Annotated in this window: 48 protein-coding genes (2 of these 48 running past the window's edge); 24 read left to right on the top strand and 24 right to left on the bottom strand. The window is 71.5% G+C overall.

Annotated elements, in window-relative coordinates:
* From HNR07_RS00700 to HNR07_RS00690, 3 genes are all read left to right on the top strand, one after another.
* A protein-coding gene (locus tag HNR07_RS00700) for an ATP-dependent helicase (RefSeq protein WP_184360548.1) crosses the window boundary here: on the top strand, positions 1–2558 show its 3' portion. The gene continues 2023 nt to the left of window position 1, outside the view; 2558 of the gene's 4581 nt are visible here — the last part of the coding sequence; its start codon lies beyond the left edge, outside the window; its stop codon occupies positions 2556–2558.
* Between the two features lie 100 nt (positions 2559–2658).
* A complete protein-coding gene (locus HNR07_RS00695; protein ID WP_246420639.1) occupies positions 2659–3150 on the top strand; it encodes a GNAT family N-acetyltransferase in 492 nt (163 codons plus the stop codon).
* Positions 3151–3242: 92 nt separating this feature from the next.
* Entirely contained in the window at positions 3243–4955 is a 1713-nt protein-coding gene (locus tag HNR07_RS00690) for a serine/threonine-protein kinase (RefSeq protein ID WP_184360545.1), read from the top strand.
* Positions 4956–5046: 91 nt separating this feature from the next.
* Here the strand turns inward: HNR07_RS00690 and HNR07_RS00685 are convergent, their stop codons facing one another.
* Positions 5047–6261 carry an ROK family transcriptional regulator gene (locus HNR07_RS00685; RefSeq protein ID WP_184360542.1) on the bottom strand — a complete coding sequence of 405 codons (1215 nt, stop codon included), beginning with the start codon at positions 6259–6261 and terminating at the stop codon, positions 5047–5049.
* A 264-nt stretch (positions 6262–6525) separates the two neighbouring features.
* On the opposite strand from HNR07_RS00685, the gene HNR07_RS00680 reads away from it, so the two are divergent.
* The 5 genes from HNR07_RS00680 to HNR07_RS00660 all read left to right on the top strand — a co-directional run bounded on the left by HNR07_RS00680 (position 6526) and on the right by HNR07_RS00660 (position 12086).
* Positions 6526–7815, top strand: a complete 1290-nt coding sequence (locus HNR07_RS00680; RefSeq protein WP_184360539.1) for an extracellular solute-binding protein — start codon at positions 6526–6528, stop codon at positions 7813–7815.
* 84 nt (positions 7816–7899) lie between these two features.
* Positions 7900–8880, top strand: coding sequence for a carbohydrate ABC transporter permease (locus tag HNR07_RS00675; protein ID WP_184360536.1), 981 nt, complete (start codon positions 7900–7902; stop codon positions 8878–8880).
* On the top strand, positions 8877–9758 hold the full coding sequence (locus tag HNR07_RS00670; RefSeq protein WP_184360533.1) for a carbohydrate ABC transporter permease: 882 nt from the start codon (positions 8877–8879) through the stop codon (positions 9756–9758). Before HNR07_RS00675 ends, HNR07_RS00670 begins: the two co-directional genes overlap by 4 nt.
* A gap of 151 nt (positions 9759–9909) precedes the next feature.
* On the top strand, positions 9910–11376 hold the full coding sequence (locus HNR07_RS00665) for a glycoside hydrolase family 3 protein (protein WP_184360530.1): 1467 nt from the start codon (positions 9910–9912) through the stop codon (positions 11374–11376).
* Between the two features lie 245 nt (positions 11377–11621).
* Positions 11622–12086, top strand: coding sequence for an RrF2 family transcriptional regulator (locus tag HNR07_RS00660; RefSeq protein WP_017579555.1), 465 nt, complete (start codon positions 11622–11624; stop codon positions 12084–12086).
* 117 nt (positions 12087–12203) lie between these two features.
* Here HNR07_RS00660 and HNR07_RS00655 read toward each other — a convergent pair whose 3' ends face one another.
* From HNR07_RS00655 to HNR07_RS00615, 9 genes are all read right to left on the bottom strand, one after another.
* Positions 12204–12560 carry a helix-turn-helix domain-containing protein gene (locus tag HNR07_RS00655; RefSeq protein WP_017579554.1) on the bottom strand — a complete coding sequence of 119 codons (357 nt, stop codon included), beginning with the start codon at positions 12558–12560 and terminating at the stop codon, positions 12204–12206.
* Positions 12561–12718: 158 nt separating this feature from the next.
* The gene (locus HNR07_RS00650; protein ID WP_184360522.1) at positions 12719–13261 is read right to left on the bottom strand and encodes a CinA family protein; all 543 of its coding nucleotides are present in this window, start codon (positions 13259–13261) and stop codon (positions 12719–12721) included.
* A gap of 5 nt (positions 13262–13266) precedes the next feature.
* On the bottom strand, positions 13267–13890 hold the full coding sequence (gene pgsA, locus HNR07_RS00645) for a CDP-diacylglycerol--glycerol-3-phosphate 3-phosphatidyltransferase (RefSeq protein ID WP_184360519.1): 624 nt from the start codon (positions 13888–13890) through the stop codon (positions 13267–13269).
* Positions 13887–15335, bottom strand: coding sequence for a 30S ribosomal protein S12 methylthiotransferase RimO (gene rimO, locus HNR07_RS00640; protein ID WP_184360516.1), 1449 nt, complete (start codon positions 15333–15335; stop codon positions 13887–13889). Before rimO ends, pgsA begins: the two co-directional genes overlap by 4 nt.
* A gap of 197 nt (positions 15336–15532) precedes the next feature.
* Positions 15533–16720 (bottom strand): helix-turn-helix domain-containing protein, encoded by a 1188-nt coding sequence (locus HNR07_RS00635; RefSeq protein WP_184360513.1) that lies wholly within the window; start codon positions 16718–16720, stop codon positions 15533–15535.
* 158 nt (positions 16721–16878) lie between these two features.
* Complete coding sequence (locus HNR07_RS00630; protein WP_184360509.1) at positions 16879–19359, bottom strand: DNA translocase FtsK; 2481 nt, start codon at positions 19357–19359, stop codon at positions 16879–16881.
* 413 nt (positions 19360–19772) lie between these two features.
* Entirely contained in the window at positions 19773–21458 is a 1686-nt protein-coding gene (locus tag HNR07_RS00625; protein ID WP_184360506.1) for a ribonuclease J, read from the bottom strand.
* The gene (gene dapA / locus HNR07_RS00620; protein WP_017579547.1) at positions 21455–22426 is read right to left on the bottom strand and encodes a 4-hydroxy-tetrahydrodipicolinate synthase; all 972 of its coding nucleotides are present in this window, start codon (positions 22424–22426) and stop codon (positions 21455–21457) included. The genes HNR07_RS00625 and dapA overlap by 4 nt, the downstream gene beginning before the upstream one ends.
* Before the next feature lie 420 nt (positions 22427–22846).
* Positions 22847–23227: a phage holin family protein gene (locus tag HNR07_RS00615; protein ID WP_184360503.1), complete on the bottom strand. Its 381-nt coding sequence runs from the start codon at positions 23225–23227 to the stop codon at positions 22847–22849.
* A 115-nt stretch (positions 23228–23342) separates the two neighbouring features.
* Here HNR07_RS00615 and HNR07_RS00610 point away from each other — a divergent pair, with 115 nt between their 5' ends.
* The 5 genes from HNR07_RS00610 (at position 23343) to HNR07_RS00590 (ending at position 27850) form a co-directional block, all read left to right on the top strand.
* On the top strand, positions 23343–23897 hold the full coding sequence (locus tag HNR07_RS00610) for a GNAT family N-acetyltransferase (RefSeq protein WP_184360500.1): 555 nt from the start codon (positions 23343–23345) through the stop codon (positions 23895–23897).
* 129 nt (positions 23898–24026) lie between these two features.
* Positions 24027–24899: a 1,4-dihydroxy-2-naphthoate polyprenyltransferase gene (locus tag HNR07_RS00605; protein ID WP_184360497.1), complete on the top strand. Its 873-nt coding sequence runs from the start codon at positions 24027–24029 to the stop codon at positions 24897–24899.
* Positions 24900–24965: 66 nt separating this feature from the next.
* A complete protein-coding gene (locus tag HNR07_RS00600; RefSeq protein ID WP_184360494.1) occupies positions 24966–26516 on the top strand; it encodes a serine/threonine-protein kinase in 1551 nt (516 codons plus the stop codon).
* 85 nt (positions 26517–26601) lie between these two features.
* The gene (locus tag HNR07_RS00595; RefSeq protein ID WP_184360491.1) at positions 26602–27096 is read left to right on the top strand and encodes an NUDIX domain-containing protein; all 495 of its coding nucleotides are present in this window, start codon (positions 26602–26604) and stop codon (positions 27094–27096) included.
* Positions 27097–27163: 67 nt separating this feature from the next.
* The gene (locus tag HNR07_RS00590; protein WP_184360488.1) at positions 27164–27850 is read left to right on the top strand and encodes a class I SAM-dependent DNA methyltransferase; all 687 of its coding nucleotides are present in this window, start codon (positions 27164–27166) and stop codon (positions 27848–27850) included.
* Between the two features lie 84 nt (positions 27851–27934).
* On the opposite strand, the gene dapB is transcribed toward HNR07_RS00590, so the two are convergent.
* Positions 27935–28678 carry a 4-hydroxy-tetrahydrodipicolinate reductase gene (gene dapB, locus HNR07_RS00585; protein WP_184360485.1) on the bottom strand — a complete coding sequence of 248 codons (744 nt, stop codon included), beginning with the start codon at positions 28676–28678 and terminating at the stop codon, positions 27935–27937.
* 69 nt (positions 28679–28747) lie between these two features.
* Here dapB and HNR07_RS00580 point away from each other — a divergent pair, with 69 nt between their 5' ends.
* Positions 28748–29452 carry a VIT1/CCC1 transporter family protein gene (locus tag HNR07_RS00580; RefSeq protein WP_184360482.1) on the top strand — a complete coding sequence of 235 codons (705 nt, stop codon included), beginning with the start codon at positions 28748–28750 and terminating at the stop codon, positions 29450–29452.
* A gap of 25 nt (positions 29453–29477) precedes the next feature.
* Here the strand turns inward: HNR07_RS00580 and egtD are convergent, their stop codons facing one another.
* The 10 genes from egtD to HNR07_RS00530 form a co-directional block, all read right to left on the bottom strand.
* A complete protein-coding gene (egtD, locus tag HNR07_RS00575; RefSeq protein WP_184360479.1) occupies positions 29478–30449 on the bottom strand; it encodes an L-histidine N(alpha)-methyltransferase in 972 nt (323 codons plus the stop codon).
* 92 nt (positions 30450–30541) lie between these two features.
* Positions 30542–31321: an ergothioneine biosynthesis protein EgtC gene (egtC, locus tag HNR07_RS00570; RefSeq protein ID WP_184360475.1), complete on the bottom strand. Its 780-nt coding sequence runs from the start codon at positions 31319–31321 to the stop codon at positions 30542–30544.
* Entirely contained in the window at positions 31321–32664 is a 1344-nt protein-coding gene (egtB, locus tag HNR07_RS00565; protein WP_184360472.1) for an ergothioneine biosynthesis protein EgtB, read from the bottom strand. Before egtB ends, egtC begins: the two co-directional genes overlap by 1 nt.
* On the bottom strand, positions 32664–33971 hold the full coding sequence (gene egtA, locus HNR07_RS00560) for an ergothioneine biosynthesis glutamate--cysteine ligase EgtA (protein ID WP_184371184.1): 1308 nt from the start codon (positions 33969–33971) through the stop codon (positions 32664–32666). Before egtA ends, egtB begins: the two co-directional genes overlap by 1 nt.
* Positions 33972–34184: 213 nt before the next feature.
* Positions 34185–35123: an arylamine N-acetyltransferase family protein gene (locus tag HNR07_RS00555; RefSeq protein WP_184360469.1), complete on the bottom strand. Its 939-nt coding sequence runs from the start codon at positions 35121–35123 to the stop codon at positions 34185–34187.
* 105 nt (positions 35124–35228) lie between these two features.
* Complete coding sequence (locus HNR07_RS00550) at positions 35229–36329, bottom strand: ABC transporter ATP-binding protein (protein WP_184360466.1); 1101 nt, start codon at positions 36327–36329, stop codon at positions 35229–35231.
* The gene (locus HNR07_RS00545; RefSeq protein ID WP_184360463.1) at positions 36326–37378 is read right to left on the bottom strand and encodes an ABC transporter ATP-binding protein; all 1053 of its coding nucleotides are present in this window, start codon (positions 37376–37378) and stop codon (positions 36326–36328) included. Before HNR07_RS00545 ends, HNR07_RS00550 begins: the two co-directional genes overlap by 4 nt.
* Positions 37375–38367 carry an ABC transporter permease gene (locus HNR07_RS00540; RefSeq protein ID WP_184360460.1) on the bottom strand — a complete coding sequence of 331 codons (993 nt, stop codon included), beginning with the start codon at positions 38365–38367 and terminating at the stop codon, positions 37375–37377. The genes HNR07_RS00545 and HNR07_RS00540 overlap by 4 nt, the downstream gene beginning before the upstream one ends.
* Entirely contained in the window at positions 38364–39434 is a 1071-nt protein-coding gene (locus tag HNR07_RS00535) for an ABC transporter permease (protein WP_184360457.1), read from the bottom strand. Before HNR07_RS00535 ends, HNR07_RS00540 begins: the two co-directional genes overlap by 4 nt.
* Entirely contained in the window at positions 39431–41281 is a 1851-nt protein-coding gene (locus HNR07_RS00530; protein ID WP_184360454.1) for an ABC transporter substrate-binding protein, read from the bottom strand. Before HNR07_RS00530 ends, HNR07_RS00535 begins: the two co-directional genes overlap by 4 nt.
* A 237-nt stretch (positions 41282–41518) precedes the next feature.
* On the opposite strand from HNR07_RS00530, the gene HNR07_RS00525 reads away from it, so the two are divergent.
* The 6 genes from HNR07_RS00525 (at position 41519) to HNR07_RS00500 (ending at position 48419) form a co-directional block, all read left to right on the top strand.
* Positions 41519–42232: a metal-dependent hydrolase gene (locus HNR07_RS00525; protein ID WP_184371181.1), complete on the top strand. Its 714-nt coding sequence runs from the start codon at positions 41519–41521 to the stop codon at positions 42230–42232.
* Between the two features lie 121 nt (positions 42233–42353).
* Complete coding sequence (locus tag HNR07_RS00520; protein ID WP_184360451.1) at positions 42354–43013, top strand: O-methyltransferase; 660 nt, start codon at positions 42354–42356, stop codon at positions 43011–43013.
* Positions 43014–43087: 74 nt separating this feature from the next.
* Entirely contained in the window at positions 43088–44245 is a 1158-nt protein-coding gene (locus tag HNR07_RS00515; RefSeq protein ID WP_184360448.1) for an exonuclease SbcCD subunit D, read from the top strand.
* A complete protein-coding gene (locus HNR07_RS00510) occupies positions 44245–47235 on the top strand; it encodes an AAA family ATPase (protein WP_184360445.1) in 2991 nt (996 codons plus the stop codon). The genes HNR07_RS00515 and HNR07_RS00510 overlap by 1 nt, the downstream gene beginning before the upstream one ends.
* Positions 47236–47326: 91 nt before the next feature.
* A complete protein-coding gene (locus HNR07_RS00505) occupies positions 47327–47755 on the top strand; it encodes a hypothetical protein (RefSeq protein WP_184360442.1) in 429 nt (142 codons plus the stop codon).
* A 139-nt stretch (positions 47756–47894) separates the two neighbouring features.
* A complete protein-coding gene (locus tag HNR07_RS00500; RefSeq protein WP_184360438.1) occupies positions 47895–48419 on the top strand; it encodes a DUF3558 family protein in 525 nt (174 codons plus the stop codon).
* 62 nt (positions 48420–48481) lie between these two features.
* On the opposite strand, the gene HNR07_RS00495 is transcribed toward HNR07_RS00500, so the two are convergent.
* On the bottom strand, positions 48482–49393 hold the full coding sequence (locus tag HNR07_RS00495; RefSeq protein WP_184360435.1) for a TIGR03621 family F420-dependent LLM class oxidoreductase: 912 nt from the start codon (positions 49391–49393) through the stop codon (positions 48482–48484).
* A gap of 84 nt (positions 49394–49477) precedes the next feature.
* A complete protein-coding gene (locus tag HNR07_RS00490) occupies positions 49478–51583 on the bottom strand; it encodes a cytochrome c oxidase assembly protein (protein ID WP_184360433.1) in 2106 nt (701 codons plus the stop codon).
* Positions 51584–51968: 385 nt separating this feature from the next.
* On the opposite strand from HNR07_RS00490, the gene HNR07_RS00485 reads away from it, so the two are divergent.
* From HNR07_RS00485 to HNR07_RS00470, 4 genes are all read left to right on the top strand, one after another.
* Positions 51969–53216: an amidohydrolase family protein gene (locus tag HNR07_RS00485; RefSeq protein WP_184360430.1), complete on the top strand. Its 1248-nt coding sequence runs from the start codon at positions 51969–51971 to the stop codon at positions 53214–53216.
* A gap of 136 nt (positions 53217–53352) precedes the next feature.
* Entirely contained in the window at positions 53353–54471 is a 1119-nt protein-coding gene (ald, locus tag HNR07_RS00480; RefSeq protein WP_184371178.1) for an alanine dehydrogenase, read from the top strand.
* 310 nt (positions 54472–54781) lie between these two features.
* Entirely contained in the window at positions 54782–55909 is a 1128-nt protein-coding gene (locus HNR07_RS00475; protein WP_184360427.1) for an enolase C-terminal domain-like protein, read from the top strand.
* Positions 55910–55993: 84 nt separating this feature from the next.
* Positions 55994–56449, top strand: a complete 456-nt coding sequence (locus HNR07_RS00470) for a MaoC family dehydratase (RefSeq protein ID WP_017579517.1) — start codon at positions 55994–55996, stop codon at positions 56447–56449.
* Between the two features lie 54 nt (positions 56450–56503).
* On the opposite strand, the gene HNR07_RS35375 is transcribed toward HNR07_RS00470, so the two are convergent.
* Positions 56504–57671, bottom strand: partial view of a glycosyltransferase gene (locus tag HNR07_RS35375; protein WP_184360424.1) — the 3' portion only. The gene runs 587 nt beyond the window's last position; the window shows 1168 of its 1755 coding nt (coding positions 588–1755); its start codon lies off the right edge, out of view; the stop codon is at positions 56504–56506.

Genomic DNA, 57671 nt, shown 5'->3' with positions numbered 1-57671 from the left:
TGGAGTACGTGGCCGAGCAGCGGGAGGCCACCGGGAGTGTGCCCGACGACCGCACGGTGGTGATCGAGCGCTTCAGGGACCAGGTGGGCGACTGGCGGGCGGTGGTGCACTCCCCGCTGGGCGCGCGTGTGCACGCGCCGTGGGCGCTGGCCATCGCCGGGCGGATGCGCGAGCGGTTCGGTACGGACGGGCAGGTGGTGCACGGCGACGACGGGATCGTGCTGCGTCTGCCGGACGTGGAGCTGGGCGGGATCGGCCGGGCGGGCGAGCTGGCCGAACTGGTGTCGATACCCCCGGAGGCGGTGGAGGCGCTGGTCACCGATGAGCTCACCGGGTCGGCGCTGTTCGCGTCCCGGTTCCGCGAGTGCGCGGCGCGGGCGCTGCTGCTGCCCCGGCAGCGCCCGGACCGGCGGATGCCGCTGTGGCAGCAGCGGTTGCGGTCCCAGCACCTGCTTTCGGTGGCGGGCCGGTACGGGTCGTTCCCGATCGTGCTGGAGGCGGTGCGCGAGTGCCTGCGGGACGTGTTCGACGTGCCCGCGCTGGCGGAGGTTCTCTCCGATGTGCGGGCGCGGCGGGTGCGGGTGGTGGAGGTGGAGACCCGGCGGGCTTCGCCGTTCGCCCGGTCGCTGCTGATGGAGTACACGGCGGCGTTCCTGTACGAGGGGGACGCCCCGGCCGCCGAGCTGCGTGCGCAGGCGCTCACCCTGGATCCGTCGCTGCTGGCGGATCTACTCGGCAGCGCGGACCTGCGGGAGCTGCTGGACCCGGAGGTGGTGGCGCGCACCGGCGCCCTGTTGCAGCGGCTGGCCGCCCCGGTGAAGGACCTGGAGGGCGCCGCCGACCTGCTGCGGGAGGTGGGCCCGCTGAGCACCGCGGAGGCGGCCGAGCGGGGTGCGCGCCAGGAGTGGCTGTCCGAACTGGCGTCGGCTGGGCGCGCGGTGCGGATGCGGGTGGCCGGGGCCGAACGCTGGTGCGCTGTGGAGGACGTGGCGCGGCTGCGCGACGCCCTGGGCGCCGAACCGCCGCCCGGGGTGCCCGCCGTGTTCCTGGAACCGGTGGCGGCACCGGTGGCGGACCTGGTGTCCCGGTACGCGCGCACGCACGGGCCGTTCACCTCGGCGGAGGCCGCTGAACGGCTGGGTCTGGCCGCGGACGTGGTGGAGGGCGCGCTGCGGGAGCTGGTCCGGCGCGGCCGGGTGGTGCGGGGCGGGTTCCGGCCCGGCGGCGCGGGCACCGAGTGGTGTGACGACGACGTGCTGCGCCGGTTGCGGCGGGGGTCGGTCGCCCGGCTGCGCCGGGAGGTCGAGCCAGTGGCCCCCTCGGGGCTGGCCCGGTTCCTGCCGCTGTGGCAGCGGGCCGTGCCGGGTGAGCGGCTGCGCGGCCCGGACGCGGTGTTCGAGGCGGTGGAGTCGTTGCGGGGCGCGCCCATGGTGGCGTCGGCTTTGGAGTCGACGGTGCTGCCCGCCCGGGTGGAGGGCTACTCCCCGGCCGGGCTGGACGCGCTCACCCAGGCGGGTGAGGTCGTGTGGGCCGGTACCGGGACGCTGCCGGGTGAGGACGGCTGGTTGACCCTGGTCCCCGCGGATGAAGCACCCCTGCTGCTGCCCGAACCCTTCTCTCCTCAGGAGGGCACACTGGCCGGCACCGTCCTGGGGGTGCTGCGGGAGGGCGGGGCGCTGTTCTTCCGCGACGTCGCCGACCGGGTGGCCCGGGCCCTGGGCGGGGCGGTGGTCTCCGACACCGATCTGGTGGCGGCCGTGTGGGATCTGGTGTGGGCGGGCTGTGTCACCAACGACACCCTGGCCCCGCTGCGCGCGGTACTGGGCGCCGGGCCCGCGCCGCGCCGGTCCTCCTCCCGTACCCGGCGGCGCCCGGTGATGCCCACCCGTTCGGGCCCGCCCACGGCGGCGGGCCGCTGGTCGGCGCTGCCGGTGCCCGACCCGGATGCCACCCGGCGCACGCTGGCCCGGGTGGAGGCCCGGTTGGAACGCGACGGGCTGCTGCTCAAGGGCCGACAGGGACGGGGCATCTCACCGGACGAGTACCGGGTGCTGCGCTCGATGGAGGAGGCCGGGCAGGTCCGCCGGGGCTACTTCGTGGAAGGCTTGGGCGGTGCGCAGTTCGCCCTGCCCGGCGCGGTGGACCGGCTGCGGGCCCTCTCCGGTGCGGAACCCGGCGGGCCCGAAACCCCGGTGGTGCTGGCCGCCACGGACCCCGCGAACCCGTTCGGAGCGGCGCTGGCCTGGCCGGCCGGTTCGGAGGGCATCGGTCAGTCGCACCGCCCGGGCCGCACGGCCGGAGCGCTGGTGGTGATCGACGGCGGCCGACTCACTCTGTACCTGGGCCGGGGCGGGCGCTCGGTGCTGACCTTCGGTTCGCCTCCGGCGCTGCTGGCTCGGGCCGCCCGCGCCGTGGCGGAGCTGGTGCGCACGGGTGCGGTGGAGTCGTTGACGGTGGAGCGCGCCGACGGCGCGGAGGTGTTCGGCACCCCGGTGGACGGCGCGCTGGTGTCCGCGGGCTTCCACGTGACCCCGAAGGGTCTGCGCCTGCGCCGCTGAACCTGGTGGGGCTCACGCAAATCCGTTGGCCGCTTCGTCAGTCGTGCGCGATGATCGATCTGACCCGCGAACCCGTGCTCAGGAGGTGGCCGTGTCACTCATGATCCGTCCCATGGTGCCGGGGGACGTCAACAACGTTGTTGAGGTGTCCCTGGCGGCGGACGCGCTCTTCGCGGAGGCCGGGTTGGAACTTCCGCCGGACGATCCCCGGGATGTGATCGAGCACGCGGACCGGGTCCTGGTGGCCGTCGCCGGCGGGCGGGTGTGCGGGCTGGCCGCCACGGTGACCCTGGACGGGGCCACTCACCTCGAACAGATCGCGGTCCACCCCGGACACGGGCGGCGCGGGATCGGAGGGGCCCTGGTGGAAGCGGTCTGTGCCAACGCCTTGGACGATGGGCACGACCGGGTCACTCTCACGACCTTCGAGGACGTCCCCTGGAACGGGCCCTGGTACGAGCGCCGTGGTTTCGGCGCGCTTCCCAGGGCGCGATGGGGCCCTGAGCTCGAACGGCAGTGGGAGATCGAGGAGGCTGCGGGGATCATGGTCCGCCCCCGGATCGCGATGGTACGAGCGCTGCCGGTCCGCTGAGCCCGGTTACCGGGCCCCGGCCGCGTCGGAGGCCCTGTCTCAGCACTCACCTGAGGTTTTGTCCGAGTTCGAGAGTTTGGGAAGATGGGTGCATGGTCCCCACTGGTCCCCCCGATCCCTCAGGTCCCACTCAGGACCTCTCCGGGCGCGGCCCGCGCAGGTCAGTGGGGCGCTACGAGCTCCTGAGCGAACTGGGTAGCGGAGCCATGGGCACGGTGTGGCGCGCCCATGACACCGGCCTGAACCGGATGGTGGCGATCAAGGAGGTCCACCTCCCCTACGACATGCCGCCCCGCGAGCGCGAGCGCGCCCGGGCACGGGTGGTGCGCGAGGCGCAGGCGGCGGCGCGGATCGCCCACCCGTCGGTGGTGACCGTGCACGACGTCCTGGAGGCGGACGGCGTCCCCTACATCGTCATGGAGCTGCTGGACGGCGAGTCGCTGAGCGAGCGGCTCAAGCGTTCGGGGCCCATGCGCGAGACCGAGGTGGAGCGGATCGCCCGCCCGCTGCTGGGCGCCCTGTGGGCCGCGCACAGGGCCGGGGTGATCCACCGCGACGTCAAGCCCGCCAACATCATGCTCACCGAGGACGGCGCACGCCCGGTGCTGACCGACTTCGGGATCGCCAACCTGCCCGACCACGGCGGCACGGCGCTGACCGGCACCGGGACCATCCTCGGTACCGCGGCCTACGCGGCGCCCGAGCGTTTGGAGAACGATGAGACCAGCGCGGTCTCGGACCTGTGGAGCCTGGGCGCGACCCTGTTCGCGGCCCTGAACGGGGAGTCGCCCTTCAAGCGGGACACGCTCACCTCGACCCTCACCGCGGTCCTGACCCAGCCCGTACCGCCGGTGCCCGCCGGTGGCCGGTTGGCCTCCGTGGTGGGCCGACTACTGGAGCGGGACCCGCGGCGGCGCCTGCTCCCGGAGCAGGCGCTGACCGTGCTCGACGCCCCCGAGGCCGAACCGGACCGTCCGGACTCGGGTCCGAACCACCCCGTGAGCGCGAACACGCCGGCGGCCGCCGCCCCCTTCGCGTCCCCGCCCGCGGCCACCGCTACTCCCGTGTCCCCAGCGGCCCCGGCTCCGCGGCGGTCACGTGCGCCGCTGTGGATCGGTGGCGCCGCTGTCCTGGCCCTGCTGGTCCTGGTCGGGCTGACCCTGCGCGCCGTGCTGCCCGGTTCCGAGGGGACCGAGGTGGCCGCCGACGGCGTTCCGGCCGCCCAGGAGCCGTCGCCGACGCCCTCCCCTTACCCGAGTGAGGACCCCGCCGCCGAGACGACCGAGCCGGTCACCGACGACACCCCCGAGGGCTTCGTGCACCACGACGACGGCGTGGTCGAGTTCGTCCTGCCCGAGGACTGGCGGGTCCGTGACGGGGATGCCGGCGACGGGGGCGGCTCGGCGGTCCGGTTGAGCTCCCTGGAACTGGAGACGGGGGTGGAGACCGGTACGGCGACGGTCGTGGTCACCGAGTACGACTTGCTGGTCTACGACGCCGAGGGCGCGATGCAGCGGATGCAGACGCTGCTCGAGGAGGACGACGCCTACAGCGACGTGGAGCAGCAGCGGCTGGAACCGGTGCGGATGCCCCCCGGGATGGAGGGCGCCGTCTACGAGGTGCTCTTCCACCACGAGGAGCGCGAGGTGCCGGGCCGCTGGATGTTCTCCAAGTCGATCACCGACGAGGACCGCCGCCTGTCCTACCGGCTGAGCTTCAACTTCCCCGCCGAACTGCGCGAGGAGTACCAGGACGACTTCCAGACGATGATCGACTCCTTCGCCCCGGACCCCGGCGACGGCTGACCGGGCCGTGGGCGCCCAGCGGTCCGCGCCCCGGCGGGTGAGGGTGCCCGGGGCGCGGACCGCTGTCCTGACAACTGTCGAAACTCCAGGATCAGACCGTGGAGGAGAACACCTCGTCGCGCGCGTGTTCCAGGGCGTGCAACAGCGCGCCCCGAACGACCGGACTGCCCTCGACCGACCCCAGGGCCACCTCGGTGACGTTGGGCGCTATCCGCGCGGTGGCCGCCTGGACCCGCTCGGCGAGCTTGGCGCCGCCCGCCTTGGCGACGTCGCCGCCCAGCACGACCAGCCCTGGGTCGATGATCACGCTGACCGCGGCCACGCCCCGGGCGAGCCGGTCGGCGAAGGCGTCGAGGAAGGCGTCGCTCTCCGGGCTGTCCGAAGCCGAGGCGGCGGCGACGACCTCGGTGACGTCGCCGCCGGTGATGCCGTGTTCGGCGGCGAGCTTGACCACCTGCTTGGCCTTGACCAGGGCCTGGAAACCGTGCGGCAGTTCCCGGTCCCCCTGGTCCTGGAGGGACTCGTACCCTCCGGAGAGGCCGAGGTCAACCGGCATCGGCGCGCCGGGCACCGGCAGGTACCCGATCTCGCCCGCGCCGCCGGAGCGGCCGCGGTGGATACGGCCGTCGATCATCGTGGACATACCGACACCGCCCGCGGCGCTGAGCCAGATGAGCACGAACTCGTCCACACCGGTGGCCGCGCCCTCGGAGTGCTCGGCCAGGGCGGCGAGGTTGACGTCGTTCTCGAGCATGACCGAACGCTTGAGGTCGGCGCGCAGGGCCTCCAGGACGCCCTCGTGCCAGGACATGAGGTCGAAGGAGAAGCGGATGTCGCCGGTGCGGGGGTCGACGACGCCGGGGGTGCCGATGACGCAGGCGCGGACCTTGTCCAGGGGGACCCCGGCCGTCTCGACCAGGCGCATCACGGCGGTGTGCACGAGGGCGACGGGGTCGTCGGAGGCGCTGGGGTCCACCGTGACGTCGCTGATGATCCGGCCGGTGATGTCGGCGATGGTGGCGGTGACCCGCCCCGCGCTCACGTCGAGGACCGCCACGTAGGCGCTCTCGGGGACCACGGCGTAGAGGGCGGCGTTGGGGCCGCGCCCGCCCGCCCGGCTGCCGACGACCCGCACCAGGTCGCGTTCCTCAAGACGGGACAGGAGCTGGGAGGCCGTCACCTTCGACAGGCCCGTCCTCGTCCCCAGCTGGGTCCTGGTCAGCGGACCACCGGATAGTAGGAGTTCCAGTGCTGCGCGGTCGTTGAGCTGGCGCAGCAGCCGGGGAGTCCCCGGACGTTGAGACATAACCGTGACACCTCACCCTGTTTTTATTAGGAAAGTTTCCTGTTAATTTAGCTCACAACCTCACAGGAGGTCACGTCCCGGCAGGTCCGCAACGATATTCGGACCACCGGTACCCGCGCCGGAGGGGCGGCCCAAAGCAGTGCAGTGCTGTCTCAGCACACCCCCACCAGAGACATCGAGACAACCGGATCTGTCCATGATCCCAGGTTGCCTCGGGCACAGGCGCCGAGCCCCGGCGCGTCGTGCGAAGGGAGATAGGTTCACATGAGGTTCTCCAAGATCGCCTTGGCTTCGGCCGTGGTCATGCTCGCGGCCGCCTGCGGCGGCGGTTCCGATGACGGCGACGGCGGCAACGCTTCCGGCGACGCACCCGACACCCTGACCGTGTGGCGCATGGGTGACGCCAGCGAAGACCAGAACGCCTTCATGGACACGGTGGCCGAGCAGTACCAGGACATCTACCCGGACACCGAAGTCGACGTCCAGTGGATTCCCTGGGGCGAGTTCAGCCAGCGCTTCCAGACCGCCATGGTCTCCGGCGGCCCCGACGTCGTCGAGATCGGCAACGACCAGGTCGCCACCTGGGCCGATGCCGAGGCCCTCTACGACGTCTCCGAGTACGTCGAGGGCTGGGACGAGGCGGAGGACCTCCTCGAAGGAGCGCTCGCGAACGGCGCCTTCGGCGACGCCCAGTACAGCGTGCCCTGGTACAGCGGCGTCCGCGCCCTCTGGTACAACACGGACTGGCTCGACGAACTCGGCCACGAGGCACCGGAGACCTGGGACGATCTGCTCGAGGTCTCGGCCGATATCGAGGACGAGTACGGCGTTCCCGGTTTCGCCGCCCCGACCGACTTCATGAACGGCATCGCCAGCTTCGTATGGGCCAACGGCGGCGAGTTCGCCACCCAGGAGGGTGGCGCGTGGGTCGGCCAGCTCGAATCCGACGCCACCTCCGAGGCCCTGGAGTTCTACGCGGGTCTCACCGTCGACGGTGTCTCCCCGAGCGCCTGCATCGGCCTCAACGAGGTCGACTGCGCCCACGCCGACTTCGTCAACCGTGAGATCGGCATGTTCATCGACGGCCCCTGGGCCAAGCCCCAGCTGGAGGAGCTCAACGACGAGCACGCGGACCAGTGGGCCACCGCGCCCATCCCGGGTGTGGACGGCATGGCCCCCGCCTTCGGAGGCGGCTCCGACCTCGCCGTGTGGGGCACCTCCGAGTACCCCGAGGCCGCGTTCGACTACATCACCGTGCTGAACAGCAAGGACAACGCGCTGCCCTACAACGAGGTGTCGTCGATGTTCCCGACGTTCGAGGACGTCCTGGAGAGCGACGCCTTCCAGGAGGACCCGGTTCTGGCCGGTGCCGCCACCCAGGCCACCGGTGACCTGCGCCTGTTCCCCGACACCGCCAACTGGGGCCACGTCCAGTGGGAGCTGGCCACCATCCAGAACGCGGTACAGCGCCTGGCCGAGGGCGAGTCCGCGGACGACGTCCTCCCCGAGCTGAACGAAGAGCTCACCGAGGCGCTCAACCGCGACGAGGAGTAGCCACCACCGCGTGTTCGCCACGCACGCACCAGGGGCGGCCGCCCGCACGGCGGCCGCCCCCGCTCAACCCGCCAGGAACGGCTCATGACACAAACGCTGGAACGCCCCACGGAGCCCGAGGTCCAACGGCCCGGGCGGAGGTCGGGCCTGTCGCGCCGCACGCGCCTCAGGTTCGTTCCCTACTTCCTGATCCTGCCCGCACTGACCGTGCTGGCCGTGGTCCTGCTCTGGCCCATCGGCCAGATGCTGTACATCTCGCTGCACGACTACGGCCTGCAGCAGCTGCGCGGGCAGGAGGCCGAGTGGAACAACTTCGGCCACTACATCTACGTGCTCACCGACGAGCGCTTCTGGTCGGTCTTCCGTAACACCATCATCGTCTGCCTGTCCATGGTCATCCTGACGATGATCCTCGGAACACTCGTCGGCATCCTGATGCACAAGCTGCCGAAGTGGGCCTCCACCACCCTGGGCCTCGGCCTGATGCTGGCCTGGGCCACACCCGTGATCAGCGCCGCCATCGTCTACCGCTGGCTGTTCGACACCAGATACGGGCTGGTCAACACCATCCTCGACAGCCTGCCGACCTGGCTGGTGGGATCGGGCTGGAACGAGTTCAACTGGTTCAACTCACCGGAGACCCTGTTCCCGATCCTCATCATCACCGTGGTGTGGCAGTCGTTCCCGTTCGTGGCCATCAGCGTTCTTGCCGGGCTCAAGAGCATCCCGAACGAGCTCTACGAGGCCGCGCGCATCGACGGCGCGAGCGCCTGGCGCAGCTTCTGGAACGTCACCTTCCCGATGCTGCGGCCGCTCTTCGCACTGCTGCTCATCCTCCAGGTGATCTGGGACTTCCGGATCTTCACGCAGCTGTTCATCCTGGCCGGCGGCATCACCAACCGGGACATCCACCTGATCCCGACCTACATCTTCCAACTGGGCTTCGCCTCGACCCCGCCCAACTACGGCATGGGGTCGGCGATCGCCGTGATCATGACCGTCCTGGTACTCGTGATCAGCGCTTACTACCTGCGCGCCATGATCCGCCAGGAGGAGACCCGATGAACAACGTCTACCGTCTGCGCAAGAGGCTCGGCAGGGGCGGCGCCTACCTCGCCGCCCTCGCGGTCTTCATCTTCGCGGTCTTCCCCGTCTACTGGGTCCTGGCCACCGCGCTGCGCCCCACCGGGGAGATCTTCACCCGTGAGCCCACTCTCTTCCCACGCGAGATCACCTTCGAGCACTTCGAGCGGGTCCTGTCGGGCGTGCTCATCCCCGGCACCTCCTTCTGGTCGTTCCTCTCCAACAGCCTCATCGTGACCGTGGGCTCGGTGGCCTTCGCCGCCCTGCTGGCCCTACTGGCCGCGATCGCCGTGGCCAGGTTCAAGTTCAAACTGCGCTCGGCGTTCATCATCATGCTGCTGGTGATCCAGATGGTCCCGGTCGAGGCACTGATCATCTCGCTGTTCATCAACTTCTTCCACCTGGGCAACGCCCTGGACCTGGAGCTGGTCGGCAACCTGACCGGTGTGTTCGTCATCTACGTCGCGGTCGCGCTGCCGATCACCATCCTGATGATCCGCAACTTCGTCTCGGCGGTGCCCAAGGAGCTGGAGGAGGCCGCGGCCATCGACGGCGCCAGCGGCTGGACGATCTTCTGGCGCATCCTGATGCCGCTGGTCGCACCGGGCCTGGCAGCCGCGAGCATCTTCGCGTTCATCACCGCGTGGAACGAGTTCCTCGTGGCCTTCACGTTCCTGCAGAACAACACCGGCGCCTACACCCTGCCGATCTCCCTGCAGTACTACTTCGGCGCGGTGTCCATCGAGTGGGGGTCGATCATGGCCGCGTCGACCCTGCTGACCGTCCCCGTGATGATCTTCTTCCTCTTCGTCCAGCGCCGCATGGTCTCCGGCCTGACCATGGGCGCGGTCAAGGGCTGACCGCCCCGACACCGCCGGGGCGGGCTCCACCAGCCACACCGACCAACTACCACGGAGCCCGGCCCGGGACCGCACCACCACCAACGCACCCCTTTCCCCGCCACGCGTCTGCCCTCGCCCGGGCACCTCTGCTCACCGAACGGAGTTCGTCATGCCGCACGACCCGACACTGGAGCGTCTGGCCAACGCCACGCTGCTGGTGCCCTTCGAGTCCCTCCAGGCCCCCCGATGGATCTTGGACGGGCTCGCGGACGGGATCTCCGGCGTCTGCCTGTTCCACAACAACCTGGAGAGCCCCGAGCAGGTCACCGCGCTCAACGCGAGCCTGTGCGAGGCCACGGACACCCCGCTGATCTCCCTGGACGAGGAGGGTGGCGACGTGACCCGCATCGGCCAGGCCCGGGGCAGCGACTACCCCGGCAACGCGGCCCTGGGCGCGGTGGACGACACCGACCTCACCCGGGCCACCCTGCGCGCGCTGGGCGTCCAGCTGTCCGGCATGGGCTTCAACCTGGACCTGGCGCCCTCGGTGGACGTCAACGTCGCCGACGACAACCCGGTGATCGGCACCCGTTCCTTCGGGGCCGACGCCGATCTGGTCGCCCGGCACGCCGCCGCCTCCGTGCAGGGCCTCCAGGAGGCCGGAGTGGCCGCCTGCGCCAAGCACTTCCCCGGCCACGGCGCCACCTCCAAGGACTCGCACCACACGCTGCCCGTGGTGGAGGCCGACGCCGACCTGCTGCGCCGCCGCGAACTCCTGCCCTTCCGGGCCGCCATCGACGCCGGGGTCCGTTCCATCCTGACCGCGCACATCGAACTGCCCGGTCTGGGCGGTGAGGGCCCCGCCACGCTCAACCGCGCCCTGCTCAACGACCTGCTGCGCAACGAGATGGGCTTCACCGGGGTCGTGGTCAGCGACGCCATGGACATGCGCGGCGTGAGCGGCGAGATCGGTATCCCCGAGGCCAGCGTGCTCGCGGTGGCCGCCGGCTGCGACCTGCTGTGCCTGGGCCGGTTCGTGTACGCCGACCAGGTCGCCCGGGTCCGCTCCGCGCTGGTCCAGGCGGTGCGTGAGGGCCGCCTGACCGGCGAGCGCCTGGAGGAGGCCGCCGAGCGCAACGCCCGGCTGCGCGACTGGGTCAAGGAGTCCGCCGAGACCAAGGCGACCGCAGAGGTGACCGGGACGGTCGGGCTGGCCGGGGCCCGCCGGGCCACCCGGGTGGATGGCGACATCCCGCCGCTGGACAACCCGTACGTGGTCGAGGTGGAAGCCCCCGCCGGGATCGCCGTCGGCGAGGTGCCGTGGGGCCTGGGTCCCTGGTTCCGCGACACCGTCCGCCTCTCCCCCGAGGCCGACGAACCCGCCGCGGTGCTGGCCGCGGCCGCCGACCGCGACCTGGTCGTGGTGGTCCGGGACGCGCACCGCTACCCGACCACCCAGGAGTTCGTCAGTGCCCTGCTCAGCTCCCGGCCCGAGGCCGTGGTGGTGGAGATGGGCCTGCCCATCTGGCGTCCCGACTGCGGCGCCTACGTGAGCACGTACGGTGCCGCGCACGTCAACGGACTGAGTGCCGCAGAGCTCCTCGGCTCCGCGGGCGCCCTCGAGGCCACCCAGTAGGTCCCGGGGCTCCTCCCTCTCCGCGACCTTCCTGCGCCGTCGGCCCGGTCCCCCCTCCAGGGACCGGGCCGACGGCCTTCTCCGGGTACGCCGGTCTCCGCAGATTTCTGAGAAGCGCCGAACGTCACCCATGTCCCCGAAAGCCGGTAGGAGAAGTACTCTTAACCCGTAGCATCCCGCTCACCGACGAGACTCGTCGGCGGACGGTGCCCCATTCGCCCTTCTAACCACGGCATAATCACAGCATGCGCCTTTCAGCCCGGGTCGACTACGCGCTTCGCGCGGCCGCAGAGCTCGCTGTCGCCAGCGACGGTCCGGTGACGGCCGAGCAGCTCGCACGCGCGCAGGCCATCCCCGGAAAATTCCTAGAGAACATCCTCACCCAGCTACGCCGTGCCGGTCTGGTGCGCAGTCAACGGGGTCCCGTTGGCGGCTACTGGCTCGCTCGGCCCGCCGCGGAGATCTCCCTCGCGGACATCATCCGAGCGGTCGACGGTCCGCTCGCCAACGTACGCGGGGAACGCCCCGAACACGTCGACTACGACGGGGCGGCCCGCAGCCTGCAACAGGTGTGGATCGCCCTGCGCGCCAGCGAGCGGGCCATCCTGGAGGGGGTCAACCTCCAGCACCTGGTCACCAACGAACTCCCCGAACAGGTACGTGTCCTGGCCGAGGACCCCGAGGCCTGGGTCAACCACACACACCGCTGAGCGGGCCTCCCCGGACGGAGCAGCCCACGCTCGAGGAGCCGGTCACCCCGCGGGGTGACCGGCTCCTCGAGCGAAAGTTGTGCTGCGTGCGCTGACGTGTGAACGTGGGGACGGGTGTCAGACACCCGCCATGTCGGCGACCTGGGGAACACGATCCGGTACGGGCGCGATGCCGAGTTCCTGCGCGGGGACGGGGTCGGTCGTGACCGCGTCGCCCAACAGTGCGGCCTCCTGGAGCTCGGCCAGAGCCAGCTGGTCGGAGACCTCTCTGAGTACCTGCGAGAGCGGGACCCCGAGGGCCCCGCAGATCGAGGAGAGCAGCTCGGAAGAGGCTTCCTTCTGCCCGCGCTCGACCTCCGACAGGTATCCGAGGGAAACCCGTGCATCAGCCGACACCTCACGGAGGGTGCGGCCCTGGCGCTGACGCAGCCGCCTGAGGACGTCACCAAGTAGGTGACGAAGCAGGACCATCATTCGCGCTCCCTCCCGCCGGTAGCGACCTTCATATACAACACCGTACCTGCCCCACGCCCGATTCGGGCACCTCTTGCCGTCCTGTTCGCTGGAGGGGGAACCGCATCCGGGGGTGGTTTTGTTCCCGAGCCCCCGGGGATACGGAGCAGCCGGAGGGATCAGGCCCGGGTGTTTCCCGTCACGTCCCCGCGAACGGCGGTCCTCAGGAGCATCAGCGCACCCTTGACCGTGTCAAGGCGGATACCCGCACGATCACCGGTGAAACTGAACCGGACGACCCGTGTACGTGAGTCCGGTCCCGTCACCGCCGCGTAGACGGTGCCCACGGGCTGCCCGTCCTGGGGCTCGGGCCCGGCCACCCCGGTGACCGCGACCCCGTGGTCGGCGCCGGTGAGGCGGCGGACCCCCCGGGCCATGTGGGCGGCGACGTCGGGATGGACCGCTCCGTGCTCGGCCAGCAGGTCCTCGGGCACGCCCAGGAGGGCAGCCTTGGTCTCGGTGGCGTAGGTGACGACCCCGCCCAGGTAGGTGGCCGAGCTTCCGGGGACCGCGGTCAGGTGCGCGCCGATCAGGCCTCCGGTGAGGGACTCGGCGGTGGCGCAGGTGGCCCCGGCTGACCGGAGGGCTTCGTGGGCCGACTCGGCGGCCGCCAGCGCCTCCTTCTCGATCCGGAGCCCCACCTCCGTCCGCTCGTCGTCCATCCGGGCTACTCCGAGGCGCCGTTCTGGGTGCCCTGGGCGCCCTTGGCCCGCACCAGGCGGACCGCGTCGATCACGTAGGTCAGCCCGGTCCAGAGGGTGACGGCCAGGGCGGCGGCCATGACACCGTGCGCGATCCAGACGAACACGCCGGTGAACGGCAGCAGGTAGAGCGGGAACAGGTAGATGCTGATCGCCACGATCTGCAGGACGGTCTTGAGCTTGCCGCCGCTGCTCGCGGGCATGACCCCGTACCGCAGCACCGCGATCCGCAGGAGCGTGATGCCCCACTCGCGCAGCAGGATGGCGATGGTGACCCACCACCACAGCTCGCCCTGGACGGACAGGACGATCAGCGCGGCGCCGGTCAGCGCCTTGTCCGCGATGGGGTCGGCGATCTTGCCGAAGTCGGTGACGAGATTGTGGCGGCGGGCCAACTCACCGTCGACGCGGTCGGTGATGGCGGCGATCACGAAGACCGAGAAGGCCGCGAGCTCCCAGCCGAGTCCGGTCAGGAACATGAACCAGACGAAGACCGGCACCATGACCAGGCGGCTCATCGTGAGGATGTTCGCGATGTTCCACAGCGGGGCTTGGGGAGCGGGCGAAGCCGCGGGGTCGTGGGTGCTCATCTGTCGCCGGCTTCCCCGTCCTGCTCCGCGACGTCCTGTTCGGCGACGAGGTCGGCGCCCATCGACTGGATGACGGTGGCCCGCACCAGGTCGCCGACGGCGAGGTCCTCGCCGTACAGGATGGTGCTGCCGTCCACCTCGGGCGCCTGGTGCTCGGCGCGGCCCTCGTACGCGCCGTCCTCCAGGACCGTCTCGACCAGGACGGTCACCTCGCTGCCGATGCGCTCCTCGGCCCGCTGGACCATGAGCTCCTCGGACAGGCGGTTGAGCGTGTCCACCCGCTCGGCCACGACCTCCTCGGGCACCTTGTTCTCGTGGGTGAGCGCCTCGGTGCCGTCCTCGTCGGAGTAGCCGAAGACACCGATGGCGTCCAGACGGGCCTCGCTGAGGAAGGCGACCAGCTCCTGGAACTCCTCCTCGGTCTCGCCGGGGAATCCCACGATGAAGTTGGAGCGGGCCCCGGCCTCCGGGGCGGCCTTGCGGGCGGTCTCCAGCAGCTCCAGGAAGCGCTCGCGGTCGCCGAACCGGCGCATGCGGCGCAGCAGCGGACCGCTGGCGTGCTGGAAGGAGAGGTCGAAGTAGGGCACCACACCGGGGGTACCGGTGAGCACCTCCACCAGCCCGGGGCGGACTTCGGCGGGCTGCAGGTAGCTGACCCGGACCCGCTCCAGGCCCTCGACGGCGGCCAGGCGCGGCAGCAGCTTCTCCAGCGCGCGCACGTCGCCCAGGTCCTTGCCGTAGGACGTGGAGTTCTCGCTGACCAGGAAGACCTCGCGCACGCCCTCACTGGCCAACCACTCGGCCTCGCGGACGATCTCGTCGGGCTGACGGGAGATGTAGGCGCCGCGGAAGGCCGGGATGGCGCAGAAGGTGCACCTCCTGTCGCAACCGGAGGCGATCTTGAGGTTGGCGACGGGGCCGCCGGTCAGGCGGCGGCGCGGGATCGCTGCCCGGTAGGGCAGCTCGGTGCCGTCGGCACCCTCTGAGTCCGCGAACGAGGCGTGCCCGGGCACGTGGACCTGGGAGGCGTCGCGCTCGGCAGGGCTGATCGGCAGCAGGGTGCGGCGGTCGCGCGGGTCGTGCGGGACCAGGGCGCGCCCGGCGACGACGTCGTCGAGCCGGTCGGTGATGGCGGCGTAGTCGTCGAATCCGATGACGTTGGCCTCGGGAAGGGCGTCGGCGAGTTCGGAGCCGTAGCGCTCGGCCATGCAGCCCGCGGCGATCACCTTCCCGCCTCCCTCGGCCGCCTCCAGCAGGGTCTCGATGGAGTCCTGTTTGGCGGCGTCGATGAACCCGCAGGTGTTGACGACGGTCACGTCGGCCTTGGCGTCTCCGTCGACGAGGTCCCAGCCGCCAGCGGCAAGGCGCCCGGCGAGCTCTTCGGAGTCGACCTCGTTACGCGCACACCCCAGGGTGACGAGTGAGACAGTACGTCGCGATGACATGGCTTCCAAGCGTGTGGGAGAGCTTCGAGTGGTGCGGGGCGCGGCGCGGCCGGAGGCCGGGGCACCCGGTCGGCTCGTGCTCGCACGAAGGCGTCGACTGGCGCCGCCCGCAGCCCCCCACACTACCGTGGTTGACCAACCCACCCGTACCCCGGCCTCCTGGCACGCGAGCGCGTGCCCCGCCGTGAACGTGCTTGTCAGTTGTCGAAACCGTCGGCCCCGACGGTGATCTCCCTCACTTCACCGGAGCCCCCGCTGGGGCCCTGGTCCTGTCCGTCGACGGCCACCTCGATCGCCCCGGCGTTGCCGACCCACAGGGTCAGGGGCACCTCGGTGGCGTAGTCCCGGGACTCCCCCGCCACGAGGAAGCCGGTGAACAGCGCCTCGCCGTCCACCTCGCTGACCTTGACCCAGCTGCGATCGGTGGCCGTGAGGCCGACGGTGAACTCGACCGGCTCCGCTTCGGCCGCTTCCGCCGCTTCCGCCGCCTCGGCAGCAGCGACTGCCTCGGCCGCCGCGGCCCGGTCGTCGGTCTCGGCGGGCTCGGCGGCGGCCTCCTCCGTGATGACCGCGGAGTCCACGGTGTCACCCGTTGGGGCGCCGGCCGACTCGAAGGCGGTCCGGACGGGGTTCCCGTCGTCCCACCCCTGCCAGGTCCGTACGCCCACGAACACCGCGGCGATGAGGATGAGCCCGACCACGGCCCAGGGCCAGTGCCGCCGCACGCGCTCCGCCCGACGGGTGCCGGCCGCGGCCGCGGAGGCACGGGTGGCGGGCGGCCGCGGGGCCGCCGCCTTGGCGGCGACCGCTCCGGCAGCGGCCGGTTCGGCGGGCTTGCTGTGCCTGCCGGGTGTCCGCGGCGCGGGTACCTCGGCCGCGGCGGCGGCCCCGGCCCCGGCTTTCCCGAACCCCTTGGGCCGGTTGCGCCGCGGCGGTCTGGCGAGTCTCTGCTTGCGTTCGAAGTACCCCCAGCTCTCGGCCCGCTGTTCCGGGTCCTCGTTCACGTCACCGATGCTTCGGGGGACGTCCTGGGGCGCCTCGTGGTCGTCGGTCCCGGTGTGGGCTCGGCCGCCCTGGGCCGCGGCCACCCGGGCCGCCTTGGTTCTGGCCGACGGGTGCCGGGGCGGGGGAACGAAGGTGGGTTTCTCGTTCGAGGCGTGTTCGCGGTCGTACTCCTCCAGCAGCGGCGCGGGGTCGAGTCCGAGGAACTTGCAGATCCTCCGGATGTGCCCGCGCGCGTAGAAGTCCCCTCCGCAGGGGACGAAGTCCTCGTTCTCGATGCCCCGAAGGACCTGCATGCGAATCCGTGTACGTGTGCTCAGGTTCTCCAAGGAGCAACCCGCCGCGATACGTGCGGCGGCCAGGGTCTGGCCGATCGTCGCCATGCGCACTCCCCCCGCGACTTTCTGTGCCTACGTGTACCCACTCTGCTACCCGGAGAGCGTCTCAGCAGGTCACCACGCCCTATACGTGACCCAAGATCACGCCAAATCGGGCGACCCGGACGTGGGGGTGACGAGTGGGACCCGGGCGGTGCGGGGGCTCAGCCGCCCCTGATGTCGGTGAGCACAGCCGCGAGGTCGTCGGCCTGGACCAGGACGTCGCGGGCCTTGGAACCCTCGCTGGGGCCGACCACGTCGCGGCTCTCCATGAGGTCCATCAGACGGCCCGCCTTGGCGAACCCGACCCGGAGCTTGCGCTGGAGCATCGACGTGGACCCGAACTGGGTGGTGACGACCAGCTCGACCGCCTGCAGCAACAGGTCCATGTCGTCACCGATGTCCTCGTCGATCTCCTTCTTCTTGGTGTCGGCGACCGCGACGTCCTCGCGGTAGCTGGGCTCGGACTGCTTCTTGCAGTGGTCGACGATCCCGCGGATCTCCTTCTCGCTCACCCAGGCGTTCTGGAGGCGGATGGGCTTGCCCGCGCCCATCGGGAGGAAGAGCGAGTCGCCCTTGCCGACCAGCTTCTCGGCGCCGGGCTGGTCCAGGATGACGCGGCTGTCGGCGAGGCTGGAGGTGGCGAAGGCGAGCCGGGAGGGCACGTTGGCCTTGATCAGACCGGTGACGACGTCGACGCTGGGGCGCTGGGTGGCCAGCACCAGGTGGATCCCGGCGGCGCGGGCCAGCTGGGTGATGCGCACGACCGCGTCCTCGACGTCGCGGGGGGCGACCATCATCAGGTCGGCGAGCTCGTCGACGATCACCAGCAGGTAGGGGTAGGGCTCGTAGACGCGTTCGCTGCCCGGCGGGGCGGTGAGCTCCCCGGTGCGCACGGCGGCGTTGAAGTCGTCCACGTGGCGGTAGCCGGAGGCGGCGAGGTCGTCGTAGCGGCGGTCCATCTCCCCCACCACCCACTGGAGGGCCTCCGCGGCCTTCTTGGGGTTGGTGATGATGGGCGTGATCAGGTGCGGGATGCCCTCGTACATGGTCAGCTCGACCCGCTTGGGGTCGACCAGGATCATCCGCACCTCGTCAGGGGTGGCGCGCATCATCAGCGAGGTGATGAGGCCGTTGATGCAGGTGGACTTACCGGCACCGGTCGCACCGGCGACCAGCACGTGCGGCATCTTGGCGAGGTTGGCCACGACGTTGGTGCCCTCGACGTCCTTGCCCAGGCCCACCAGCATGGGGTGGTCGTCCGAGGTGGCCGCCGGTGAGCGCAGCACGTCGCCGAGGCTCACTATGTCCTTGTCGGTGTTGGGGATCTCCACACCGATCGCGGACTTGCCGGGGATGGGTGACTGGATGCGCACGTCGGCGCTCTTGACCACCAGTGAGATGTTCTTGGACAGCGCGGTGACCTTCTCGACCTTCACCGCGGGGCCGAGCTCGATCTCGTAGCGGGTGACCGTCGGGCCTCGGGTGAAGCCGGTGACCTCGGCGTCGATCTTGAACTGCTCCAGTACCCCGCTCAGCGCGGCGACCACGTCGTCGTTGGCCTGGGTGCGCGGTTTGACCGGGGATCCGGGCTTGAGCATGGTCGGGACGGGCAGTTCGTAGTCGCCCTCCACCACGCGGGAGGGGATGGAGAGCTGCTCGGTGGTGACCGGCGGCGGCGTGGGGTCGGGGGCCGGGGCCTTGGCCTTCTTCTTCGCGGGCTTCTTCGGCGCGGCGGCCGCGGCCTCCTCCTCGTCGGTGAGGGCGGGGGCGATCTGCGCTTCGGGCTCGCTGGGCAGGACCGGGCTGTCGTAGGGGCGCTCGTGGTCGCCCGCGACGGTCTCGGCAGGCGCCGCCTTGGGCTTGCGCCTGCGCTTGGCCGGCTTCTTCTCCGGGTCCGCGCCGAGGATGCCGATCCCGGAGTCGGGGCCGGTGTCGCGCTCCATGAGGGCGCCGAACAGGGTCTGCAGGCGGTCCGGGATGCGGCGGATCGGGGTGGCGGTGACCACCAGGATGCCGAAGACCAGGACCAGGGCCAGCAGGAGCCCGGTGAGCCAGGGGGTGACGACCGCGCTGAGCGGCCCGGAGGCGACGAAGCCGATGACCCCGCCCGCGTTCTGCAGCCCCTCGATGCCGTCGACGGGCTGCGGGATGCCGTGCGCGATGTGGATCAGCCCGAGCAGGCCGAGCATGATCGCGGTGACCCCGATGAACAGCCGCCCGGCGTCGCCCTCCCGGCCGGAGCTGGGCGTGCGCATCAGCTTCACGGCGATGGGCAGGAAGAGCAGCGGCAGGATCGGCGAGAAGGTACCGAAGGCGCCGACCACCACGAAACGGGTGGCCTCCAGCAGCGGGCCCTCGCTCTGCCACCACACGGCGGAGGCCACGAGGATGCCCAGGGCCAGCAGGACCAGCCCGATCCCGTCCCGGCGCAGATCCGGGTCCAGGTCGCGGGCGCTGCGCCCGACGGCGCGGGCCGCCCCGCCCACGGTGTGCGCGATGAGCTTCCACAGCACCAGCAGGAACTGGCCGAAGAGGGTGACCACGTAGGCGATGGGCCCGTCGGGCATGCGCTTCTTCGCGGCGGGCTTGCGGGCGGCGGGCTTCTTACGCCCTGAACCACCTGAGGAGGCACGCGTGGCCATCGGGGGTCACCTCCACGGGGGACGGGGTCGTTTCCGGGGCCCGGGCACAGCTACCCGGCACGGCGGGAAGCCTACTAAGGCGTCCAGCCCGGAGCACGAAGCCCGCCCGGCGTGTCGCCCAAACCAAGTGGGGGCGCCCCCGACCACAGGGGGCGCCCCCGCTTCTACGCGCCTTCCGCACCCCAGGGGGTCGCCGTTCGGGCGCCGGGAGGGTTCTGGAGGCCTCGAAGGTGGGATTGCCCGGGAAGTGCCGTCTGCCGCCAGGCCGTCCGTTGAGGGCGGTGGCGGGCGACGGGTGGGCGAGCCATCACACCGAAGAGGCCGCCGTGCGTCATCCCCTTAAACCCGTTCCTCCCTTGCTCTTGGCGCCCGGCCACGCGCCGAAGCGAAGCGCAGGCGCAAGACAAACACGGTCAGACCTCGACCAGGACGGGAATGATCATGGGACGGCGACGGTAGGTCTCGTTGACCCAGCGTCCCGTGCTGCGGCGGATGAGCTGGCGCAGCTGGTGCGGGTCGTTGACCCCGTCGGCGGCCGCCTTGTCCAGGGCGTCCTGGAGCTTGTCGACGACGTCGTCGTAGGCGTCGCCGCTGATCCCCGCGCCCCGGGTGTGGATCTCGGGCTCGCCCAGGATCTTGCCGGAGTTCGAGTCCACCGCCACGACGACGGAGATGAAGCCCTCCTCGCCGAGGATGCGGCGGTCCTTGAGGGAGGCCTCGGTGACGTCGCCGACCGAGGAACCGTCCACGTAGACGTACCCGGCCTGCACCGCGCCGACGATCTTGGCGCGCCCCTTGTACAGGTCCACCACCACGCCGTCCTCGGCGATGACGATGCGCTCACTCGGCACACCCGTGAGCTTGGCCAGGTCGGCGTGGGCGCGCATGTGCCGCCACTCCCCGTGCACCGGCATGAAGTTGCGCGGGCGCACCATGTTGAGCACGTAGAGCAGCTCACCGGCGGAGGCGTGGCCGGACACGTGCACGAGCGCGTTGCCCTTGTGCACGACCTTGGCGCCCCAGCGGGTCAGGCCGTTGATGACCCGGTTGACCGAGTTCTCGTTGCCCGGGATGAGCGACGAGGCGAGCAGGATGGTGTCGCCCTCCTCGATGCGGATCTGGTGGTCCCGGTTGGCCATGCGGCTCAGCGCCGCCATGGGCTCGCCCTGGGAGCCCGTGCACACCATGAGCACCTTGTCCGGGGCCAGCTTGTCGAGCTGCTTGACGTCGACGATGGTGTCGCCGGGGATGCTCAGGTAGCCGAGGTCGCGCGCGATGTTCATGTTGCGGACCATGGAGCGGCCGACGAAGGCGATCTTGCGGCCGTGGCGTACCGCGGCGTCGATCACCTGCTGGACCCTGTGCACGTGCGAGGCGAAACAGGCCACCACGACACGCTTCTCGGACTGGCGGAAGACCTTGTCGATCGCCTCGGTCAGGTTGCGCTCGTTGACGACGAACCCGGGCTGTTCGGCGTTGGTGGAGTCCGACAGCAGCAGGTCGACGCCCTCGTCGCCGAATCGGGCGAACCCGGCGAGGTCGGTGAGGCGGTTGTCCAGCGGCAGCTGGTCCATCTTGAAGTCGCCGGTGTGCAGCAACGACCCGGCGGGCGTGCGGATACCCACGGCCAGCGCGTCCGGGATGGAGTGGTTGACCGCGAAGAACTCGAGGTTGAAGGGGCCGAAGTCGTGTCGCTCCCCCTCCTCGACCAGGACGGTCTCCGGCTTGATGCGGTGCTCGCCCAGCTTGGCGCTGATCAGCGCCAGGGTGAGCTTGGAGCCGACGATCGGGATGTCGACCCGCTCGCGCAGCAGGAACGGCACACCGCCGATGTGGTCCTCGTGCCCGTGGGTGAGCACGATGGCCTCGATGTCGTCCAGGCGGTCCCGGATGTAGTCGAAGTCCGGCAGGATCAGGTCGACGCCGGGCTGCTCCTCCTCGGGGAAGAGCACGCCGCAGTCGACGATGAGCAGACGGCCGTCGTACTCGAAGACCGTCATGTTGCGGCCGATCTCGCCGAGCCCGCCGAGCGGGACGACGCGCAGGGCGCCCTTGCCCAGGGGCGGGGGCGGGCCGAGCTCGGGGTGCGGGTGACTCATACGGAACCCTCCGTGAGACGTTCGACGCGCACGGCGCTCGCGGGCACGGCCTGGTGCGGGGCGAGCCCGATCGGACCCTTGACCCCGGCGGCGGCCAGGTCCTCGCGCAGGAGTGCCTGGAGCTCGGACGAGGCGTCGGCGAGCGGGGTGCGGACCGGGCCGGAGGGCAGGCCGAAGAGATTGAGGACGGCCTTGGTCGTGATGACGCCCTGGGTACGGAACATGCCGGTGTAGACCGGGGTGAGGCGGCGGTGGATGGCCAGCGCCTGGCCGACCTCACCGGCCTCGAAGGCGTCGATCATGTCCTTGAGGTCGCTGCCGACGATGTGGCCGACGACGCTCACGAAACCGGCCGCGCCGACCGACAGCAGCGGCAGGTTCAGGATGTCGGTGCCGCAGTAGTAGGCCAGGTCGGTGCGCTCCATGACCCAGGAGCTGGCGCCGACGTTGTCCTTGGCGTCCTTGTTGGCGACGATGCGCGGGTGCTCGGCCAGCCGGACCAGGGTCTCGGAGGCGATCGGCGTCCCGGTGCGGTGCGGGATGTCGTAGAGCATGACCGGCAGGTCGGTGGTGTCGGCGATCTCGGTGAAGTGCCGGATCAGCCCCTCCTGCGGGGGCTTGTTGTAGTAGGGCGTGACGGCCAGCAGACCGTGTGCGCCCGCCTTCTCGGCGGCCTTGGCCAGCCTGACGCTGTGGCGGGTGTCGTTGGTGCCGACCCCCGCGACGATCTGGGCGCGGTCGCCGACGGCCTCGACCACCGTGCGCAGCAGGCGGTCCTTCTCGTCGTCGCTGGTCGTGGGCGACTCGCCGGTCGTGCCGCTGATGATCAGGCCGTCGTTGTGCTGCTCGTCCACCAGGTAGGTGGCGAGTCGGGCGGCGCCGTCGTAGTCGAGTTCCCCGTCCTCGAGCATCGGGGTGACCATCGCGGTCAGCATCTTGCCGAACGGGCGGTTCTTGGTGTCCACCATCGTGATGTGAAAGGCTCTCGGGCCCCTGGCCGGGAAGGCGTCAGGGCCCTCGTGTGCCCCTCCTCCTCTCCATGTGCGTGAGAAACAAGCGGTGCGTCCCGTGCCGGGTGCTTTCCTCCGTGCACGGGTGAAGACGGCGCTGGGCGTCCGTCACCGCGTCCGGCGGACACATGTGCCGGACGCGGGAAAGTCTGTGTGCTCCCCGCGCGTATAGGAGTGCGCGGGAGCGTGCCCGGTTCGGTCCCCGTCCTCGCTGGTCGAGGTGAGGAACCGCACCGGTAGGGGTGAAGTCCATTGAGCCTACGCGCCCGACAGGGTCCCTGGAGATGTGAACCTACCCGCACCGGGCCCGCGCCACGCGGGCGGGGCCCGGTATCACCGCAGTTGGGAGTTGTCGGGCGGGGATACTTCGAACGTCGCTCAGCTGTCCTTCTTGTCCGGAAGGAACATGCTGACCACCCAGCTCACGATGGTGACGACGATGGCGCCCCAGAAGGCGGGCCAGAAGCCGTCCACGTGGAAGGGGACGTCGAACAGTCCGGCGATCCACTCCGTGAGCAGGAACAGCAGCGCGTTCACCACCAGCCCGATCAGCCCCAGGGTCAGGGCGTAGAACAGGCAGCCGACCGTCTTGACGATCGGTTTGATGACCGCGTTCACCACGCCGAAGATCGCACCGACCACGAGGAAGGTGATGACCTGACTGGTGGTGTCCTGCGTCGAAACGTCGATTCCGTCGACGAGGAGGACAGCGACCCAAAGGGCCAGCGCGTTCGCGATAACTCTGATAATGAGGCTCACAACGTAGATGTTCCCATGCCGGTGCAAGGTCCGGAAACTCCGGCGTGGGTGATCTTGTCGTGCCGCGTGTCCCGTCCCGGGTACGCCGCCCTGAAAGCAACCGAGAGGCCCCCTCGTGTCCAGTGCGCAGTTCGTCCGTCCCGCCCGTGCAGCCGACGTGGACACGGTGGTGGACCTCCAGGTCGCGTCGTGGCGTTCGGTGTACGGGGAACTGTTGCCCGACGAGGTGAGGGAGGGGCTCTCCGGGGAGGAGGCCCGCGGGCAGTTCCGTGAGCAGTGGAGGGCGGCCCTGGAGTCACCGCCCACCTCCAAACACCGGCTCGTGGTGGCCACCGACGAGGACGGGGGCGTGCGGACGGTGGTCGGGTTCGCCGCCTTCGGTCCGGCCGCGGACCCGGACCTGTGGCCGGCCAAGGACGCCGAGGTATTCGCCCTGCACGTGGACCCGGAGCGGGTCCGGCAGGGGCACGGCAGCCGCCTGGTGAACTCCTGCGTGGACCACCTGGTGGAGGCCGGGTTCGGGACGGTGCACGTGTGGGTTCCCGAGGAGGACAACGCGCTGCGCGCCTTCTTCGAGGCCTCGGGGTGGCGCGCGGACGGCGCCCGGCGGGAGATCGACATGGGCCGGCTGTTGCCGATGGTGCGGCTGCACGCGGCCGTCTCGGAGTAGTTCGGAACGGTTCCGCTGGTTGGGCCGGGCGGGCGGGTTCGGCGGGGCGGCGGCCAGGCACTACCGTTGGGTAGTTGTCCGGGCGCGCCCGTCGGTGCGCCCACCGTCTCGAAACTGGAGGACCGGCGCGTGGCCACGGTCAGTGAATGGGTCTCGGGGCTGCGCCCCCGCACGCTTGCGAACTCGATCGTCCCGGTGGCGGTCGGTACCGCGCTGGCCTTCTCCCTGGACGGGTTCGTGTGGTGGAAGGCGCTGCTGGCCCTGGTGGTGTCCATGGCGCTCCAGGTAGGCGTGAACTTCGCCAACGACTACAGCGACGGGGTCAAGGGCACCGACACCGAGGAGCGCACCGGCCCCACCCGGCTGACCGCCTCCGGGCTGGCCGCGCCCCGGCAGGTCCTTGCCGCGGCGCTGGGGAGCTTCGCCTTCGCCGGGCTGGTCGGCCTGGTGCTGGTGGCGACCACCTCGTGGTGGCTGCTGCTGATCGGCGCGGCCGCGATCGCCGCCGCCTGGTACTACACCGGCGGCCGAACCCCGTACGGCTACCGCGGTCTGGGCGAGGTCTCGGTCTTCGTGTTCTTCGGCGTGGTGGCCGTGGTGGGCACGGTGTTCGTGCAGATGGAGTCGCTGCCCTGGCAGGCCTGGGTGGCCTCCGTCCCGGTGGGGCTGTTGTCCTGCTCGGTGCTGGTGATCAACAATCTGCGCGACATCCCCACCGACAGCGAGACCGGCAAGATCACCCTGGCCGTCCGCCTGGGCGAGGCGGGGACCCGCCGCCTCTTCGCAGGGATGATCATCGCTTCCTTCCTGGTGGCCCTGCTGCTGACCTCGGTGTCCTGGTGGGTGCCGCTGGTCCTGCTCTCGCTCCCCCTGGCCATCCCCCCGCTCCGCCGGGTGCTCGGCGGCCAGGTCGGCCGCGACCTGGTCCTGGGCCTGGGCGAGACCGGCAAGCTCCAGATGGCCTTCGGTCTGCTGTTCTCGATCGCCCTCGCTCTGGGATAGACGACCGGTCTGTTGCTAGGCTCGTCCACCGTTCGGCCCCTCCCCAACCCCCCTGGAAGGGTGGCCATGACCAGTGCCGAAGGCGAGACCCCCCGTGTGGTGGCAGACCGATACGAGATCCGCGGCGAACTCGGGCGCGGCGGCATGGGGGCGGTCTGGTGCTCCTGGGACCGTGTCATGGGGCGCGAAGTCGCGCTCAAGGAGATGATCCTGCCACCGGGGACCCCCGAGGAGCAGCGGTCCACCTTCCACGCGAGGATGCGGCGTGAGGCCCGGTCCGCGGGACGCCTGGCCGACGAACCCGGTGTGGTGACCGTGCACGACATCCTCGACGTCGACGGCGACCCCTGGGTGGTCATGCAACTGGTCCGGGGTCGCTCCCTGCGCGAGGAATTCGCCCAGCGCGGCCCCTTGCCGGTGGCGGAGGCGGCGCGCATCGCTCAGGCAGTCCTGGAGGCCCTGCGGTCCGCGCACGCCCGGGGGATCGTCCACCGTGACGTCAAACCCGGGAACATCATGCTGGCCGACGACGGCCGAGTGCTGCTGGCCGACTTCGGAATCGCGACCATCGCGGGCGAGGACGAGGTGACCAGGGACGGGTCCCGGATGGGCTCGGCCCCGTACATGGCGCCGGAACGGCTTCGGGGCCGGAGCCCCGCCGAACCGCCCTCGGACCTCTGGGCGCTGGGAGCGGCCCTGTACACCGTGGTGGAGGGGCGGCACCCGTTCCTGCGCGGTGAGGTCGGCCAGACCATCGCGGCGGTGCTTTCGGAGTCCGCTCCGCCGCCGCAGCGGGCCGGTGCACTGGCCCCACTGATCACCGCCCTGTTGGAGCACGACCCGGGCCGGCGCCCCACCGCCGAGGCCGCCCTGGCGTTACTGGGCAGCGGCCGCGGGCCCGCGGAGGCTCCGACGCCTCCGACCGGTCCAGGGCCGGCCCCGGCGGACGCCGCAAGCGCACCGGGGACCGTCAGCGGACCCGGCCGCGGCGGCCGGGCCCTGGTCACGGCCGGGGCCGCGGTCGCGGCGCTCGTACTCGTCACGGCCCTGGGCGCGTACCTGCTCTCTCCCGAGAGAGTCTCCGTCGAATACGCGAGGTACTCCGCGGACGCTTTCCTGGTCGATTACCCACGGGGTTGGGAACAGGAGGTCCACGGGGATGAGCCGCCCGTCCAGCACGGCTGGGGATCAGTGGACTTCGTGCCGCCGGAGGGGGCGGAGGAGTTCCCGGAGACCCTGATGTCCGCCGGCTGGTACTCCGACCCCGAACACGAGGACCCCGTCACCGAGTCATCGGAGGCATGGGACTCAGCCATGGACGAGTGGGACGTGGCCGACCGCACCCAACGGGTCCTGGACGCCGACGAGTACACCGACATCCCGCGTTCCTGGGGGGCGGCGGTGTTCGAGGACACGTACACGGGCTTCGAGAACGCCGCTCTGCGCATGGGCTGGGACCAGGACCCCGACCGGTTCAGCATCGCGCTCCAGATCCACGTGAGCGACGGGGAGGGCACCACCGCGTACTGGATCGCCTGGTACGGGCCGCAGAGCGAACGGCGCGCCTACGACGGGATCATCCGCGACACCTTGGAGTCGTTCACCCCGCGGGAGTGAACCGCGCTCCCTCCCGGGCCCGGTGCCCTCCCCCGTATTCACAGCAGGTCCAGCAATTCCCTATCAGCGGCTTAGGATCGACGGCGTGAGCTATCAGAGCGACGAGGAGTTCTTCGCGAACCTGCCCGCGACCCGAGGAGCGGCGGGCGGGCTCATCCGTTCGGGAACAGGCGACGTGCTTCTGGTGCGGCGCGTGTACGCGCCCGAGGAGCCCTGGGGGATCCCCGGTGGGATGATGGAGGCCGAGGAGTCCCCGCTGACCGCCTGTCGCAGGGAGATCGCCGAGGAGCTGGGCGTGACCGCGCGTGTGCTCGCCCTGCTGGTGGTCGACTGGGTGCCCGCCCAGCCGCCCCGCACCACCGCCTGCCAGTGGCTGTTCCGTGTCGACACCGACTCCACCGACTTCCGCCTGCAGCCCGACGAGCTCTCCGCCTGGAAGTGGGTCCCGCCCGCCGAACTCCCCGAACACCTGCCCGCGCGCGTCGCCCGGCGGATGCTCGCGGCGGTCGCAGCGGACGATGACAGGAGCGGACCCGTCTACCTGGAGCACGGACGCGCCGTCCTGCCCGGGCTTACCTGAGGCACTACTCCGGAGCGCTGCGCCCCGGTTACGATGCCTGCCCCGCCAACGCCCCCCTTGGAGAACCGTGCCGAGCGATCACCCCACCGACCCCAGCGAGATAGCCCCCGACCCGGCGGCCTGGGCCGAACGCAACGCCAGTCAGGCGAAGGCGTTCGACACGATCGGAGAACGCTACGACGAGGCCTTTCCCAACAAGGAAGGCCAGGAGGACTGTGTCCGCAGACTGCTGAGCCTGCTGCCGCCGGGAGCCCAGGTGCTGGATCTGGGTTCGGGCACCGGCCTGCCCACCGCCCGCCAGCTGGCCGGTGCCGGAGCCCGGGTGACCGGCTTCGAGATCTCCGAGCGCATGCTCGAACTGGCCCGCCGCAACGTCCCGGAGGCCGAGTTCCGCCAGGCCGACATCGTCGACCTCGACCCGGCGGAGGAGTCCTACGACGCCATCGTCGCCTTCTTCTCCCTGTTGTGCCTGCCGAAGGAACGGATCCCCGAGGCCCTGGGCCGGGTACGCGCCTCCCTGGCCCCCGGCGGCCTGATGTGCCTGTCCATGGTCGAGGCCGATCTCGACGACGTGCCCATCCCCTTCCTCGGAGCCGAGGTCCGGGTGTCCGGGTACCCCCGAGACGAACTTCGCTCCGTGGTGGAGAGGGCGGGTCTGGTCATCGAGGACGAACGGGTGGTCGGCTTCCGCCCCGAGGACGAGGGGGCCCGCCCCGAGGTGCAGGTCTTCCTCACCTGCCGCCGGGGCGCGTGACCGCTCCGGCCGCCGAGGCGCTGAGCCGCCAAGATGACGGAGGGGACCGTCCCCGCGGACGGTCCCCTCTTCGTGTACTGAGCGCTAGTCGAGGCCGAGCAGGGGCTCCAGGCCCAGGGTGAGGGGCTCGGGCAGGTCCGCGGTCTTACGGATGCCGAGCAGGACACCGGGCATGAACGAGGCCCGGGTCATGGAGTCGTGGCGGAGCTTGAGGGTCTCGCCGTCGGTGCCGAACACCACTTCCTGGTGGGCGATGAGGCCCTGGATGCGCAGGGCGTGCACGCGGACGCCCTCGACGTCGGCGCCGCGGGCCCCGGGGATCTCCGAGGTGGTGGCGTCGGGCATGGGCGCGGTCCCGGCCTCGCGACGGGCCTCGGCGACCAGCTCGGCGGTGCGGTAGGCGGTACCGCTGGGCGCGTCGGCCTTGTTGGGGTGGTGCAGCTCGATGATCTCCGTGGAGTCGAAGTAGGGCGCGGCCTTCTTCGCGAAGTGCATCATGAGCACGGCGGCGATGCCGAAGTTGGGTGCGATGAGCACCTTCGCCCCCGGCTTGGCGGCCTGGAGCGCGCGCACCCGAGCCAGACGGGTCTCGTCGAAACCGCTCGTCCCGACGACGGCGTGGATCCCGTGGCCGATCAGCCATTCGAGGTTGTCCATCACCGCGTCGGGGTGCGTGAAGTCGACGACGTAGTCCGCCCCCAGCACCGCGTCACGGTCGTCGGCGCTGTCCACGCCCGCGACGAGTTCCATGTCGTCGGCGGCCCGAACCGCTTTGACGACCTCTGATCCCACGCGCCCATCGGCGCCGAAAACTCCTACCTTGAACACGGCACGAGCGTATCGGAATCCGGCGTGGTGAGCGGGCCCGGGTCGGGTCACGCGTGTCACTCTGATCCCATGGCGCACAGTTCGGATCGGTCACAGAAACGGCTGGGCTCGCTGTTGAACGGGTTGCGCGCGGCCGTGCTGGGCGCCAACGACGGGATCATCTCCACAGCGGGGCTCGTGGTGGGCGTGGCGGGCGCGACCCCGCACCGGGAGACTCTGCTGGTGGCGGGGGTGGCTGGCACCGTGGCGGGCGCGCTGTCCATGGCGGCGGGCGAATACGTGTCCGTGAGCACCCAGCGCGACACCGAGCGGGCCGCGATCGCCAGGGAACGGCGTCATCTGGCCGAGGACCCCGCGGGCGAGCTGGCGGAGTTGGCCGGGATGTACCAGGAGCGCGGGATCAGTGAGGAGCTCTCGCACAAGGTCGCGAAGGAGCTCACCGACCACGACGCCCTACGCGCGCACGTGGAGGTCGAGCTTGGCCTGAACCGCTACCGGGTCAATCCCTGGCAGGCCGCCTTCGCCAGCCTGTTCTCCTTCCTCCTGGGCGCGGCCATTCCCCTTTCGGCCATGCTGTTGAGCCCCGACGCCTGGCGGCTTCCGGTGACCGTGGTCGCGGTGTTGGCGGCCACCGCCTTGCTCGGTGCGACCAGCGCCCGGATGGGCGGGGCCCTGCCGATGCGGGCCGCCCTGCGCTGTGTGGTCGGCGGGTCCTTCGCGATGCTGGTCACCTACCTGATCGGCTCACTGGTCGGCTCCGCCGCGGGACTCTGATTCTCCGGAACCCCCTGCGCCGAAATCAACGGGCCGTGGCGAGGCTCAGCGCGAAATCACCCGCCGGGTCGGTCCACCAGTGGGTGAGGTCGAATCCGGCCGCGTCGAGTTCGGCGGTCAGTCCCTCCTTGCGGAACTTCGCGGAGATCTCGGTGCGCATCTCCTCCCCCGCCGCGAAGTCCACCTCCAGGTCCAGGTCGGCCACCCGCACGCGCTGGTCGGTGCGGGCGCGCAGCCGCATCTCGATCCACTCGCACTCGGCGTTCCACACCGCCCGGTGTTCGAAGGCCGCCGGGTCGAAGTCCCCGCCCAGCCGCCGGTTGATCACCGACAGCACGTTGCGGTTGAACTCCGCGGTGACCCCCTGGGCGTCGTCGTAGGCGGCGACCAGCCGGGCCGGGTCCTTGACCAGGTCGGCGCCGAGCAGCAGGGAGTCCCCCGGGTGCAGCACCCCGTGGATGTCCTTCAGGAAGGCGGCGCGCGGCCCGGGCTCCTGGTTGCCGATGGTGGAGCCGAGCACCGCCAGCAGCTGGCAGCCGCTCTCGCTGACCGGCAGCAGTCCGAGGTGGTGCTCGAAGTCGCCGACCACCGCGTGCACGTACAGGCCCGGGTAGTCGTCGACGACCGGGCGGGCGGAGGACTCCAGGAACTCCCCGCTCACGTCCACCGGGACGAAGCGGACGAGGTCGCCCTGGCGACGCATGGCGTCCAGGAGCAGCCGTGTCTTGACCCCGGCCCCGGAGCCGAGCTCGATCAGGGCGACGGCCCCGGCGGCCACCGCGATCTCGTCCGCCCGCGCCTCCAGGATGGAGCGTTCGGAGCGGGTCGGGTAGTACTCCGGAAGCCGTGTGATGTCCTCGAAGAGCCCGCTGCCGCGTTCGTCGTAGAACCACTTGGGCGGGAGTCGTTTGGGCCGTGCGGTGAGCCCTTCGGCGACGTCGGCGCGCAGGGCCTTGTCGAGTTCATCGGCGGTCAGGTTGCGGTCGATCCGGAACATGGTGCCTCCTGTGTTCCTTACGGATGTACCCGGGGCGGGGTGAAACCAGTGGGGGCGCTGGTCGGAGAGGTCGGGGAGATCTTGGGCATCGTTCAGCCGATGGGGAGGATCTCGGTGTGCTCGCGGGTGGCCACCACCACCGAGTGGTCGGGGACCTGCCGCCAGCCGCGCCCGTCGTCGAAGGGTTCCGAGGCCAGCCAGGCCCCTTCCCCCTCGGACCCCGCGCGCCGCAGGGTGTAGAGGGTGTCCCCGGCCGCCGTCCCGACGATCACCTCTCCGTCGCTGGCCAGCAGGTTGTACCGGCCCTCGGAGTGCTCCCGGGCGTGCCGGACCACCGCCGCAAGGGTGCCCACCAGATCGCCGGAGGAGCGCCACAGCCGCACCGTGTGCGCGAACAGCGGCGCCGAGTCCACCGGGGCCCGGGCGTCCAGGGCGCCCGGGGGCGGCGGTGCGGCCAGCCCCGCCACCAGGGCCTCGTCGTCCTTGGCCGCCCCGTTGTGGCTGAACAGCAGGCGGTCGGCGCGGAAGGGCTGGGCCCCGGACTCCTCCGACCCGAACCCCACCGTGGCGTCCCGCACCGCCGCGACCACGCAGCCCGAGCTGATCGCTCTCGCGGCGTCCGCGAAGGAGGCGTCTCCCCAGATCGGCATCGCCCTGCGGTACCGCAGCGGCTCCGGGACTTCGGACACGTCCGTGCCCCCCGTCCGACGCCCCTCGGACGGATACCAGCCCACGCCGAAACCGTCGGCGTTCACGGTGCCGTGCCGCTGTCGGCGGGGCGCCCAGGACTGGGCGTGCAACGAGTGGGGCGCCGCGTACAGCAGCTCGTGCACCGTACGCGGCGGCCCCAGGTAGGCCAGGTGTCGGCACATCAGGCGTGCTCCTCGTCGCGTGCGCAGCGGAACCCGCTGAAGATCTGCCGCCGGATCGGGTGGTCCCAGTTGCGGAAGGTGGACCGGACCGCCGTGGGATGGGTGGCCCAGGAGCCGCCGCGCAGGACCTTGTAACCGTCGTCGAAGAAGACCTCCGAGTACTCGCGGTAGGGGAACGGGACGAACCCGGGGTAACCGTGGAAGGTGGTGGAGGTCCACTCCCACACGTCGCCGATCAGCTGGCGCACCCCCAGCGGGGAGGCGCCGTCGGGGCGGCTGCCGACCGGGTGCGGGCCCAGGGCCCGCTGGCCGAGGTTGGCGTGCCGGCCCGCGGGCTCCTCGTCGCCCCAGGGGAAGCGCCGCGAACGCCCGCTCACCGGGTCGAAGCGGGCGGCCTTCTCCCACTCGGCCTCTGTGGGCAGCCGCTTGCCCGCCCAGCGCGCGTAGGCCTCGGCCTCGTGGAAGGACACGTGCTGGACCGGCTGGTCCGGCGGCACGTCCTCGTGGCGGCCGAAACGGCGCCGGGTCCAGCCGGCGCCCTCCCTGCTCCAGAAGGCGGGGGCCACGGCGTCGCGCCCTCGGCACCACTCCCAGCCCGACGGGCTCCACCAGCGCGGGTTCCGGTAGCCGCCGTCCTCGACGAACTCCAGGTAGGCGGCGTTGGTGACCGGGTCGGTGTCGATCCAGTAGGCGGGCAGGTCCACGGTGTGGGCGCGGCGTTCGTTGTCGTAGGACCAGGGGTCGTCGTCGGTGCCCATGGTGAACGGCCCGGCCGGGACCAGGACCTCCTCGGCCGCTGGCGCCGACGCCTGGGGCGGGCCTTCCTCTTCCAGGAGCACGGGCGCGCCCCTGCGCAGCTGGTGGGTGGCGAGCATGGTCTCGTCGTGCATGTGTTCGTGCTGGATTACCATGTGGAAGACGAACCCCGCTTCCAAAAGGGACCGCTCCCCACCGGCCTCCCGGGACCCGGGCACCGCGCCCAGGTCCGCCGAGTCCAGCGTGTCCAGGACCTCTCGGCGTACTCGGTCGTTGTACTCGCGGGCCTCCTCCGGCCGCAGCAGCGGCAGGGTGACCCGGTCGGCCCGGGGGTTCTCGAAAGCGTCGTAGAGGCCGTCGATGTCCGGGCGCAGCGCCTCGCGCCCGCCCGCGGCGCGCAGCAACCACTGCTCCTCGTAGTTGCCGACGTGCGCCAGGTCCCAGACCAGCGGGGACATCAGCGGGGAGTGCTGGGCGAGCAGCTCGGCCTCGTCGAGGGCGTCCAGGGTGAGACCGTTGCTGCGCCGCCTGCTGCGGTCCAGTTCGGCGGCGATGCGTTCCTTGGCGCGTTCCTGATCGTGGCCCATCACGAACCTCCCCCGAGTCCTGAGCCGTGCACGGCTACGGCGCTCCGCTCGCCCGCTGGGGTTTGGGGGACAGGGCGCGGTGCCGGAACCAGCGCCCCGAGGGCGTCGTCCGCCGGGCACAGCCCGCGCCGGACGTATCGCTGCGCGTACGCGTCCACCAGCTGGGCGAGCTCGGCCGCGCCCATCCGGGGCAGCGCCTCCGCGGCCGCCTCGAAGCACACCCGCGCGCAGGCGGCGATCTCCTCGTCGACCGGGCCCAGCCGGGCCGAGCGCAGCCACAGCGCGGGCTCGGGGACGGCTCCCCGGCACAGCCGCTCGGTGGCCTCCTCGGCCACGGCGCGGGCGCGGGGGTCGTCCGTCAGCGCGGCGGCGAGCGCCACCGGGACCGGCCACCACCGCAGCGGAAGGGCGTCGATCATGCGCAGTTCCCACCAGCCGCGCGGGCGCACCGGCGGGAAGAGCGTGGTCAGGTGGAACTCCAGGTCGGCGGGGGTGCACGGGCGCGGCCCGTCTCCGGCGACCCAGTCGGCCAGGGTGATGCCCGGGTCGGCGGCCCACCGTCCGCCACCGCCCGGGGTCTCGGGAATCGCCAGCACGTTGGCGGCCAGGGCGTACTCGGCCCAGGCGGTGGCCGGGTCCCGGTCCGTGTGCGGTTCCAGGACCGGTCTGGTGCGGGTGCCGTCGGTGGCGGCCCAGATCGCCCAGCGGGTGGACTTCCAACCGGTGGGTCGGCCGCGCCAGACGGCGGAGTTGCCGAAGGCCGCCACCAGGACGGGGCCGAGCCGGTGCACGAGTTCCCAGCGGGCGCGCGCGTCGGCGGCGTCGCCCCCGGTGTCCAGGCAGACCTGGAGTGAGGCGGTGCTGCACATCATGGTGTGGCCGCTGGAGTGCCGGTGGTTGGCGAAGAAGCGCTCCATGGCCGCGTAGCGGGGCAGCCGGAGCTGGCGGACGGGGGGCCGTACGGGGTCGAGCGCGGTCTCGGCCAGGTACAGTCCGGCGTCGGCGAGGGTCTTGCGGAGGTGTTCCAGGTCCCGGGCGAGCGCCTCGTGCGCTCGGGCGGGTCCGGGGAGGGCGGCCGAGCTGAGCTCGATCTGTCCGCCGGGTTCGAAGGTGATCCGGCTTCCCGCGGGCGGGGGGCCACAGGCCTCCAGCAGCTCCGCGAGGCGGTCGACGGTGACGGGTGCGGTGGGTTGTTCGGGGTCGGTGACGAGCCATTCGGTCTCGGCCCCGACCTTTCCTGGGGGTCCGGTCTTGAAACAGACCCCGTTGATGTACTCGTGAACGTCTGCCGTGGTCATCTGCACTATGGGCTGCCCCCTCGGAGTTTCGCCCCACAGATCCTGCCCAACCGCGCACGACGGCGAACGTGTGTGATCACCCCAAATCCTCGCGACCGGCGCGGAGCCGCCGGGCGGGCGCGCCCCACCCGGAGGACACACCCGCTGGCGTTGGCGTTCACGCCCGGACTCCCACGAACACCAGCCCAAACGTGACCACCATCACATCAAACCCTCGCCGGATCAGGTGACCAGGAAGCCCTTCACCCTGTCCTCGATGACCGCCTGTTCCTCCTGGTCAAGGCCGATTCCGAACACCTCCCGCAACACCGGCACCACCTCTCCCAGCGCCAACTCCCGCGCCTCCCCGGTGCCGTCGACCCGATCCACGGTCAGGGTCGTGTTGGTCAGCGCGTACCGGGTCCCGCCCACCGTGCGCGCGACCATCAGGCGATTACCGAAGGGCGAACGCGGGTGGGTCGTCAGGTAGTGGCTGAAGATGCCGTAGTCCTGCGCAAGGTTCCCGGCGGTGGTGAAGGAATACAGGTTCTGCCAGCGCCGTCCGTCGAACCCGCGCAGCAGCCAGTCCTCGTCACCCACCGCCGAGATCCGGTCCAGGCGCAGGTTCCAGCCGCCCTGGGAGACCTGGTGGCCGTCCGCGAACAGGAAGGGCTCGACCAGACCGCCACCGCCGAACCCGACGTCGGCCAGCCAGGACTCACCGTCCGCCTCCACTCGTAGCAGGGCGTGGGTGGAGGGCCGGGGGCGGCCGTCCCCGCCCATCAGCACCCGGGCGCTGAGCGCGGTCAGGGTGAAGCCGAGCCGGTCCAGGGCTGCGGCGAGCAGGAGGTTCTGTTCGTAGCAGTAGCCGCCCCGGCGCTGGCGGACCATCTTGTCCGTCAGGGCGGGGACGTCCAGCAGGACCGGGCGGCCCAGCACCAGGTTGAGGTTCTCGAAGGGGATCGCCGCCAGGTGGGCGCGGTGCACGGCGGTGAGGGTGTCCAGAGTGGGCGGCAGGTCCCCGGAAAGGCCCACCCGGGTCAGGTAGGCCTCCAGATCGAGGTCCCCGCCGTGCCAGAAGTCGCGTTCGGTGAAGACCTGTTCCGGGGCGGGCGCCGGTCCGGGTGGTGCGGCCGGGACCGGCTCGGAGCCGAGGACGGAGGAGTGTTCGTTGGTCGACATGCCCGTGCCAACGAAACGCCCGCGGCCGCTGTTCCGACACCGAGGACGTTCCCCCGGCCGCGACCGGCCGGGGGAATCGGGTGTGGAGCGGGAGGGGCTGGAGACTTACGTGGTGGCGGCCCCGGACGGAGGCCCCTCCGGGCGCAGGCGGCCGGTCGCGTCCTCGGCCGCCCAGTGGCAGGCGACCCTGCGCTCGGCTCCCCCGCCCAGGATCGCCGGGTCCACGGTGGCGCACAGGTCGGCCACCCCGGCCCGCTCGGCCTCACCGGAGGCCAGTACCGGGCAGCGCGGGTGGAACCGGCAGCCCGACGGCACCTGTTTGGGGTCCGGCGGCTCGCCAGAGAGCACCACGGGTCCCTCCTCCACTCCGGAGTCGGGCAGGACGGACAGCAACGCCCGTGTGTAGGGGTGGGCGGGCTCGGCGAGGACCTCCTCCACGGTGCCCAGCTCCACCACCCGGCCCAGGTACATCACGGCGACGCGGTCGGCGATGTTCCACGCCAGCCCGAGGTCGTGCGTGGCCACCAGCGCGGACAGCCCGAGTTCCGCGCGCAGCTCCAGCAGCAGCCGCAGGATCTCACCCCGCACCGAGGCGTCCAGGGAGGCCACGGGCTCGTCGGCCACCAGCACCTCGGGGTCCAGGACCAGGGCCCCGGCGATGACCACGCGCTGGCGCTGGCCGCCGGACAGCTCGTGCGGGTAGCGGGCGAAGAACCGCTCCGGCGGGCGCAGACCGGCCTGGGACAGCGCCCTGCCCACCCGCTCGGACTCGTCCGCGGTGGTGCCCTCGTGGATGCGCAGCCCCTCCACCACGGACTCGTAGACGGTGCGGCGGGGGTTGAGTGAACCCATCGGGTCCTGCTGCACGAGCTGGACCCGGCGCCGGTAGGAGCGCAGGTCACGGGAGCGGTAGCCGAGCGGAGCCCCCTCGAAGAGCACCCTGCCGCCGGTGGGCCGCTCCAGGCCGAGCAGCGCACGGGCCAGGGTGGTCTTCCCGCAGCCGGACTCCCCGACCAGCGCGACGATCTCCCCGGCCGCCACGTCCAGGTTGACCCCGTCCACCGCGCGCGCGGTGCCGCGTCCGCCGCCCGGGGCGAGCCCGGCTGCGAAGGCCACCTCCACCCCGTCCGCGCGCAGGACCGGCTCGACGGCCCCCGCCGGCTCGGGGGCGGAGGCGGGCTGACGTGAGTCGGTGTCGGCGCTCAACGGCTCGTCTCCTCTGCACTAGCACTGCTGCTGCCACTGCCGCTCCGGCCGTGCTCGACGGCCCCCGCGCCCGGGCCCACGTGCACGCAGGCGGCGTGCCGGTCCGAGTCCCCGTTCCGGTCCGGGCGGAGCGGCCACAGCGGCGGGTCCACCGTGGCGCACACCGTCTCCACCACCGCGCAGCGCGGCCGGAACACGCAGCCCGAAGGCGGGTCCGCCGGGTCCGGCGGGTCACCGGGCAGCCCCCGGGGCGCCAGCCGCGAGGCCGGGTCGCCGATCTTGGGGAAGGCCGCGCTGAGCGCGCTCGCGTAGGGGTGCGCGGGCTCGTGCACCACCTGTTCGGCGGGCCCCTGCTCGACGATCCGCCCCGCGTACATCACCGCGACCCGGTCGCAGGTGGCGGCCAGCACGGACAGGTCGTGGCTGATCATCAGCATGCCGATACCGGTTTCCTCGACCAGCCGCCCCAGCAGGTTCAGGATCTGGGCCTGGATCATGACGTCCAGGGCGGTGGTCGCCTCGTCCGCGATGATCAGGCGCGGCTCGCAGGCCAGCGCCATCGCGATCATCACCCGTTGGCGCTGGCCCCCGGACAGCTGGTGGGGGTAGTCCTGCCGACGGGAGGCGGGCAGGCCCACCTGTTCGAGGAGTTCGGCCACCCGCGCGCCGACCTGGTCCGGCTTCGCGAGTTCGTGGATGAGCAGGGGCTCGGCGATCTGGTCACCGATCCGTTTGACCGGGTTGAGCGAGTGCATGGCGCCCTGGAAGACCACCGAGGCACCCACCCAGCGCACGGCGCGCAGACGGCCCCACTTCATCCGGAGGACGTCCTCGCCCTCCAGCATGATCTGGCCGGTGACCTCGGCGCTGGCGGGCAGCAGCCGCAGCAGCGCCAGGGCCACCGTGGACTTTCCGCTGCCGGACTCCCCCGCGACCCCGAGGGTGTCGCCGGGTTTCAGGGACAGGTCCACCCCGCGTACGGCGGGGACGTCGCCCCCGCTGCCGGAGTAGGTGACATGCAGGTTCCTGACGTCGAGAAGGCTGGTCAACTCTGCCCCCGCAGCCGTGGGTTGATGACGGACTCGACCGCGCGTCCGCACAGGGTGAAGGAGAGCGCGACCACGGCGATCGCGAGGCCCGGCGGGATCATGTACCACCAGATCCCGGCGCTGATCGCCCCGGCGGTGCGGGCCGCCTCGAGGATGCCGCCCCAGGAGATGGTGGTGGGATCGCCCATGCCGAGGAAGGCGAGGGTGGACTCGGCGATGATGGAGGTGGCCACCAGCAGCGTGGTCTGGGCGAGTACCACCGGCATGACGTTGGGCAGGACGTGCCAGCCCATCACGTGCGCGTGGCCGCCGCCCAGGGCGCGGGCCCGCTCCACGTAGGGGCGGGCCTCCACAGCCAGGGTCTGGGCGCGCACCAGGCGTGCGGTGGGCGGCCAGACGGTGAGGCCGATCGCGATGATGATCGTGCCGGTACCGCGCGGCAGGACGGCGGCCAGGGCCACCGCCAGGACCAGGGTGGGCAGGACCAGGAACCAGTCGGTGATCCGCATGAGCACCGTGGACACGATCCGGCCGCCGAGACCGCCGGAGGAACCGAAGTGTCCGGCGGTGACGCCCACCAGGGTTCCGAGGGTCACCGACACGAACGTGGCCAGCAGGCCGACCGTCAGCGAGACGCGCGCGCCCCAGATCACCAGGTCCAGGACCGAGCGGCCGAAGTTGTCCGTGCCCAGCGGGTACTGCCAGCTGGGCGGCTGGTAGGACTCGCCGGGCGCGCCGGTGATGGTCAGGTGGGCCTGGTCGATGAACAGCGGCGCGGTCAGGGCGAGCAGGCCGATGGTGAGCAGCGACGCCAGGCCGAAGATCCCGGCCCGGTTGCGGGCGTAGTCGCGGGCGAAGCGGCGCAGGGCCTCGCCGCGGCGCCTGCGCGCCAGCCTGCGGGCGGAGACCGCGGTGACCGGCGGCGACCCGTCGATCGCGGGTTCGGTCCGGTGGTGCTTTTCGGAGTTCGGGTCAACAGGTGTGCTCATGGGCGCACCCGGGGGTCGAGCAGCGGGTACACCAGGTCGGCCAGGAGGTTCATGAGGATCACCGAGGCCGCGAAGACCACGAACAGGCCCTGGACGAGGCCGAGGTCGGGGACGCGCAGGCCGGAGTAGAAGAGCTGGCCGAGGCCGGGCCAGGAGAACACCGTCTCCACGAGGATGACCCCGGACACGACCTGCCCGAGGTTGAGGAAGATGAGCGTCACGGTGGGCAGCAGGGCGTTGGGCACGGCGTGCCTGCGGCGGACCAGGGCGTCGCGCAGCCCCTTGGCGCGCGCCGTGGTCAGGTAGTCGGCGCCTTTCTCGTCCATGAGCGAGGACCGCATGATCATCAGGTACTGCGCGTAGATGACCGCGACCATCGTGATCACCGGCAGCACCATGTGCTGTGCGGTGCTCAGCGCGGTGGGCAGCGTCCCGCTCACCCGGGGGTCGACCATGCCGCCGGTCGGGAACAGGCCGGGCATGAAGCCGCGCCCGGAGGCGAGCAGCACGATCAGCAGCAGACCGAGCCAGAACGTGGGCACCGACCAGAAGAACAGCGCCACCGCGGTGTTGGTGCGGTCCCCGCGTCCGCCCGGCTTCCACCCGGCGCGGGCGCCGAGGAACAGGCCCAGCAGGGCGGCGATGACCGTGCCGGTCCCGGCGAGCAGCAGGGTCGGGCCCAGGCGCTCCAGGATGAGGTCGACGACCGGTTCGCGGTACTGGAAGGAGATGCCCAGGTCCAGGCGGAGCAGACCGCCGGCGTAGTCGAGGAACTGCTGCCACAGGGGCTGGTCGAGGCCGAACTGGCGGCGCAGCTCCTCGCGTTGCTCGGCGGAGACCTCGCGGCCCTCGGTCATGGCGCGGACGGGGTCGCCGGGCAGGATCCGGAAGAGGAAGAACCCGGCGACGATCACGGCGAACAGGGAGACCACGGCGGTGGTCAGGCGGCCGAGCACGTAGGTGACCACGCGCACCGTCCGGCCGGGCCCCCGGGGGCCCGCCGGGGCGGGGACGTCAGCGGCCCCCGCCCCGGTCGGTTCGTCCGCCTCGGTGGGCGTGGTCGTCACTCGCGGTCCTCCACGGTGGAGCGTCGGCGGAAGTAGAGGAAGGCTCCGGCGGCCAGCAGGACGAGCACACCGGCGCCCACCCCGATGAGCACGCCGCTGGAGACGCCGCTGCCGCCGCCGATACCGCCGCCCCTGGCGGCACCCTCGGCGGGTTCGGCGGACCACCAGGCCCAGTAGCCGTCCTGGCCCCAGATGTTGCCGCCCTCGGCCGGCTCCAGCTGGATACTGGCGATGTGGTCGGTCCGGTAGGCCTCCATGATGTTCGGGTAGGTCAGGACGTTAACCACGGCCTCCCGGTAGAGGACCTCCTGGAGCTGGTGGATGATCTCGGCGCGGGCCTCGCGGTCGTACTCGGCCAGCTGGGCGGCGTAGAGCTCGTCGTACTCCTCGTCGCAGAAGTAGGCGTCGCCCTGCATGGTGCCCGGCTCGGTGGGCAGCGCGCCACAGGTGTGGATGCTGAACACGTAGTCGGGGTCGGGGTTGACCGTCCACCCGGTGAAGATGAGGTCGTACTCGGCGTCGTAGAGGGCGTCGCTGAGGATGCCCGGGTCCACGGTCCGGTTGTCGATCTCGATGCCGATGTCGGCGAGGCGCTCGGCGATCACCTGTCCGGCCTGGACGTTGTCCGGGCGGTCGGCGTGCACGTGCATGCGCAGTTCGAGTCGGTCTCCGTCGGGCGAGACGCGCACGCCGTCGCCGCCCATCTCGTAGCCCGCGTCGTCGAGCATCTCGTTGGCGGCGTCGGGGTCGAAGTCGAGGATGGCCTCGTCGCCCTCGGGGGACCAGTGGAAGTCCGTGTAGCGCGGCGGGATGTACCCGCCCGCGGCGACGGCCTGGCCGTTGGCGCCCTGCTGGACGATCTCCTCGTTGTCGATGCCCATGACGATGGCCTGGCGCAGGGTCAGGTCGCTCAGCGCGGGGTGCCCGTCGCCGAACTCCTCGCCGTCCTGGGTCCGGGCGCCCGGGTTGATGGTGAAGGCCTGGAACCGCTTGCCGTCGGCGATGTTCACGGCGACGTCGTCGAGCGCCTCCAGTGACGTGATCTGGGCGTCGGTGAGCTCGTAGACGAAGGAGACCTCACCGCTGCGCAGCGCCTCGACGGCGGCGTCCTTCTCCGAGTAGTAGCGGAAGTAGAGCTCGTCGAAACCGGGTGCGCCCCGCCAGTGGTCGGGGTTGGCCTCCAGGCGGATGTGCTCACCGCGGGAGTGCTCGGTGAGGACGAAGGGGCCGCTGCCCACGGTGGGGAACTCGTCGGCGGCGTAGTCGGAGAAGGCGTCGCCCTCCTCTTCGACGATCGGCTCCCAGACGTGCTGGGGGACGATCGGCACCCGCAGCGACTCCATCGTGGCCTGGGGTTCGTCCAGTTCGATGACGAGGGTGGTGGGGTCCTCGGCCGTGACGCTCTCGAACCCGGCGACGTAGTTGCCGGAGGCGATCGCGGCGGCGTCGTTCTCCATGATCGTGTTGAACGTCCACGCCACGTCGTCGGCTGTGAGCTGCTCGCCGTCGGTGAAGTAGGCGTCGTCGCGGATGTTGAACGTCCAGGTGAGGCCGTCCTCGGAGGTCTCCCAGGTCTCCGCGAGCGAGGCCTCGGGTTCACCGGTCTGCGGGTCCACCGTGGTGAGGCTGTCGTAGACGTGCCGGAGGATGTTGGTGGTGACCGCGAGCTGCGCGGTAAAGGGGTTGAAGGAGTCCACCTGCTGGGCGATGGCGACGGTCAGCGTGGTGCCGCCCGCCTCGTCCGCAGCCGCGGGGACCGCCGTGAGACCTCCGAGCAGGAGGAGCACGCTACCGGACGCCGCCGTCCGCCGGAGAAGGGTGCCGGAGGGAGGATGTTGGGTTTTCATAACGGCCCCTGTCGGTTTCGTGGGGTTGGTGACCTGGGCCACCCGGGGGTTGGTTGGTTGTCTACCAACTCGCCGCGACGAGCGTCAATGTTCTTCGTAGCGAGGCGTGACATCGCAACACATTCGACTCCTGCCCTGGGAACACAGGTGTTTCCTGGGTGTTAAGTGGCTTTTGTTCCCCGGCCGAAACCGGACGCTGATTCGCGGCGAATGACGGACTCCGCTACGGTTCCCGCCATGATGGGGCACTCGCACGCACTCAGTGGCGTGGTCGGCTGGATGGCGGTCGTACCGCTCGTCCAGGGCACGGAATTCCTTGGACTCAGCTTTCACCTGGGCCCCGGTGAGATCATCGCCGGCTCTCTGGTCTGCGCGGGCGCGGCTCTGCTGCCCGACGTGGACCACAAGAGCGCGACCGTGACCAAGACCTACGGAAAAGCCACCGAGATCCTCAGCGACATCCTCAGCTGGGCCTTCGGCGGCCACCGGATGGGCACCCACTCCTTCTTCTTCGCCGTTCTCATGGGTGTCGTAGTCCAGGCGCTGGCCCTGTGGTCCGAACTGGCCGTGCAGATCTTCGTGTTCCTGCTGATCGGTATCGCGCTCCAGGGCCTGGGTTTCGGCATGGACAAGAACCGGACGGCCTCGGGGATCATCAACGCCCTGGGGACGGCGGCGATCACGCTGACCCTGTACTCCGTCGGCGTGAACTACACCTGGCTGGGCCTGGCGGTCGCCTTCGGCATCGTCCTGCACTTCTTCGGTGACATGATCACCAAGATGGGCGTCCCGATCTTCTGGCCGTTCTGGAAGAAGCGCTTCGGCCAGGGCCAGGGCTTCGCCACCAACGGCCCGGTCGAACAGAAGGTGGTCACCCCGCTGCTCACCATCGGCGTCATCATCGGCTCGATCTACCTCTTCGACTGGCCCAACATCCTCCCAGACCACTGAAGACCCCGGTGATCTTGCTACCAGGAGCGAGTTCGGCGCCGAACTCGCTCCTGGTAGCAAGATCATCTGTGGGGGGGGAGAGCGCTGGCCCGGTGGGGCGATGCCTTCTAGGCTGGGGCGCGTGACTCGAAGCTCAGAGGGCGTCAGCCCCGCACTACACGCCTACATCGTCGACCACAGCCAGCCGGTGGACCCGGTCCTGGCCGAGCTGGCCGAGGAGACCGCCCGGCTGTTCCCCGACTTCAAGGGGATGCAGATCGGCCCGGAGCAGGGCGCGTTCACCACCCTGCTCACCCAGCTGGCCGGGGCCCGGAACGCGGTGGAGATCGGGACGTTCACCGGGTACTCCTCCATCTGCTTCGCCCGCGGTCTGCCCGGGGACGGCACGCTCCTGGCGCTGGACATCAGCGAGGAGTGGACCTCCGTGGCCAGGAAGTACTGGGAGCGGGCGGGGGTCGCGGACAAGATCACGCTGCGGATCGGCCCGGCCCTGGAGTCGCTGCGCGCCCTACCCGAGGAGCCGCAGTTCGACCTCGCCTTCCTGGACGCGGACAAGGAGGGCTACGTCGGCTACTGGGAGGAGCTGGTCCCCCGCATGCGGGCCGGCGGGCTGCTGCTGGCCGACAACACCCTGTCCCACGGTCGGGTGATCGACCCCGAGGAGACCTCCGCGCACGTCCAGGGCATCCGGGACTTCAACGACCACCTGGTGAACGACGGCCGGGTCGAGCAGGTCCTGCTGCCGATCGGCGACGGCCTGACCCTGGCCCGCAAGCTGTGAGCGCCTAGCTCCGCGACCCCGAGTCATCCACCGGGGCCACGGTTCTCCCGGCGGGAACCCGGCGAACTTGGGTAATGTCCAGTTCCATGCGCCTGCTGCACACATCGGACTGGCACCTGGGTCGCTCCTTCCACCGGGAGAACCTCGTCGAAGCCCAGGCCGAGTTCCTCGACCACCTCGTCGACACCATCCGCACCGAACGGATCGACGTGGTGGTGGTCGCCGGTGACCTCTACGACCGCGCCCTGCCGCCGGTGGACGCGGTGCGCCTGTTCGACCGGGCGCTCGGCCGGATCCGGGCCACCGGTGCCCGGGCGGTGCTGATCAGCGGCAACCACGACTCCATGGCCCGGATGTCCTTCGCCACGGACCTGATCGACGCCTCCGGGGTGCACCTGCGCAGCTCCCTGGACGGGATCGGCACCCCGGTGATCATCGAGGACGAGCACGGTCCGGTGGCCTTCTACGGCATCCCCTACCTGGAGCCGGAGATCGCCCGCCACCACTGGGACCTGCCCGAACGCGGCCATCCCGCGGCGATCGGGCACGCCATGGACCTGGTCCGGGCCGACCTCGCGCAGCGTCCGGGCACCCGCTCGGTGGTCCTCTCGCACGCCTTCGTCACCGGCGGCGAGCCCTCCGACAGCGAACGCGACATCTCCGTGGGCGGCGCCTCCCACGTTCCCGTCAGTGTCTACGACGGCGCGGACTACGTAGCCCTGGGCCACCTGCACGGGCGCCAGACCATCACGCCCACCGTGCGCTATCCGGGCAGTCCGCTGGCCTACTCCTTCTCCGAGGAGCACCACCGCAAGGGCTACTGGCTGGTGGACCTGGACGCCGACGGCTTCGCCGGGGCGGAGTTCGCCGAGGCGCCCGTCCCCCGCCCGCTGGCCCGGATCAGAGGCCGCCTGGACGACCTGCTCACCAGCCGGACGTGGGAACGGTACACCGGCCACTGGCTGCAGGTCACCCTCACCGACCCGCGCCGCCCGGCCCAACCCATGGACCGGCTGCGCGAACGCTTCCCGCACACCCTGATGCTGGAGTTCGACCCCGAGGGCGGCCCCGTGGAGCGGCGACCGGTCACCGGCGCGGTGGCCGAACGCCCCGAGCGCGAAGTGGTCGCCGACTTCGTCGAGTGGGCCAGGGGCACCGCCCCCGGCCCCGAGGAGCGCGCGCTCGTGGACCGCGCGGTGGAAGAGGTCCGCCTCCAGGAAGGGACGCGCTGATGCGGCTGCACAGCCTCACCATGACCGCCTTCGGGCCCTTCGCCGGGACCGAGGCGGTCGACTTCGACCGCCTCGGCGAGGGCGGACTGTTCCTGATCCACGGCCCCACCGGCGCGGGCAAGACCTCCGTGCTGGACGCGGTCTGCTTCGCGCTCTACGGCGACGTGCCCGGGGCCCGCGGCAACAACCGCTCCCCCAAGAGCGACCACGCACCGCCCGAACTCAAACCGGAGGTGACCCTGGAGTTCACCGTCCAGGGCCGCCGGGTGCGGATCGAGCGCAACCCGCGCTGGGAGCGCCCCAAGAAACGCGGGAAGGGCACCGTCACCGAGAACCAGAAGGTGCGGGTCCTCGACTGGCGGGGCGACCGCTGGGAGGGGGTCACCACCCGCCCGGACGAGGCCGGGCAGTTCGTCGGCGACCTGGTGGGGCTCACCCTCACCCAGTTCTGCCAGATCGTCATGCTGCCCCAGGGCGACTTCGCCCGCTTCCTGCGCGCCAAGTCCGACGACCGGCGCAAGTCCCTGGAGCGGATCTTCAACACCCGGGTGTTCCGGGACGTGGAGGAGTGGTTCGGCGGGCACGCCAGGAAGCTGGAGCGGGAGGTGCGCGCCGCCGCCGAGCAGGTGCGCGCGGTCTCCGGGCGCATCGCCGAGGTCGGCCGCTCCACCGCGCCGCAGGCACCCGAGGAGCTCACCGCCTGGGCCGCCGAGCTGGCCTCGGTGCAGACCGCCACCGCACGTGACGCCGAGGCCGTCACCGCCGACTTCACCGAGGCCCGGGACCGGGCCCGGGAGGCCCTGACCGCCGGGCGGGCGCTGGTGGCCCGGCACGAGCGCCTGGCCAGAGCCCGCGAGCGCCGCGCCCAGCTGGCCGAGCGGCGTGAGTGGCGGTCCGGGATCGACGCACGCCTGGCCGCCGCCGAGCGCGCGGACTCGGTTCTGCCGTACCTGAACGCCCGCGACCAGCGTCGCACCGTACTGGACAAGGCCGAGTTGGCCGTCACCGACCGGCTGGCGCTGGTCGGCGGGCTGCCCGACATCGACGCCGAGGCGCTGACCGGCCCTGACTCCCCCCAGGCGCTGCGGGCGGCCGAGCGGTCCCGCCACGACGAACTCGCCCGCCTGGACCTGCTGCGCGCAGACGCCGAGCGCCGCCGCGCCCTGCACCGCGAACTCACCGGGCTGGACCGGCGGATCACCGCAGTGCGCACCGAGACCGAACAGGCCCGCGAACACGTCAAGGCACTGCCCGCCCGGGTGGAGACGGTCACCAAGGAGTTGAACCGGGCCCGGGAGCAGTCCGGGCTGACCGACCCCGCCAGGGCAGCCCTGGAGCTGGCCGAGCGTCGGCACACCGCGGCCGTGGAGCAGCAGCGGCTCGGCGCCGAGGCCGAGCGGGCCGAAGAACTGCGCCGCGGCGCGGTCGACGCCGCCCAGGCCGCCCGAGACCGGGCCCAGGACCTGCGGGAACGGCGAATCGCGCACATGGCCGCCGAACTGGCCGCGGACCTGTCCGACGGCGCCCCCTGCGCGGTCTGCGGGGCCACCGACCACCCCTCCCCCGCCCGGCCGAGCGAGCAGGGTCTGGTCTCGGCCGAGGAGGAGCGATCCGCCCAGGCCGCCGCGGACACCGCCGCCGCCCGGCGCACCGAGGCGGAGAACTCCTTGGTGGCGCTGCGGGAACGGCACGCCGCCGCCGCCGAGCGCGCCGAGGGCCGCACCGTGGCGGTCGCGGCCGAGGAGGTCGGCGCCCGTAAGCGGGAGCTGGCCGAGGCCAGGTCGGCCGCCCGCGAGGTGCACCGTCTGGAGGAGGAGCTGGCCCAGGCCGCCGCGGACCTGGACCGGGCCCGCCAGCGAGAGGGCGAGCTGGTCCGCGAGGAGAGCGAGCTGGTGGCCCGCCGCGAGGAGGGCGCCAAGGAACACGAGCGGCTGACCGTGGTGCTGGACCGGGCCCGGGGCGCGGACGCCGGGCTGGCCGAACGGATCGCCCGCCTGCGCGGTGAGGCCGAGCTGCTGCGCGGGGCGGCGGACGCCGTCGAGCTGCGCGGCCGCGCCGCCGAGGAGCTGCGCACCGCCACCGCCGAGGCCGAGCGTTCCCTGGCCGACGCCGGCTTCGCGGACGAGGCAGCGGTGATCGAGGCCGCCCTGGACGAGCGCGGCCGCCACGATCAGCGTGCCCGGGCACGGGAGTTCGACGACCAGTGGGCGGCGGTCGAGGCACAGCTGGCCGATCCCGAGCTGGTGGCCGCAGAGCGGACCAGCGCCCCGGATCTGGCGGATGTGGAGGCCGCGGCGGCAGCGGCGGACGAGGCCGCGGACCGGGCGGTGGCCTGGCAGGGGATGCTCGCCGAACGGGCCCGCCGTCTGGTCTCCCTGCGCGCCGAGCTGGGCGAGCGGCTGTCCGGTTCGGAGCCGGTGCTGCGCCGCTACGCGGTGGCCCAGGGGCTGAGCACCCTGGCGGCCGGGACCTCTCCGGACAACACCGACAGCGTGCGGCTGTCCGCCTACGTGCTGGCGGCCCGGTTGGAGCAGGTGGTGGAGGCCGCCAACCACCGGCTGCTGACGATGTCGGACGGCCGCTACGAGCTGCGCTACACCGTGGACAAGGCCGCCGGGGACGGTCGGGCCCGCTCCGCTGGCGGTCTGGGCATGCGCGTGGTCGACGCCTGGACCGGGGTGGAACGCGACCCGGCGACCCTGTCCGGCGGGGAGACCTTCTTCAGTTCGCTGGCCCTGGCGCTGGGCCTGGGCGACGTGGCCACGGCTGAGGCGGGCGGTACCGAGATCGACACGCTCTTCGTGGACGAGGGGTTCGGCACACTGGACGAGGACACCCTGGAGGAGGTCCTGGACGTCCTGGACCGCCTCCGCGACGGCGGTCGCGCGGTCGGTGTGGTCAGCCACGTCGCGGACCTGCGCCAACGCGTGACCACCCGGCTGCGCGTACACAAGTCCGCGGGCGGATCCCGGGTGGAGCACCACGGCTGAGCCCCGTCGGCGAGGGCTGCCCCGCCCCTCTCCCCGGTGTGAACCGCCCCAAGGTCACCCTGAGTTGGGGCGCCGCCGCGACGGTGCGAGAATGACCAGCGTGAATTCGCTGGTCAACATCGCCGTGTTCGGAATCGGGGGCGCCATCGTGGTGGCGGCCCTGATCGGTCTGCTCCTTGTGGTCTCCGGGAGCGCTAGTGGGGCCTCGTCCCGGTTGCTCACCGTCTTCGGGGCCGCTTCGGTGGTGCTGTTGGTGGTGCTCCCGTCCCTGAGCGCGCTGAACGTGATGTCCGGTGGGGGCGGCTTCTGGGTGGGCTTCGCCAGCGCGAGCACGGTGGCAGCCGTGATGTACGCGGTCAACGTCGCCCTGCTGCCGCTCCTGGCCCGCCGCCAGGCCCTGGTGAGCGGACGCCCCGCGCTGGGTGAGCTCCGGCCCTCGGCCTCGGTTCTGCTCAGCGGTCTGGTCGTCTGCCTGGTCGTGGGGCTGCTGGTGACGGGTGTGGCGGCCTTCATCGTCTGAGGCCGATGTCCACCCCCGTGACCGCTTCCGGCCACAAGTTCCGCCCGGGGAACAACGCTCTGTAGTTTCGTGCCGGGGCTCCCTGCCCGCCCAGTGGCAGGGGCCCGGGCACTGACCGCACTCGACGGTGGAGCAACGGATGCGCGGACCGGGATGGGCCGCCACGGCGGCGGCGGTGGTACTGGTCGGCGGTTGCTCGGGCGAGGTCGAGCTGGCCGACCGGGACTCCATCGACCAGTTCGGCGTCCCCGCGCTGGACCTCGACGCCGAACACCCCTGTGACCTGGTCCCGGATGCCACCGCTGTCGAACTGGGCATCCTGCACGAGGACGGCAGCGGCAGCGCGCAGTCGGACGGCAACTGCTACTTCACCAACCGCGTCGACGCCAGCGTGGACGTGCGCGTGGACCGCTTCGACGAGGACCTGGCCACGGAGTCCGCCGTGGCCGCCACCGTCTCCGCCGCCTTCTCCGGTGCCGAGGGCCGGGAGTTCGCCAGTGTCGAGGGCTACCCCGGCTTCACCACCGCCTTCCCGGACTCGTGCGACCTCCTCGTGGCCACCTCCGACGAGCACGAGCTGTTCGTCCAGGTCAGCGCGGACGACGCCTGTGACACCGCCGTCGAGGTCGCCCGCACGGTCATCGCCAACTCACCCGAGTCGTGACCGGTACCGCCCAGCAGGAAACGGCTCCGGCTCCCGGTTCTCCCCGCCGACTCCATCGGCCCCTACGTCCCGGCCACCCAGGCGGCCTCCGCGGCCCGGATCAGCGGAATGACCTCGGCCAGGGCGTCCCGGGAGGGCCCGTGGGTGACCACGTGCGTGAACCCGAACTCCGCGCGCCTGCGCAGCAGCGTGTCCGCGATCTCCCGCGGGGTGCCCACCAGCAGGTAGGGGCAGTCCAGAAGGGACTCGCCCTTGGGCAGCAGCTCCTCGCCGACCCGCTCGGTGATCTGCGCGACCTCCTTCTCGGCGTCGTCGGTGACGATCACCTTCTGGACGAGAACGCCCGACTCGAAGGCCCGCTCCCCCGCCGCCTCTCGCACCAGCTCCACACGCTGTCGGGTCTCGGCCGCGCCCGCCATCGTGAACACGCCCATCTTCCGGCCCCTGGTCTGGGTCACCCCGCTGAACGCGACGGTGTCCGCGCGCCGGGCGGCCAGGGCCAGGGTCGAGGGGCCGTGGCCGCCGATCAGCACCGGCGGGCGCGGGCACTGCACCGGTCGGGGCTCCTGTCCGCCCTCGGCCAACCGCCGGTCCAGTTCGTCCAGGGCCGCCACCAGGTTCGCGGTACGGTCGGCGTGCGGCAGCCAGGGGATCCCCGCGTCCTCGAACTCCCGCTTCATGTAACCGGAACCCAGCCCGAGCTCGAACCTCCCGCCGCTGATCCGGTCGAGGGTGGCCACTTCCCGAGCCAACAGCGCGGGGTTCCAGAACTCGTTGTTGAGCACGTAGGTGCCCAGCCGCATCCGAGTGGTGACGGCGGCCGCGGCGCCCAGTGCCGCCAAGGGTGAGTGCGAGCCGAGGTGGTCCGGAGCCAGGAGCAGGTCGAAGCCCTGCTCCTCGGTGACCCGGCAGCCGAGGGCCCAGTCGTCGTGGTCGGACGGGAGCGTGTTGACGCCGAAGCGGAAAGTCCTCATGGGTCCGACCCAACAACGAGCGGGCCGCACAGTCCAGGGGGCGTACCCGTCCGGGCACGCCCCCCCTGTTCGGTTCGAAGCCGGTCAGTCCTTCCTGGGTTCTTCCACGATTTCACCGGCGGCCGCGCGCGAGCGGCGGTCGAGCTCGGCCAGGTAGGCGTTGTAGGCGTCCATGTCGGCGTCGTCGGAACCGCCGCGGCGGCTGTGCCGCTCGCGCCTGCGCTCCTGGCGCTCGTCGTCGCGCGACCACTGCACGACCAGCGCCAGCATCACCATGACGGTCGGGATCTCGCCCAGCGCCCAGGCGATACCGCCGCCCGCGTACTGGTCGGCGGCCTGGTCGGCCATCCAGGGGATGTCGAACTGGCCGTAGTACTGCATGGCCATCGGCGTGGCCTGCTCCATGATCGCGATGCCGAAGAACGCGTGGAAGCCCATCACCACCAGCAGCAGCAGGATGCGCAGGAGGAAGGGGAGCTTGCGCGGCGCCGGGTCGATCCCCACGATCACCCAGTAGAAGAGGAAGCCCGAGACGAGGAAGTGCACGCCCATGAACAGGTGACCGAGGTGGTCGTTCATCAGCGTGGGGAAGAGCGGCGTGAAGTACAGCGCGTACGGGCTGAACACGAAGATCGGGGCGGCCACCGCCGGGTGGGTCACGACCTGCGAGAACCGGCTGTTCAGGAAGGCGTTGAGCCACTCGCGGGGTCCCCGGTCGCCGCGCTGTTCGGCGGGCCTCAGGGCGCGCAGGGCCAGGGTGACCGGGGCGCCCAGCACCAGCAGGATCGGCGTGACCATGGCCAGCACCATGTGCTGGATCATGTGCATGGAGAACATGATCATGGCGTAGGTCGCGAACCCGCTGAGCTGGACCGCGACGATGGTCAGCAGGCCCAGGACGAAGGCGGCGGTGCGGCCGATCGGCCACTTGTCGCCCCGCTGGACCAGGCGCCGGACACCGGCCAGGTACAGGAACCCGGCGACCACGACGAACATGATGAAGAACAGGTCCGGACGCCACAGGGTGAGGACGTTCTCCAGGGTCATCGCGGGCGGGATCGGGAAGCCCAGGATGGCGGCGGCCGGGTCGACGGTGCTCTCCAGCGGCGGGGGCGGTGCGGTGCGGCCCAGGCCCACGGACACGCCGATGACGGCGGCCATGATGAGGACCTCGGCCCCGGCCAGCCGCAGGAAGGCGTTGCGGCGGAAGGTGTACCCGCGCTTTCCGGCGGGTGCGGCGTCGATCCGGACCAGCACCCGGGAGCGGTGCAGGTAGCCCAGGACACCGAGGACCGCGAAGAGGACGACCTTCACCACGATGATCAGGCCGTACTCGGTACCGAACAGGTCGTCCAGCGAGTACAGGCGGGCCAGCGCGCTGGCGGCGCCGCTGATCGCCACGCCGACGTAGGCCCACAGGGCCAGGCGGCTGAAGCGGTGCGCGGCCACGGCCGGGTCCTGGCCGTCGCGGCGCATGGCGTGGTAGGTGACCGCGGCCAGACCGCCCACCCACACGCAGATCGAGATCAGGTGCAGGGCCAGCCCGGTGACGGCCAGTTCGTGGGCGCCCGATGAGGCCGAGTGCCCGGTCAGGGCGGGCGGGGTGACCGCGACCAGGGCGGCGACCAGCAGCCAGAGGCCGCCGGTCGCGCTGGCGGCCGTGCGGCCGAACAGCGCGATGCCGGTGGTGATGAGGATGACGAACATCAGGGAGATGCCCGCGGACACCGACCCGGCGTAGGCGGTGACCTCGTCGATGCTCACCTGTCCCATGGGCTTGGCGAGGAACTCCGAGGCCTGAAAGTACAGCGTGGCCACGGCGGACAGCGTCCAGGCCAGGGCGGCCCAGGTGGCGCCGCGCACGTAGCCGGTGGCCTGCGGGGAGAGCCGTCCCTTCTCGGAGGCGAGCAGGACGACCGCCATCAGCAGGAGCCCGATGGTCAGGACCGCGGCGGTGTCCATGACCGTCTTGGCGATGGGCATGCCCCAGCGGACCGCCTCGCCGGCGTCGGGCAGGCCGGGGATGACCTGCGCGAAGACCGAGCCGCCCAGGATGAGGGTGGCGCTCAGGGCGATCGCGCACACGAGTGCGGCGGCCAGGGCGTACAGGGGCACGTTGGCGGTGCCGGGAGCAGGATCCAGGTCCTGGTGTCCCCTGGGGGATGTGTCGTTCTGTGCGGGAGGAGCCACGCGCCACTCCGTCGTCGTGTTCGGTCAACTGGCAGGTCAGCACCCCTGGCCGTGGTGGCCGCCTGGCTACTGCCGCGAGTCGGGGTCCGGCAGGGGCCGTGCACGGAGGAACACCTTCCGTCAAGGTTAGACCGTTTACTACACAGTGTCGGACTTGGGCCCGCTCACCCGTCCCCCCAAGCCCTCGTCTGTCGGGGCGGAGCCGGAAAGCCGACCGCGAGAAGTGACGTTTCCCCCTTCCCGGCGGGGCCTTCGCGATACGCTCGACGTCCCCGCTCGGGGCCACGGACCCGCGCCCCTCGTGCCCGTCACCCCTCACCGCCGTGTCCCTCAAGGCGGCCGCACAGCACCACGAACGCGACGAAGCGTACGAAGGGGGAGGGCGATGCCCGAGTTCGACAGTGTCATCCGTTCCAGGCGGACGGTGGTCCCCGCGGGGGCCGGGCCCGCCAGCGTGGGGATCCGGGACGGCCGGATCGAGGCGATCGGCCCCTACTCGGCCGAGATGTCCGCGCGCGAGGTGGTCGACCTCGGGGACACGGCCCTGCTGCCCGGCTCGATCGACCTGGGCACCGGGGTGCACGTCCCCGGCCGGGAACTGACCGATTCCTACCAGGCGGTGGGCGAGGCCGCCCTGCGCGGCGGGGTGACCTGTGTGGTGGCCTCCCCCGCGCCCGGTCGGCCCGCGATCACCTGCGCCGACTCCCTCCAGGTGCACCAGCGGGCCGCGGCGGGGGCGGCGGTCTCGGTGCTCTTCCTCGGCGGAGTGACCCGGGGTACGGGCCCCCTGGACCTGGCCGACCTGCACGCCGGCGGGGTGGTGGCCTTCCAGGGATCGCTGTCGGACGGGGGCGCGCCGGACATGGCGGCGCTGGGCGACGCGCAGCTGCGCAAGGCCATGGCCGAGATCGCCGCGCTGAACGCGCTGCTGCTGGTGCACGCCGAGGACGTCCGCGAGCTGGGCCGCCCCGCGGTGTCGGCGGAGCAGCGGCCGCCCCGGGCCGAACGGCGAGGGCTGGAACGGGTGATCGCGGCGGCCCGGGTGGTGGGCGCCCGCACCCACATCGCGCCCTTCACCGCCGCCGAGTGCGCGGCCCTGCTGGCCGCGGCCGGTGCGGTGGGGGTGGAGATGACCGCGCACACCTGTCCCCACTACCTGTGTCTGCCCTCGGAGTTCCCGCGCCCGGACTCCCCGGCGCGCTCCTGCCGCCCGCCGCTGCGTTCGGACGCCAACCGCAAGGCGCTGTGGAGCGCGCTGCTGGAACCGGACTCGCCGATCCTGACGGTCGGTTCGGGGCACCTGCCCGCGATCGGCCTGCACACCCTGGAGTGGAGTCTGTCGGCACTGTGGACGGCGGCGCGCAAACGCGGGCTGTCCCTGGCGGACCTGGCGCGGTGGACCTCTCTGGCCCCGGCGGAACTACTGGGGCTGGGCGGGCGGGGCCGGATCCAGGAGGGGTTCGACGCCGACCTCGTGGCCTTCGCCGACTCCGAGGCGCTGGCGGTCCCGGAGGCGGATCCCAGCCCCTACGCCGGGATGCGGCTGACCGGGAGGGTGGACCGGGTGTGGGTGTCCGGACGCCCGGCCCGAACGGAACTTCTCGGCACGGGGAGTCTCGGAACGCGCTCCTAACCCGTGTCACACCGCACACAGTCGACTTACAGGCTGTCAACATGGCAGCGTAAAGCTATGCACATTGGCGATAGCGTGGACGCGCCTTCGCAGGTCACAGTGGGAGGTATCGATGGCGATACCAGTTGGAGGAACCGTGCGCATCGGCGTGCCCCGTGAGATCAAGAACCACGAGTACCGGGTGGCGATCACCCCTGCGGGTGTCCACGAGCTGACCCGCCGGGGTCATGAGGTCTTCGTCGAACACGACGCCGGCGTCGGCTCCTCCATCACGAACGAGGAGTACGTGGCGGCGGGCGCCAGCATCCTGCCCACCGCGGACGAGGTATGGGCCGCGGGCGACCTCATCCTCAAGGTCAAGGAGCCCATCCCCGCCGAGTACCACCGCATGCGCGAGGGCCAGACCCTGTTCACGTACCTGCACCTGGCGGCCTCCCGCGAGTGCACGGACGCGCTGCTGGAGCGCAAGGTCACCGGCATCGCCTACGAGACGGTGCAGCTGCCCGACGGCTCCCTGCCGCTGCTCGCCCCGATGTCGGAGGTGGCCGGCCGGCTGGCCCCGCAGGTGGGTTCGGTGACGCTGCAGCGCCCCAACGGCGGCCGCGGCGTCCTGATGGGCGGGGTCCCGGGTGTGCGCCCGGCCCGCGTCACCGTCATCGGCGCGGGTGTGTCCGGCCTGAGCGCCACCCAGATCGCGGTGGGCATGGGCGCGGACGTGACCGTGCTCGACCTGAACGTCAACAAGCTGCGCCACGTCGACTCCCTGTACCGGGGCCAGGTCAAGACGGTGGTCTCCAACTCCTTCGAGCTGGAGCTGTCCGTGCTGGAGTCGGACATGGTGATCGGCGCGGTCCTGGTGCCCGGCGCCAAGGCCCCCAAGCTCATCTCGAACGAGCTCGTCTCCCGTATGCGCCCGGGCGCGGTGCTGGTCGACATCGCGATCGACCAGGGCGGCTGCTTCGAGGACTCGCGTCCCACCACACACGACGACCCCACCTTCACCGTGCACGACACGGTGTTCTACTGCGTGGCGAACATGCCCGGCGCGGTGCCCAACACCTCCACGCACGCCCTCACCAAGGACACCCTGAGGTACACGGTGGCGCTGGCGGACAAGGGCTGGCAGCAGGCCCTGCGCGACGACGCCTCGCTGGCCGACGGCCTGAACACCTTCGACGGCGACCTGGTCTACGCGCCGGTGGCCGAGGCGCACGGCATGAAGCACCGTGAGCTCTCCGAGGTGCTCGCCTCCTAGCACAACCGAAGAAGAGCGTGAGGGGCCGTCCGGGGGACGGCCCCTCTGCCGTCCTTGCGTGTCAGCCGCGGGCGTTGGAGTCGTGCGGGCTTCACCCGCCCCGCCGCCTTCCGGAGTGAGAGAGCCCACGGCGAGGCCCCCGACGAACCGTCACCCATCCGGCCAAAGCCCTCCCGACCTGGGGACCATGGCCGAATCATCCCCTGTGGACGGGGTGGTCGGGCCGGTCGGGCGGGGGTACCGTCGAAGGGTGGGCCCTTCCGACCGTGGGGCCTGTGACCGGGGCCCCGACACATGAGGTGGGACAGTAGTGACGCACACCGGAGCGGTAACGGTGACCCGGATCGTCGAGCTCGAGCTGGTGCGGCTGCGGCCGTCACTGGCCGGTCGGGGTGCCGACGGAGCCGTTCCGGTGCTGGTCCGGGCGAGCGACGGGCAGTTGAGCGGCTGGGGCGAGGTGTCCCGGGCAACCGCCGAGCAGTGGGAGGCGCTCTCCCGGGACTTCGCTCCCGCCCTCCTGGAGCACGGTTGGCGCCGCCCGACCGAGGTGGCCGACGCCTTCGCGGACCTGCCCTGGGACCCGGCGCTGGTGGGCGCGCTCGACACCGCTTGCTGGGATCTGTGGAGCCGTCAGCGCGCCGCCCCGCTCTCACACGCCCTGGGCGGGGAGCGCACCGCGCTCACCGCCGGGGTGACCCTGCCCCGGCAGGTGACCCTGGAGTCGGTGGTCACCGAGGTGAACCGCCAGGTCGGCGCGGGTTTCCGGCGGATCAGACTGGAGGTCGAGCCGGGCTGGGACACCGACGTGGTCCGGGCCGTGCAGACCAGTTTCCCGTTCCTGGTGCTGCAGGTGGACGCGGGCGGGCGCTACACCGAGTCCGCCGCGCACCTGGACGCCCTGCGTTCGCTGGACGCCCTGGGGCTGCTGGCGATCGAGGACCCCTTCGCCTGCGACGACCTGGGCGCGCACGCCCGGCTGTCGGCCGAGCTGCGCACCCCGGTGGCGCTGTACCGGTCGCTCTCCTCGGTGGAGGACCTGCGCGAGGCGGTCCTGGCCGAGGCCGGGAGCGCCGTGAACGTGGACCCGGCCCGGCTGGGCGGGCTGACCGCGGCCCGGCGCGCGGTGGACCGTGCGGTGGACGCGGGATGGCAGGTGTGGTGTGGTTCCTCGGCGGTGACCGGGGTCGGCCGGGCGGCGACGGTCGCGCTGGCCTCCCTGTCCGGCGCGACCCTTCCGGTGGAGATGCCGGGGGCAGGTGGTCGCAGCCGTGACCTGGTGGTTCCGCCGGTGCGCGCGCACGAGGGCGTGGTGCCGGTGCCGTTGGCCGAGAGCGGACTGGGCCATGACGTGGACGAGGCCTCGCTTCCGGGTTTCACCTCCCGGACCCTGCTGCTGGGCGCGCCCGCGGCGAAGGACCCGGGTGCCGCCGCCACTTAACCGAACACCGTTAGGTAGAGTGGCGCGCATCACCGTCCGGCTTCCCCCGGAGTGCGCCGGACCCCTAACGAACGTGGAGGCGTGGTGCGCGTATTCGCCGACATCCAAGAGGTCGTCGACGCCCAGGGTGAACACCTGGGTCACACCGACTGGCTGACGATCACCCAGGACCGCATCGACAAGTTCGCCGATGCGACAGAGGACCACCAGTGGATCCACCTGGACGCGGAGCGGGCCGCCGAAGGCCCCTTCGGCGCTACCATCGCGCACGGATTCCTGTCCCTGTCGCTGCTGGCGCACTTCTCCCAGAGCATCTTCTCGCTGACGAAGAAGCCGCAGATGTCCATCAACTACGGCCTGAACAAGGTGCGCTTCCTCCAACCGGTCACGGTGGGCTCGCGGGTGCGCGACGCGGTGGAACTCAGCGGGGTGAAGGAGACCCCCAAGGGCTACCTGGTCAGCACCACCCACACCGTGGAGATCGAGGGCCAGGAGCGCCCCGCCCTGGTCGCCGAGAGCCTCGGCCTCTGGGTTCCATGAGCGGTCGGGGTTCGGGGGCGGATCCGCGGTGACAGGGACCCGCCCCCGAAACTCTCAGCGGACGATCCGGCGCAGGACGCGGCGGACCAGGCCCGGGGTGAACCAGCGCAGCTTGCGCTCGGCCCGCTCGGCGCGGCGGCGCAGCCGGTCGCCCCTGGACCTGGCCTGCTCCAGCTCGGCGCGCAGCCGGACCACCTCCGCCGAACCCTCCTCCGCGCCGTCCGTTCGGGGCGCCGTCCCCGCCGCCCCGGCTTTCGCCGTCGTGGCCTCCAGCCGGTCCTCCTGCTGCCCGATAGCGTGGATGAGGTCCGTCGCGGGCATCCAGTGGATGCCGTGGACCTCCTCCACCACCCGGTCCAGTTCCCGGCCCCGGGCCTCGGGGTCAAGGTGGCGGGCCCGGCTGAAGGCGGCGGTGCGCTCCAGGCGCAGCATCCCCTCCTCGGCCGTGAGCGCGCCCGGCATGGGTGCGCTCAGCAGCCCCGCCGCGGCGGAGTCGCAGGTGCGGACCAGCTCGGCCAGGGCCTGGGGGTAGGGCTCGGGTCCGGCGTCCAGGTACAGCCGGAAGGGCACGCGCGGGTCTGTGCCCGGCTCGGTCTCGACGAACCGCACCCGCGGGTCGCCGCGGAAGGTCTCGTGCGCCAGCCGCAGGTCCAGGACGTCCTCCTCCAGCGGCGAGCGGCGGCCCCCGTGCAAGGCGCCCCACGGACCGACCAGCCACAGGCGCAGGTCCGGGGTGGTCCCGGACAGCAGCGCCGAAGCGGTGGTGTCGATCTCCTCCAGGGTGTGCCCGGCCACGTCCAGCACCACGTCGACCAGTGGCACCTCCCACTGTCGCTCGGGGCGCTTGCGGCGCAGGTGGAAGTCGGGCACCCGGTTGGACACGTACGGCATCCGGTAACGGGTCCCGGCGGCACGCTGCTCCTGCATCTGGGAACGGCCCAGGTGCCAGCTGCTGGTGTCCAGGTCGGGCACGAACACCGCGCCCTGCTGCGCCAACCGGTGGCCGAACTCACTGTCACCGCCCAGGATCAGGGACGGGTCCAGCCCGCCGGTGGCGTCGAAGAGGCTCCGGTGCAGGGAGCCGGTCGCGCCCACGAACACCTTGAAGGCCTCGTGGTGGGCCGAACGCAGCCGGTCGTTCCTGTCGATGAACCGCTCCACCCAGTGCGGGTCGGCGCTCCCGAGGTCGAAGAGCGTTTCGGCCCGCCCCGCCGCGACCTCC

Origin of the sequence: Nocardiopsis metallicus (assembly GCF_014201115.1) — a bacterium.
GTDB lineage: Bacteria > Actinomycetota > Actinomycetes > Streptosporangiales > Streptosporangiaceae > Nocardiopsis > Nocardiopsis metallicus.
Note: the sequence above shows the minus strand (reverse complement) of the source record. Positions and strands in the feature narration are given on the sequence as shown.

Coding starts and splice junctions, on each gene's coding strand:
- HNR07_RS00690 (WP_184360545.1), top strand. CDS start 3,243: ATGGTCCCCACTGGTCCCCCCGATCCCTCAGGTCCCACTCAGGACCTC.
- HNR07_RS00685 (WP_184360542.1), bottom strand. CDS start 6,261: ATGTCTCAACGTCCGGGGACTCCCCGGCTGCTGCGCCAGCTCAACGAC.
- HNR07_RS00665 (WP_184360530.1), top strand. CDS start 9,910: ATGCCGCACGACCCGACACTGGAGCGTCTGGCCAACGCCACGCTGCTG.
- HNR07_RS00495 (WP_184360435.1), bottom strand. CDS start 49,393: ATGAGGACTTTCCGCTTCGGCGTCAACACGCTCCCGTCCGACCACGAC.
- egtD (WP_184360479.1), bottom strand. CDS start 30,449: ATGTTCCGGATCGACCGCAACCTGACCGCCGATGAACTCGACAAGGCC.
- HNR07_RS00630 (WP_184360509.1), bottom strand. CDS start 19,359: ATGGCCACGCGTGCCTCCTCAGGTGGTTCAGGGCGTAAGAAGCCCGCC.
- HNR07_RS00675 (WP_184360536.1), top strand. CDS start 7,900: ATGACACAAACGCTGGAACGCCCCACGGAGCCCGAGGTCCAACGGCCC.
- HNR07_RS00600 (WP_184360494.1), top strand. CDS start 24,966: ATGACCAGTGCCGAAGGCGAGACCCCCCGTGTGGTGGCAGACCGATAC.
- HNR07_RS00510 (WP_184360445.1), top strand. CDS start 44,245: ATGCGGCTGCACAGCCTCACCATGACCGCCTTCGGGCCCTTCGCCGGG.
- HNR07_RS00525 (WP_184371181.1), top strand. CDS start 41,519: ATGATGGGGCACTCGCACGCACTCAGTGGCGTGGTCGGCTGGATGGCG.
- egtB (WP_184360472.1), bottom strand. CDS start 32,664: ATGGGCCACGATCAGGAACGCGCCAAGGAACGCATCGCCGCCGAACTG.
- HNR07_RS00680 (WP_184360539.1), top strand. CDS start 6,526: ATGAGGTTCTCCAAGATCGCCTTGGCTTCGGCCGTGGTCATGCTCGCG.
- HNR07_RS00505 (WP_184360442.1), top strand. CDS start 47,327: ATGACCAGCGTGAATTCGCTGGTCAACATCGCCGTGTTCGGAATCGGG.
- dapA (WP_017579547.1), bottom strand. CDS start 22,426: ATGGTGGACACCAAGAACCGCCCGTTCGGCAAGATGCTGACCGCGATG.
- HNR07_RS00625 (WP_184360506.1), bottom strand. CDS start 21,458: ATGAGTCACCCGCACCCCGAGCTCGGCCCGCCCCCGCCCCTGGGCAAG.
- egtC (WP_184360475.1), bottom strand. CDS start 31,321: ATGTGCCGACACCTGGCCTACCTGGGGCCGCCGCGTACGGTGCACGAG.
- HNR07_RS00500 (WP_184360438.1), top strand. CDS start 47,895: ATGCGCGGACCGGGATGGGCCGCCACGGCGGCGGCGGTGGTACTGGTC.
- HNR07_RS00580 (WP_184360482.1), top strand. CDS start 28,748: ATGGCGCACAGTTCGGATCGGTCACAGAAACGGCTGGGCTCGCTGTTG.
- HNR07_RS00540 (WP_184360460.1), bottom strand. CDS start 38,367: ATGAGCACACCTGTTGACCCGAACTCCGAAAAGCACCACCGGACCGAA.
- HNR07_RS00555 (WP_184360469.1), bottom strand. CDS start 35,123: ATGTCGACCAACGAACACTCCTCCGTCCTCGGCTCCGAGCCGGTCCCG.
- rimO (WP_184360516.1), bottom strand. CDS start 15,335: ATGTCATCGCGACGTACTGTCTCACTCGTCACCCTGGGGTGTGCGCGT.
- HNR07_RS00660 (WP_017579555.1), top strand. CDS start 11,622: ATGCGCCTTTCAGCCCGGGTCGACTACGCGCTTCGCGCGGCCGCAGAG.
- HNR07_RS00650 (WP_184360522.1), bottom strand. CDS start 13,261: ATGGACGACGAGCGGACGGAGGTGGGGCTCCGGATCGAGAAGGAGGCG.
- pgsA (WP_184360519.1), bottom strand. CDS start 13,890: ATGAGCACCCACGACCCCGCGGCTTCGCCCGCTCCCCAAGCCCCGCTG.
- HNR07_RS00530 (WP_184360454.1), bottom strand. CDS start 41,281: ATGAAAACCCAACATCCTCCCTCCGGCACCCTTCTCCGGCGGACGGCG.
- HNR07_RS00485 (WP_184360430.1), top strand. CDS start 51,969: ATGCCCGAGTTCGACAGTGTCATCCGTTCCAGGCGGACGGTGGTCCCC.
- HNR07_RS00695 (WP_246420639.1), top strand. CDS start 2,659: ATGATCCGTCCCATGGTGCCGGGGGACGTCAACAACGTTGTTGAGGTG.
- HNR07_RS00655 (WP_017579554.1), bottom strand. CDS start 12,560: ATGATGGTCCTGCTTCGTCACCTACTTGGTGACGTCCTCAGGCGGCTG.
- HNR07_RS00515 (WP_184360448.1), top strand. CDS start 43,088: ATGTCCAGTTCCATGCGCCTGCTGCACACATCGGACTGGCACCTGGGT.
- HNR07_RS00670 (WP_184360533.1), top strand. CDS start 8,877: ATGAACAACGTCTACCGTCTGCGCAAGAGGCTCGGCAGGGGCGGCGCC.
- HNR07_RS00635 (WP_184360513.1), bottom strand. CDS start 16,720: ATGGCGACGATCGGCCAGACCCTGGCCGCCGCACGTATCGCGGCGGGT.